The 56,019-nt window shown below is 69.7% G+C and carries 56 protein-coding genes and 4 pseudogenes; 28 read left to right on the top strand and 32 right to left on the bottom strand.

Annotated features, from left to right (window positions below; genetic code table 11):
- The first annotated feature begins 65 nt into the window (after nt 1-65).
- The 4 genes from ACFHWE_RS14675 (at nt 66) to ACFHWE_RS14660 (ending at nt 2,594) form a co-directional block, all read left to right on the top strand.
- The gene (locus tag ACFHWE_RS14675; RefSeq protein WP_416602086.1) at nt 66-281 is read left to right on the top strand and encodes a hypothetical protein; all 216 of its coding nucleotides are present in this window, start codon (nt 66-68) and stop codon (nt 279-281) included.
- 28 nt (nt 282-309) lie between these two features.
- Nucleotides 310-1,368: an OmpA family protein gene (locus tag ACFHWE_RS14670; protein ID WP_416602084.1), complete on the top strand. Its 1,059-nt coding sequence runs from the start codon at nt 310-312 to the stop codon at nt 1,366-1,368.
- Nucleotides 1,369-1,379: 11 nt separating this feature from the next.
- Nucleotides 1,380-1,883: a hypothetical protein gene (locus ACFHWE_RS14665; protein WP_416602082.1), complete on the top strand. Its 504-nt coding sequence runs from the start codon at nt 1,380-1,382 to the stop codon at nt 1,881-1,883.
- A gap of 123 nt (nt 1,884-2,006) precedes the next feature.
- The gene (locus ACFHWE_RS14660) at nt 2,007-2,594 is read left to right on the top strand and encodes a hypothetical protein (protein ID WP_416602080.1); all 588 of its coding nucleotides are present in this window, start codon (nt 2,007-2,009) and stop codon (nt 2,592-2,594) included.
- A 28-nt stretch (nt 2,595-2,622) separates the two neighbouring features.
- On the opposite strand, the gene ACFHWE_RS14655 is transcribed toward ACFHWE_RS14660, so the two are convergent.
- The 6 genes and pseudogenes from ACFHWE_RS14655 to ACFHWE_RS14630 form a co-directional block, all read right to left on the bottom strand.
- Nucleotides 2,623-3,039, bottom strand: a complete 417-nt coding sequence (locus tag ACFHWE_RS14655; protein ID WP_416602077.1) for a hypothetical protein — start codon at nt 3,037-3,039, stop codon at nt 2,623-2,625.
- A gap of 139 nt (nt 3,040-3,178) precedes the next feature.
- Nucleotides 3,179-3,550, bottom strand: a complete 372-nt coding sequence (locus ACFHWE_RS14650; protein ID WP_416602075.1) for an ATP-binding protein — start codon at nt 3,548-3,550, stop codon at nt 3,179-3,181.
- Nucleotides 3,551-3,641: 91 nt separating this feature from the next.
- Nucleotides 3,642-4,416 (bottom strand): annotated as a pseudogene (locus ACFHWE_RS14645) (transposase family protein); the annotation flags it as partial.
- Nucleotides 4,417-4,558: 142 nt separating this feature from the next.
- Entirely contained in the window at nt 4,559-5,074 is a 516-nt protein-coding gene (locus tag ACFHWE_RS14640; RefSeq protein ID WP_416602169.1) for a transposase, read from the bottom strand.
- Between the two features lie 73 nt (nt 5,075-5,147).
- Nucleotides 5,148-5,717: pseudogene (locus ACFHWE_RS14635) on the bottom strand (AMP-binding protein); the annotation flags it as partial.
- A gap of 143 nt (nt 5,718-5,860) precedes the next feature.
- Nucleotides 5,861-6,196 (bottom strand): annotated as a pseudogene (locus tag ACFHWE_RS14630) (AMP-binding protein); the annotation flags it as partial.
- A 92-nt stretch (nt 6,197-6,288) separates the two neighbouring features.
- Here ACFHWE_RS14630 and ACFHWE_RS14625 point away from each other — a divergent pair.
- The gene (locus tag ACFHWE_RS14625; protein ID WP_416602073.1) at nt 6,289-7,857 is read left to right on the top strand and encodes a cation:proton antiporter; all 1,569 of its coding nucleotides are present in this window, start codon (nt 6,289-6,291) and stop codon (nt 7,855-7,857) included.
- Between the two features lie 34 nt (nt 7,858-7,891).
- Here the strand turns inward: ACFHWE_RS14625 and ACFHWE_RS14620 are convergent, their stop codons facing one another.
- Nucleotides 7,892-8,596 (bottom strand): CBS domain-containing protein, encoded by a 705-nt coding sequence (locus ACFHWE_RS14620; protein ID WP_416602071.1) that lies wholly within the window; start codon nt 8,594-8,596, stop codon nt 7,892-7,894.
- Nucleotides 8,597-9,038: 442 nt separating this feature from the next.
- Between ACFHWE_RS14620 and ACFHWE_RS14615 the strand changes: the two genes are divergently transcribed.
- From ACFHWE_RS14615 to ACFHWE_RS14590, 6 genes are all read left to right on the top strand, one after another.
- Nucleotides 9,039-11,468: a glycosyltransferase family 4 protein gene (locus ACFHWE_RS14615; RefSeq protein ID WP_416602069.1), complete on the top strand. Its 2,430-nt coding sequence runs from the start codon at nt 9,039-9,041 to the stop codon at nt 11,466-11,468.
- A gap of 422 nt (nt 11,469-11,890) precedes the next feature.
- A complete protein-coding gene (locus ACFHWE_RS14610; RefSeq protein WP_416602068.1) occupies nt 11,891-12,985 on the top strand; it encodes a pilus assembly protein TadG-related protein in 1,095 nt (364 codons plus the stop codon).
- A 348-nt stretch (nt 12,986-13,333) separates the two neighbouring features.
- The gene (locus tag ACFHWE_RS14605) at nt 13,334-13,552 is read left to right on the top strand and encodes a hypothetical protein (RefSeq protein ID WP_416602066.1); all 219 of its coding nucleotides are present in this window, start codon (nt 13,334-13,336) and stop codon (nt 13,550-13,552) included.
- A 285-nt stretch (nt 13,553-13,837) separates the two neighbouring features.
- The gene (locus ACFHWE_RS14600) at nt 13,838-14,554 is read left to right on the top strand and encodes a hypothetical protein (RefSeq protein WP_416602064.1); all 717 of its coding nucleotides are present in this window, start codon (nt 13,838-13,840) and stop codon (nt 14,552-14,554) included.
- Between the two features lie 140 nt (nt 14,555-14,694).
- Nucleotides 14,695-15,615, top strand: a complete 921-nt coding sequence (locus tag ACFHWE_RS14595) for a helix-turn-helix transcriptional regulator (RefSeq protein ID WP_416602062.1) — start codon at nt 14,695-14,697, stop codon at nt 15,613-15,615.
- A 28-nt stretch (nt 15,616-15,643) separates the two neighbouring features.
- Nucleotides 15,644-16,201, top strand: a complete 558-nt coding sequence (locus tag ACFHWE_RS14590) for a dihydrofolate reductase family protein (protein ID WP_416602060.1) — start codon at nt 15,644-15,646, stop codon at nt 16,199-16,201.
- A gap of 95 nt (nt 16,202-16,296) precedes the next feature.
- Here ACFHWE_RS14590 and ACFHWE_RS14585 read toward each other — a convergent pair whose 3' ends face one another.
- Nucleotides 16,297-17,352, bottom strand: a complete 1,056-nt coding sequence (locus ACFHWE_RS14585; RefSeq protein WP_416602058.1) for a pectate lyase family protein — start codon at nt 17,350-17,352, stop codon at nt 16,297-16,299.
- A 781-nt stretch (nt 17,353-18,133) separates the two neighbouring features.
- On the opposite strand from ACFHWE_RS14585, the gene ACFHWE_RS14580 reads away from it, so the two are divergent.
- A complete protein-coding gene (locus ACFHWE_RS14580; protein WP_416602056.1) occupies nt 18,134-18,580 on the top strand; it encodes an ATP-binding protein in 447 nt (148 codons plus the stop codon).
- Between the two features lie 32 nt (nt 18,581-18,612).
- On the opposite strand, the gene ACFHWE_RS14575 is transcribed toward ACFHWE_RS14580, so the two are convergent.
- The 3 genes from ACFHWE_RS14575 to cmtR form a co-directional block, all read right to left on the bottom strand.
- Nucleotides 18,613-18,798 (bottom strand): hypothetical protein, encoded by a 186-nt coding sequence (locus tag ACFHWE_RS14575; protein WP_028647476.1) that lies wholly within the window; start codon nt 18,796-18,798, stop codon nt 18,613-18,615.
- Between the two features lie 154 nt (nt 18,799-18,952).
- Entirely contained in the window at nt 18,953-22,150 is a 3,198-nt protein-coding gene (locus ACFHWE_RS14570) for an efflux RND transporter permease subunit (RefSeq protein WP_416602054.1), read from the bottom strand.
- A 497-nt stretch (nt 22,151-22,647) separates the two neighbouring features.
- Entirely contained in the window at nt 22,648-22,983 is a 336-nt protein-coding gene (gene cmtR / locus ACFHWE_RS14565; RefSeq protein WP_416602051.1) for a Cd(II)/Pb(II)-sensing metalloregulatory transcriptional regulator CmtR, read from the bottom strand.
- Between the two features lie 88 nt (nt 22,984-23,071).
- Here cmtR and ACFHWE_RS14560 point away from each other — a divergent pair, with 88 nt between their 5' ends.
- The 5 genes from ACFHWE_RS14560 (at nt 23,072) to ACFHWE_RS14540 (ending at nt 28,055) form a co-directional block, all read left to right on the top strand.
- A complete protein-coding gene (locus ACFHWE_RS14560; RefSeq protein WP_416602050.1) occupies nt 23,072-23,989 on the top strand; it encodes a cation diffusion facilitator family transporter in 918 nt (305 codons plus the stop codon).
- 235 nt (nt 23,990-24,224) lie between these two features.
- Nucleotides 24,225-25,562: a TrkH family potassium uptake protein gene (locus ACFHWE_RS14555; protein ID WP_416602167.1), complete on the top strand. Its 1,338-nt coding sequence runs from the start codon at nt 24,225-24,227 to the stop codon at nt 25,560-25,562.
- Nucleotides 25,563-25,599: 37 nt separating this feature from the next.
- A complete protein-coding gene (locus tag ACFHWE_RS14550; protein WP_416602047.1) occupies nt 25,600-26,271 on the top strand; it encodes a potassium channel family protein in 672 nt (223 codons plus the stop codon).
- Between the two features lie 87 nt (nt 26,272-26,358).
- On the top strand, nt 26,359-27,492 hold the full coding sequence (locus ACFHWE_RS14545; protein WP_416602043.1) for a metal ABC transporter substrate-binding protein: 1,134 nt from the start codon (nt 26,359-26,361) through the stop codon (nt 27,490-27,492).
- A gap of 329 nt (nt 27,493-27,821) precedes the next feature.
- Nucleotides 27,822-28,055 carry a DUF397 domain-containing protein gene (locus ACFHWE_RS14540; protein WP_416602041.1) on the top strand — a complete coding sequence of 78 codons (234 nt, stop codon included), beginning with the start codon at nt 27,822-27,824 and terminating at the stop codon, nt 28,053-28,055.
- A 211-nt stretch (nt 28,056-28,266) separates the two neighbouring features.
- Here ACFHWE_RS14540 and ACFHWE_RS14535 read toward each other — a convergent pair whose 3' ends face one another.
- Nucleotides 28,267-29,109, bottom strand: a complete 843-nt coding sequence (locus ACFHWE_RS14535; protein ID WP_028647484.1) for a helix-turn-helix domain-containing protein — start codon at nt 29,107-29,109, stop codon at nt 28,267-28,269.
- A gap of 237 nt (nt 29,110-29,346) precedes the next feature.
- Nucleotides 29,347-29,844 carry an ATP-binding protein gene (locus tag ACFHWE_RS14530; protein WP_416602038.1) on the bottom strand — a complete coding sequence of 166 codons (498 nt, stop codon included), beginning with the start codon at nt 29,842-29,844 and terminating at the stop codon, nt 29,347-29,349.
- Nucleotides 29,845-30,205: 361 nt separating this feature from the next.
- Here ACFHWE_RS14530 and fabG point away from each other — a divergent pair, with 361 nt between their 5' ends.
- Entirely contained in the window at nt 30,206-30,964 is a 759-nt protein-coding gene (fabG, locus tag ACFHWE_RS14525; protein WP_416602036.1) for a 3-oxoacyl-ACP reductase FabG, read from the top strand.
- A 58-nt stretch (nt 30,965-31,022) separates the two neighbouring features.
- Here the strand turns inward: fabG and ACFHWE_RS14520 are convergent, their stop codons facing one another.
- From ACFHWE_RS14520 to ACFHWE_RS14505, 4 genes are all read right to left on the bottom strand, one after another.
- On the bottom strand, nt 31,023-31,964 hold the full coding sequence (locus ACFHWE_RS14520; protein WP_416602034.1) for a serine hydrolase: 942 nt from the start codon (nt 31,962-31,964) through the stop codon (nt 31,023-31,025).
- Nucleotides 31,965-32,170: 206 nt separating this feature from the next.
- Nucleotides 32,171-32,797, bottom strand: coding sequence for an energy-coupling factor transporter transmembrane component T family protein (locus ACFHWE_RS14515; protein WP_416602032.1), 627 nt, complete (start codon nt 32,795-32,797; stop codon nt 32,171-32,173).
- Nucleotides 32,794-33,495 (bottom strand): energy-coupling factor ABC transporter ATP-binding protein, encoded by a 702-nt coding sequence (locus tag ACFHWE_RS14510; RefSeq protein ID WP_416602031.1) that lies wholly within the window; start codon nt 33,493-33,495, stop codon nt 32,794-32,796. Before ACFHWE_RS14510 ends, ACFHWE_RS14515 begins: the two co-directional genes overlap by 4 nt.
- A complete protein-coding gene (locus tag ACFHWE_RS14505) occupies nt 33,495-34,148 on the bottom strand; it encodes a biotin transporter BioY (RefSeq protein WP_416602029.1) in 654 nt (217 codons plus the stop codon). Before ACFHWE_RS14505 ends, ACFHWE_RS14510 begins: the two co-directional genes overlap by 1 nt.
- A 278-nt stretch (nt 34,149-34,426) precedes the next feature.
- On the opposite strand from ACFHWE_RS14505, the gene ACFHWE_RS14500 reads away from it, so the two are divergent.
- Nucleotides 34,427-35,428, top strand: coding sequence for a hypothetical protein (locus tag ACFHWE_RS14500; RefSeq protein WP_416602028.1), 1,002 nt, complete (start codon nt 34,427-34,429; stop codon nt 35,426-35,428).
- 79 nt (nt 35,429-35,507) lie between these two features.
- A complete protein-coding gene (locus ACFHWE_RS14495; RefSeq protein ID WP_416602026.1) occupies nt 35,508-36,521 on the top strand; it encodes an asparaginase in 1,014 nt (337 codons plus the stop codon).
- Nucleotides 36,522-36,531: 10 nt separating this feature from the next.
- On the opposite strand, the gene ACFHWE_RS14490 is transcribed toward ACFHWE_RS14495, so the two are convergent.
- The 8 genes from ACFHWE_RS14490 to fxlM form a co-directional block, all read right to left on the bottom strand.
- Nucleotides 36,532-37,017, bottom strand: coding sequence for a hypothetical protein (locus ACFHWE_RS14490; RefSeq protein ID WP_416602024.1), 486 nt, complete (start codon nt 37,015-37,017; stop codon nt 36,532-36,534).
- A gap of 106 nt (nt 37,018-37,123) precedes the next feature.
- A complete protein-coding gene (locus ACFHWE_RS14485) occupies nt 37,124-37,420 on the bottom strand; it encodes a lanthionine synthetase LanC family protein (protein WP_416602022.1) in 297 nt (98 codons plus the stop codon).
- A gap of 25 nt (nt 37,421-37,445) precedes the next feature.
- Nucleotides 37,446-38,333 (bottom strand): lanthionine synthetase C family protein, encoded by an 888-nt coding sequence (locus ACFHWE_RS14480; RefSeq protein ID WP_416602021.1) that lies wholly within the window; start codon nt 38,331-38,333, stop codon nt 37,446-37,448.
- Nucleotides 38,330-39,094, bottom strand: a complete 765-nt coding sequence (locus ACFHWE_RS14475; protein ID WP_416602019.1) for a thiopeptide-type bacteriocin biosynthesis protein — start codon at nt 39,092-39,094, stop codon at nt 38,330-38,332. Before ACFHWE_RS14475 ends, ACFHWE_RS14480 begins: the two co-directional genes overlap by 4 nt.
- Entirely contained in the window at nt 38,994-39,602 is a 609-nt protein-coding gene (locus tag ACFHWE_RS14470) for a lantibiotic dehydratase (RefSeq protein WP_416602165.1), read from the bottom strand. Before ACFHWE_RS14470 ends, ACFHWE_RS14475 begins: the two co-directional genes overlap by 101 nt.
- Before the next feature lie 2 nt (nt 39,603-39,604).
- Nucleotides 39,605-40,789 (bottom strand): lantibiotic dehydratase, encoded by a 1,185-nt coding sequence (locus ACFHWE_RS14465; RefSeq protein ID WP_416602017.1) that lies wholly within the window; start codon nt 40,787-40,789, stop codon nt 39,605-39,607.
- A 92-nt stretch (nt 40,790-40,881) separates the two neighbouring features.
- Nucleotides 40,882-41,073: an FxLD family lanthipeptide gene (locus ACFHWE_RS14460; protein WP_416602016.1), complete on the bottom strand. Its 192-nt coding sequence runs from the start codon at nt 41,071-41,073 to the stop codon at nt 40,882-40,884.
- A gap of 5 nt (nt 41,074-41,078) precedes the next feature.
- Nucleotides 41,079-42,326: a methyltransferase, FxLD system gene (fxlM, locus tag ACFHWE_RS14455; protein ID WP_416602013.1), complete on the bottom strand. Its 1,248-nt coding sequence runs from the start codon at nt 42,324-42,326 to the stop codon at nt 41,079-41,081.
- Between the two features lie 554 nt (nt 42,327-42,880).
- Here fxlM and ACFHWE_RS14450 point away from each other — a divergent pair.
- The gene (locus tag ACFHWE_RS14450) at nt 42,881-44,224 is read left to right on the top strand and encodes a hypothetical protein (RefSeq protein WP_416602011.1); all 1,344 of its coding nucleotides are present in this window, start codon (nt 42,881-42,883) and stop codon (nt 44,222-44,224) included.
- Here the strand turns inward: ACFHWE_RS14450 and ACFHWE_RS14445 are convergent.
- The 4 genes and pseudogenes from ACFHWE_RS14445 to ACFHWE_RS14430 form a co-directional block, all read right to left on the bottom strand.
- The gene (locus ACFHWE_RS14445) at nt 44,211-44,741 is read right to left on the bottom strand and encodes an NUDIX hydrolase (protein ID WP_416602009.1); all 531 of its coding nucleotides are present in this window, start codon (nt 44,739-44,741) and stop codon (nt 44,211-44,213) included. The two genes, ACFHWE_RS14450 and ACFHWE_RS14445, sit on opposite strands and share 14 nt — an antisense overlap.
- 849 nt (nt 44,742-45,590) lie before the next feature.
- Nucleotides 45,591-45,776 (bottom strand): DUF397 domain-containing protein, encoded by a 186-nt coding sequence (locus ACFHWE_RS14440; RefSeq protein WP_416602163.1) that lies wholly within the window; start codon nt 45,774-45,776, stop codon nt 45,591-45,593.
- A gap of 6 nt (nt 45,777-45,782) precedes the next feature.
- Nucleotides 45,783-45,854: pseudogene (locus ACFHWE_RS14435) on the bottom strand (DUF397 domain-containing protein); the annotation flags it as partial.
- A 15-nt stretch (nt 45,855-45,869) separates the two neighbouring features.
- Nucleotides 45,870-46,736 (bottom strand): helix-turn-helix domain-containing protein, encoded by an 867-nt coding sequence (locus ACFHWE_RS14430; protein ID WP_416602006.1) that lies wholly within the window; start codon nt 46,734-46,736, stop codon nt 45,870-45,872.
- A gap of 263 nt (nt 46,737-46,999) precedes the next feature.
- On the opposite strand from ACFHWE_RS14430, the gene ACFHWE_RS14425 reads away from it, so the two are divergent.
- The 4 genes from ACFHWE_RS14425 (at nt 47,000) to ACFHWE_RS14410 (ending at nt 49,110) form a co-directional block, all read left to right on the top strand.
- The gene (locus ACFHWE_RS14425; RefSeq protein WP_416602004.1) at nt 47,000-47,497 is read left to right on the top strand and encodes an ATP-binding protein; all 498 of its coding nucleotides are present in this window, start codon (nt 47,000-47,002) and stop codon (nt 47,495-47,497) included.
- On the top strand, nt 47,497-47,835 hold the full coding sequence (locus tag ACFHWE_RS14420; protein WP_416602002.1) for a hypothetical protein: 339 nt from the start codon (nt 47,497-47,499) through the stop codon (nt 47,833-47,835). Before ACFHWE_RS14425 ends, ACFHWE_RS14420 begins: the two co-directional genes overlap by 1 nt.
- A gap of 362 nt (nt 47,836-48,197) precedes the next feature.
- Nucleotides 48,198-48,659: a Panacea domain-containing protein gene (locus ACFHWE_RS14415; RefSeq protein ID WP_416602000.1), complete on the top strand. Its 462-nt coding sequence runs from the start codon at nt 48,198-48,200 to the stop codon at nt 48,657-48,659.
- A complete protein-coding gene (locus tag ACFHWE_RS14410; RefSeq protein WP_416601998.1) occupies nt 48,646-49,110 on the top strand; it encodes a hypothetical protein in 465 nt (154 codons plus the stop codon). Before ACFHWE_RS14415 ends, ACFHWE_RS14410 begins: the two co-directional genes overlap by 14 nt.
- 28 nt (nt 49,111-49,138) lie before the next feature.
- Here ACFHWE_RS14410 and ACFHWE_RS14405 read toward each other — a convergent pair whose 3' ends face one another.
- The gene (locus ACFHWE_RS14405; RefSeq protein WP_416601995.1) at nt 49,139-49,327 is read right to left on the bottom strand and encodes a hypothetical protein; all 189 of its coding nucleotides are present in this window, start codon (nt 49,325-49,327) and stop codon (nt 49,139-49,141) included.
- A gap of 145 nt (nt 49,328-49,472) precedes the next feature.
- Between ACFHWE_RS14405 and ACFHWE_RS14400 the strand changes: the two genes are divergently transcribed.
- Nucleotides 49,473-49,829, top strand: a complete 357-nt coding sequence (locus tag ACFHWE_RS14400; RefSeq protein WP_416601993.1) for a hypothetical protein — start codon at nt 49,473-49,475, stop codon at nt 49,827-49,829.
- 225 nt (nt 49,830-50,054) lie between these two features.
- Here ACFHWE_RS14400 and ACFHWE_RS14395 read toward each other — a convergent pair whose 3' ends face one another.
- Nucleotides 50,055-51,134, bottom strand: coding sequence for a lactonase family protein (locus tag ACFHWE_RS14395; RefSeq protein ID WP_416601991.1), 1,080 nt, complete (start codon nt 51,132-51,134; stop codon nt 50,055-50,057).
- 233 nt (nt 51,135-51,367) lie between these two features.
- Between ACFHWE_RS14395 and ACFHWE_RS14390 the strand changes: the two genes are divergently transcribed.
- Nucleotides 51,368-51,553, top strand: coding sequence for a hypothetical protein (locus tag ACFHWE_RS14390; protein ID WP_416601989.1), 186 nt, complete (start codon nt 51,368-51,370; stop codon nt 51,551-51,553).
- On the top strand, nt 51,550-51,810 hold the full coding sequence (locus ACFHWE_RS14385) for a type II toxin-antitoxin system RelE family toxin (protein ID WP_416602161.1): 261 nt from the start codon (nt 51,550-51,552) through the stop codon (nt 51,808-51,810). Before ACFHWE_RS14390 ends, ACFHWE_RS14385 begins: the two co-directional genes overlap by 4 nt.
- 201 nt (nt 51,811-52,011) lie before the next feature.
- Here the strand turns inward: ACFHWE_RS14385 and hrpA are convergent, their stop codons facing one another.
- Nucleotides 52,012-55,962: an ATP-dependent RNA helicase HrpA gene (gene hrpA, locus ACFHWE_RS14380; RefSeq protein WP_416601986.1), complete on the bottom strand. Its 3,951-nt coding sequence runs from the start codon at nt 55,960-55,962 to the stop codon at nt 52,012-52,014.
- Between the last annotated feature and the right edge of the window lie 57 nt (nt 55,963-56,019).

Genomic DNA, 56,019 nt, shown 5'->3' with positions numbered 1-56,019 from the left:
CGCCCCCGCGACGCGGCCACGACCACGCGCACTCACCCGACCTCCCCCACAAGGAGCCTGCGGACATGAGCATCCTGACCAAGGCCCGTGCCTACCTCTCCCCGACCCCCGCCCACAAGAAGGACGACCAAGGCGCCAGCATCACCGAATACGGCGCGTTGCTGCTGTTGGTAGCCTTGATCGCCACCGCAGTTCTTACAGCAGGGATAAACACAGACATCAGTGGAGGTATATCCAATATCGTCGGCGAAATCTTCGATGGAGAAGCCGATAATAACTAGTCAACCCCTCCAATACACGATCCAAAGAATGCCAGTGAATCTCCCCTCCCATAGACCCAGGCCGAAGAAAAGAAAGCTTCTCTTGGGCTCATGCGCAATTTTATTTTCGCTTCTCACCTCCAGCTGCGTAGTAAGCCCTAGCGAAGAAACGCAAACCACAGGAAACCTCGAAGAAGATTCAAGCTCCGCTTCATCTTCACCCCCAGGATCGCTCCCAGCAGAGGAAGAGGTCATAGCGAGCAGTCTAACATCGTCCACAGAACTTGGGAGCAGTTTCCAAATTGACATCGTTGCTTTGGAGCGCCTCCAGAATGACGTAATTAGACTTCGATTTAATATCGAAAATAAATCTCCCCAAAGTTTTCTACTAAATGATGGGCTAGCAGAGACAGAGAAAGGAGATATGTACACGACTGGCGCATTAACACTCATCGACACAATTAACCAGAAACGCTACATAAGTTATGATGCAAATGATGGGTCATGCGTGTGTCACACCCTAGAAGGGTCCATTCGGGAAGGCGGAAATAAATCCGCATGGGTAGTGTTCCCTGCACCACCAAGCAATATTGATCAAATGACTGTCGTCACACCGCTCACTCCCCCGATGTTCGATGTCCCCATCAGCGAGTCAACAGAGATACTAGAAGATGTGAATCTAGCTGATCCCGTCATATTGGATCTCACCATGATTTCCGATGACCTTGAAGAGAACACAGGGCGGACGGAAGACGAAGATGAAATTAGCATCATCCTTTCCTCGGATGTACTGTTTGCAACGAACAGCTCGGACCTGAACCTCGAATCTCAGGACATTCTTGAACAGGTCGCGGTTGAAATCAGCGATGCAAATTCCACAGTTGTAAAGGTAGATGGCTACACTGATAATACCGGCACCGACTCTATCAACAATCCACTATCGCTCAAGCGAGCAGAAACGGTCGAGGCCACTCTCTCCGAGTTGATCACCCGAGACGGCGTCTCTTTTGAAGTAAACGGCCATGGATCCAAAGACCCTATTGCCGATAACTCAACCCCTGAAGGGCAAGAGAGAAACCGGCGAGTCACCATTACATTCGAGAAATAGAAGAAGCCAAAATGAGGAAATCAGCACCCAGGATGGGGGTCCTCGCCCTAGCAGCCATCCTCCTCTTCAACACGTCATCCACCACAGCAGCCTCTGAACTCGAATACCTCGGGGAGTCTCCCGGAAATACCAGACCATCATCTGATTCAATCGCTTATGTACACACAGCAGAGCGAAACGAAGCAGAAAACTTTCTGTCCATCACTTGGAGTATTAAAAATCAAGGCGACAGGAGCATCAGCATCAGTTGGGCCGCAAACCCTTACTACACATACTCCGGACCATATTACTCTGGAGTCACTATTTCAGATAGTGCATCGAACCGTTTCCACCCTGTCATGGATGGAACTGGCGCTTGCTTGTGCGCAGGCAACACTTCGAGTGACTTCAGAGGGCGCGTTCGAGAGAACGAGCAAATCTACTACTGGTCGCTCTACTCTGTTCCTGCGGATGTTGACACTGTGACTGTCGAGATCCCTGGCTTTGAGCCGATCGAGGACATTCCCATCTCCTGAGGCCCCCACGTGACGACTGGAGGCACGTTGCCCACCCCCCACAGCCCGCGGCTCGGGGACTCCCGCCGACCGACGCCCACCCGGCCGTCGCGGAAGCCCGGCGACCGCACCAGGCCGCCGCGCGTGCGAAATCACCGGTCCCCCCTCCCCCGCTTCCTCGATCGCCTACGCCCCGCGCAGCGGTCCGACAGTGACAGCGGCGCGGCCTTCACCGAGATCGCCGCTGTCACCATTCTCGTCGGCATGATCCTCCTGGCCGTCTACCAGTCCCAGGTGAGCCAGACCTTCAACGACGCCGTCCGGGAGATGGTCTGCCTGGTCGAAGGCCCCGAGTGCGGCGGCGAGACCTGGACGGAGGTCGAGCGCCCACCCGAGCCGGAGGCCTACGAGTGGAACGCCATGAACTCCAACACCGCCGACAACCAGGGCATCGGCATGGCCATCGCCCACAACTACGGCTGGTCGGACCAGGAGTGGAACTGTCTGGACGACCTGTGGACCAGCACCTCCAACTGGGACCACACGCTCGTCGACCCCGACACCGGAGCGGTCGGCATCGTGGGCTTCCTCTCCGCTGAACACGGGGACATGCCCTCCGGGTTCGCCGAGAGCGCGCGGGCACAGATCAACTGGGGTATCGACTACATCGACCAGACCTACGGCTCCCCCTGCGGCGCGTGGTCCCAGTGGCAGGCCACCCGCACGTACTGACCGCTCCGGCGCCGGGAAGCACCGACACTCAGGCTGCCACGAGCATGCGGCTCCCGCTCGCGAACCGTGGTGGCGCCGCTGGCTCGGCCGGCTTGGCGGCAGACCGCCTGGTGGTGTACTCACGCCACAGTTCCAGAAGGAGTCCGTCGATGTGCCGTGCCTCGACGAGTCCGCTCCGGGTCACCGCCCAGTAGGACTGGGTCGCCTCCCCGAAGTACACGATGCAGCCCGGATACCTCACCTGGATGGCGGCGGCCCGGGTGTGCTCACGGGCGAACTCGGCGCGTCGGCCGCCGCTCAGGCGCTGTCGGGCCGCGCGGCGGGTCCGGCACGAGGGGTGCGCGCAGGCCGAGCAGGCCGGTTCGGTGAGCGGCCCCGCACTTTGGGTGAGGCGAATCTGTCGAACGTCTGCGGGCTTGCGGGGTGCGGGGATAGGGTGAGTCATCAGAATCCTGGTCCTTTCTTGATCACGGCTATGAGGTAGGGGTTCAGGGGGTGGAGGGTGTCGGGCATCACCTTCCACCCCCGTCTTCCCACCTCACACTCACGATCGAAGGTCAGTCTCGGTCGTGGTGCGGGGCCGGTCAGCCGTTCCACTGACTCCCGGCGAGGTCGAAGGCCAGGTAGAACCAGACGCTGCTGTAGTGGGCGTTGCCGTTGTCGCCCCAGTCGGTGGAGAGCGCGTCCAGCAGGGCCAGCCCCCGACCGGATTCGGCGGCCAGGTCGAGAGCGTCCGGTTCCGGCGCGAGGGGCGCGTCCCGCTCGCACAGCCCACCCCGGTCCCGACAGGTCAGGTGCAGGCCGGTGCGGTGCCGGTGGGCCAGGAGGGTATAGGTGCCGCCGAGGCGACCGGAGAGCGAGTCGGGTAGCCCCGGCGCATTGCTGCGCCAGGGCCCCCTCAGAACCGGACGCGCCAGTTTCCCGGCATCCGGCTCAAGCAGATCTCTTGGGACCACGGAATCGGCCCGCTGAGTTCCTGCGGCCTTGAGTAACCAACCCACGACGACAGGAATCATGCACAAGGCTGGTGAGGTTCTTGTCCGCTAAGCTCGACCCCCTGTAATGCGTGAGGTACCCGACCGCTATCGCTTTACGAGAGATCACCAGCCACCACCGTTCCCATTCCCTTGGTGGGCGCAGGATGTCCCAGTTCTTGAGCTGGGCGATGGCCCGCTCACCAGGTGAGCGGAGCCTGGCGTGGTCGGAGTTGGCGTCCTTCTTCCACTGCGGCTTGCCCCTGCCCTTGAACGGGCAGGACACCACCTCCGAGAGCCCTACGTACCCCTTGTCGCCCAGACCGAGCAGCCCCGCGGCGGCGATGCGCTCGGCGATCCTCCACACCCGTGCGGCTCTGGTGTCGTGCACCGATCCGAGCAGCGACCACGAGGTCCACAGGGGCTCACCGTCCGGGGCCGCGACGACCTGGATGTTCATGCCGTGCCGCTTGTGCTTGCCCGAGTAGAACGGGTGGTCGGCTCCCACGCGGTCGCAGGCGATCAAGGCGGGCGTCGACGATCACGTAGGCCCGCCCTTTCCGGTGCGCGCGGCGTAGGCCCTGCTCCAGGGCGGGGGCCTGCTGGGCGAGCAGGGCCGTGGTCTCAGGCACGTACCGCCAGGCGGTCGTGGTTCCCACTCCGAAACCGGCCGCGACCCGGGCGAACGGCTCGCCCTTGTACAGGTGGACCAGCACGAGCGGGGCCTGCTGAGCCGGGGCCAGACGCCGCCACCGGGATCGGCTGTTCTTGCGGTGGGTGCGGATGGTGCGGGCGGCCAGGTTCAGAGTCCGGCGTGACAACGGCAGCGCGGCAGGATAGAACAGCATCAGAGCCCTTGGTGTGGCAGGTTTTCTTGGTCGTTAACCCACCTACCAGGGGCTTCTTGCTGTCAGGGGCGGTTCCGCGTAGTCGGTGCGAGCCTGTGACCTGCGTCTTCAGGATGAGAAAGGCTCACTACTGAGTTTTTCGTTAGTTGTGTGGGGTTGGAGAATGGACCGCCAACCCGGTATGAGCAAGGAAGGACCAGGGGAGACGATCGTCTTCGCAGACCCGATTGATGCCTCGTTCGGCTGCGTCGGCGACGTCGGCCAGGTGGTCACCGGCCATGTTGGCCAACTCCCGGGCCTTGATGGACGACCACAGCATCTCCACGGGGTTGAGCTCGGGGGCATAGGCAGGCAACCGCTCCAGCGTGAGCCAGTCCTGACCCTCCACCCAGGCGCGCATGGCCCTGCTCCAGTGCGCGCTCAGCCCATCCCAGACCAACACCACGTTTTCGCCTTCGTAGAAGGCTTTGAGCTGTTCGAGCACCCCGATGAGGGCCTCGGTGCCATATCTGCCCGGACGCAGGCCGAAGCACAACCGGGCCCCACGCCCAGCGTCGGCGGCGTGGTAGCCCAACGCGGCGGCCATCGACGCCCGCTTCCAGTTCAACCGGTGGACCATGATGGGGGCGTGGCCGCGGGGTGCGTCGGTGCGGCGCACCTGGGGCAGCAGCGAGACGCCCGATTCGTCGAGAAAGACGATCCATGCCCGGTTTCTCAAAGCCCCCTCTCGATACGCCGACCAGGCGGAACTCCACCCCCTCGACCGGTGTGCCGATCGACCCGGGCCGCCGCTTGCCGGGGGTGTTGATGGAGGCCAGCGGCGAGGTCTCCGACAGGCCGTAGCCCTCCAGGACCACGCAGCCGAAGGCCTCCTCGAAGGCGGACATGACCTCGACCGGCATGGCCGCGCCGCCGGAGACGCACGGGCGCAGCGGGGAGAGGCCGTAGTCGCCGCGCTCGGGGTGGTTGACCAGCGCCACGTACATGGTGGGCACGCCCTCGAACACGGTGGCCCGGTCGCGCACCAGCACCTCCAGCGCGTCGGCGGGGTCGAAGCGCGGCAGCAGGGTCAGGCAGGCACCGACCGCGATCGCGGCGTTGAGCCCGGCGGTCTGGCCGAACACGTGGAACAGCGGCAGACCGCCGAAGAGCACGTCCTCCTCGGTGAAGTCGAACATCCGCACCACGAGTTCGACGTTGCGGACGAGGTTGGCGTGGGTGAGTTCGGCGCCCTTGGGCTGCCCGGTGGTGCCGGAGGTGTACAGGATGACGGCGGTGTCGTCGTCGGCGCGCTCGGCCATGCCGCCCACCGGATCCGCCCCGGCCAGCAGCCCCATGAACCCGGTGGGCTCGACCACGGTGCACGCGGCTCCGGCACGCTCGGCCCCGGCTTCGGCCTCGTCCCGGAAGCCCTCCCAGACGAAGAGGGTCCCGCGCCGGAGTCGCGCAGGTGGTACTCCACCTCGCGCCCCTTGAGCAGCGGGTTCATCGGCACCACGATCGCGCCGAGCCGCAGGGCGGCGTAGTACAGCACCGCGAAGTGCGGCACGTTCGGCAGCATGAGCGCCACCCGGTCGCCGGGACGCACGCCCTGCCGGGTGAGCAGCCCGGCGCCCTGTTCGGTGAGGGAGGCCAACTGTGCGTAGGTCAGCACCGTGTCGTCGAGCTTGACCGCCGACCACCCCGGCCGGCCGGGGTGGTCGGCGGCGCGGGCGAGGTTCTGCGCGAGGTTCGCCGTGGGGCGAACCTCGGCGGGGCGGAGGGGGCCTCCGGGGGGCACGGAGGCGGCGCGGGTACGGTATTGCCCACTGGTGCCTGCCGGTCTCCGCCGACCAGGCGGGCCGGGCCGCCGCAACGGAGCGAGGGACAGGCATGGAACCCGCCTTCATCGTGGCCGCGTTCGCCGGAGGGCTCGGTGCCCTGGCGCTGCGGCTACCGCCCCTGGTCGGGTTCCTGGCCGCGGGGTTCGTCCTCAACGCCCTGGGCTACACGTCGACCCCGACGCTGGAGACCGCGGCCGACCTGGGTGTCACCCTGCTGCTGTTCACCATCGGCCTGAAGCTGGACGTGCGGTCCCTGCTGCGCCACCAGGTGTGGGGTGCCGCCACCGTCCACATGGTCCTCTCCACAGTGTTCGTCGCGCTGTTCGTCGGGGCGCTGAAGTTCACCGGGCTGGCGATGGCTGTGGAGGCCGGATGGCCGACGCTGCTCCTGCTGGGGTTCGCGCTGTCCTTCTCCAGCACGGTGTTCGCGGTGAAGGCCCTGGAGGCGCGCAGCGAGTCCGGGTCGTTCTACGGCCGTCTGGCGATCGGGGTGCTCATCGCCCAGGACGTGTTCGCGGTGGTGTTCCTGTCCGCCTCCTCGGGTCATCCGCCCAGCCCGTGGGCCGCGGGGCTGCTCCTGCTGATCCCGGCGGCTCCGCTGCTGCGGCTGCTGCTGGACCGGATCGGGTACGGGGAGATGCAGGTGCTCTTCGGGGTGGCCGCGGCGCTCGTGGCGGGCCACGCCCTGTTCGAGCTGGTGGGGGTGAAGGGCGATCTGGGGGCTCTGGTCGTGGGGCTGCTGCTGGGGCCCTCCGCCAACGCCGCGCCCCTGGCCAAGACGCTGCTTTCGGTGAAGGACCTGCTGCTGGTGGGGTTCTTCCTGAGCATCGGACTCACGGCCCTGCCCGATGCCGGGTCGCTGCTGGCGGGGCTGCTCCTGCTGCTCGTGCCGTTGAAGGGGGCCCTGTTCACGGCGTTGTTCCTGGGCCTGCGACTGCGCGGGCGCACCTCCCTGCTGGCGGGGATGACCCTGAGCAACTTCTCCGAATTCGGGCTCATCGTCGCCGCCCTGGCCGCGTCGCAGGGGTGGCTCTCCGAGGACTGGCTGGTGGCGCTGGCGCTGGCCGTGGCGCTGAGCTTCGCCCTGTCGGCGCCGCTGAACGCCGCCGGCGAGCGGGTGTACCGCAGGGTCGGGCCGTGGCTGGCCCGTCACGAGCGCACCGGCCAGCCGGAGGGTGACCGGCCCATCCATGTCGGCGGGGCCCGCGCGGTGGTGCTGGGCATGGGCCGTGTGGGGCGGGGCGCCTACGAGCGGTTGGTGCGGGAGTACGCCGTGCCGACCGTGGGGGTGGAGCACGATCCGGTGACCGTGCGGCGGCTGCGGCTCCTGGGGTACCGGGTGGTGGAGGGCGACGCCACCGATCCCGATTTCTGGGAGCGGCTGAACCTGGATCCGAAGGTGTGGCTGGTGGTGCTGGCCATGCCCCACCAGCGGGGCAACCTGGCGGCGCTGGACCAACTGCACGGCGACGGCCTGCGCGCCATGATCGCCGGGGTGGTCACCCGCGAGGAGGAGATCGGGGAGCTGCGGGAGCGGGGCGCCGACGTGGTGTTCCACCTGTACGGCGAGGCGGGGCGTGCCCTGGTCGACGACGCGGTGGACCGCCTGGACGACTGATCCGGGGCCCGTCCGCGCGGACGGGCCGGTCGCCTCAGGGTGTCCCCGCGCGCCAGCGGACGTGTTCGGGGACGACGTCGTCGACCCACCAGTCCAGGTCGGAGTCGACGGCCACGACGCCCTCCAGCTCGTGGACCCTGCGGATCACGGCCTGGGCGTCACTGCGGCGCTCGACGGTTCCCGACAGCCGCACCACCCCGTCCTCGACGATCGCGGCGGGCTCCCGGGCGCGCGGTGCGCGCAGGGTGTCGGTGATCTCCTCCCGGGCGTCCACGGCGATGTCCTCGTCGTCGCGCAGGAACACCGACAGCAGGTCGCAGCGGCTCACGACGCCGACCAGCGTCCCCTGGCCGTCGACGACCGGCAGCCGCTTGACCCCGTGCTTCTCCATCAGCCGGGCCGCGCCGGCCACGGTCTCCTCCGGGGACACCGTGACGGCGGGTGCGGTCATCAGCCCCGACGCCGCCCTGGCACCCGCCTTGTCCTGGGCGTGTCCGCCCGTGCCGAGGCGGGCCCGCAGCCGGGTGCGCAGGGGTTGCCCGTACTCGTCCTCGCCGGTGAACTCCTCCTTGTGGAGCAGGTCCTCCTCGGAGACCACGCCCACCACCCGGTTGCGGTCGTCGACCACGGGCAGGGCGCTCACCCGGTTGTGGACGAGCAGGCGGACGATCTCCCGGTAGCCCGTCTCCCCGGTGGCCGTGACGACCCCGGCCGTCATGACCTCGCGCACGGTGTTCATCACGGGCTCCTCTCTGACGGGGTACCAGTGGCCGGTGCGGACGTGTCCGGGACACCTGCCGCTCCGCGTCTTCTTCCAGGATGAGCGGGTTCGTGCCCCCTGTCCAGGCCGGGAGGGTGTCCGCACGGGCCTCCCATGTGGCGGCGGAGGCCCCGCACGGCACGGAACAGCGCACGGTCCGACCACCGGGAGTTTCGTGCTCTGCCTTCCGAGCGTCTTCGGCGACCGGATCGGAGAGGGATGCCGCCCGGCCACGGCACAGGGCGCTGCGATGCGGGGAGCGGCTCTCCCGGAGGGCCGCAAAGGTCCCACAGGGGGCGGCAAACCTTTTCCCACCAGGCTCATATGTCGCATTTATACGTAAATACCCTCCATAACCTGAAGCTTCGTCCGTGACATCCCGACGGGGCGGGAGAGCAGCGCGCGGAAAGCAGGGGGCAGCGTGAAGATCGCCTATCTCATCAACGACATGTACGGCATCGGGGGCACGGTCCGCACGGTCGCCAACCAGACGGCGGCGCTGTCCGCGCGCCACGAGGTGGAGATCGTCTCGGTCTTCCAGCACCGCGCCGACCCCCTCCTGCCCGTACCCCCCCAGGTGAAACTGCGTTCACTGGTCGACGTGCGCCGCGTCCCCGAGGGCACCAGCGCCGGGGTGGGCGGCAGGCCCCTGTACGAGGGCTCCCCGAAGGCCGGCCTGCCGCCCACGCTGTTCCCGGTGGAGGACACCCGCGGCGCCACGCACAGCCGTCTCACCGACGAACGGCTGGAGGAGTACCTCGCCACCACCGACGCCGACGTGGTCGTGGGCACCCGGCCCGGCCTGAACGTGGCCATCGCGCGCGCCGCCCCCGACCACGTCGTCGCGGTCGGCCAGGAGCACCTCACCTTCGAGCAGCACTCCCTGCCCCTGCGCAGGGTCATGGAGATGGAGTACCCCAATCTGGACGCCTTCGTGACGGTGACCGAGGCCGACGCGCGCACCTACACCGCCCGCATGCCCCTGCCGGGGGTCGAGGTGCTGTCCATCCCGAACTCGGTCCCCGCGCCGGCCTTCACCGCCGACGGCCACGGCTCGCGCACCATCGTCTCCGCTGGCCGGCTGGCCCCCAGCAAACGCCACGACCTGCTCATCCAGGCCTTCTCCATGGTGGCTGAGGAGTTTCCCGACTGGACCCTGCGCATCTACGGACGCGGCAGCATGCGCGGAACACTCGACCGGCTCGTGGGCTCGCTGGGGCTGGAGGACCGGGTGTGGCTCATGGGGCCGCACCCACACGTGGAGGAGGCGTGGGCCCAGGGCGAGTTCGCGGCCGTGACCTCCAGCGAGGAGCCGTTCGGCATGACGATCGTGGAGGCGATGCGCTCAGGGCTGCCGGTGGTGAGCACCAACTGCCCGCACGGCCCCGCCGCGATCATCCGGCACGGCGAGGACGGGCTGCTCGTGCCCAACAAGTCCGTCAGGGGGATCGCCGAAGGGCTGGCCCTGCTCATGGCAGACGAGCCCCTGCGGCAGCGGATGTCCGAGGCGGCGCTGGCCGACTCCGAGCGCTACGACCCCGCCACCGTGGTGCGCCAGCACGAACGGCTGTTCGCCGACCTGGCCGGGGCACGGGTGCCCGCCGTTCCGCCCGTGCCCGTCCCCCGTCCCGAACCGCCGCCCTCCTGCAAGGTGTGGGCCAGCGCGGAGGACGGGCTGGCGGTGCTGTGGTTCCCCCACCCCCCGGACCGGATCGTGCTCGCGCACGGCGGGGAGCGCGTCGGGCTGGTGCCCGACGGGCGCGGCGAGGTGCCCGTGGACGCCCGGAGGCTGGACCTGGCGGCGCGGACGTGGGAGGTGCTGCGCGTGGACGGCGGTCGCGAACGCGCCGTCGCCGACGTGGAGATCCACCAGGAGGGGTACCCGCTGTCGGCCGAGGCGGAGGTTCCGGCGGCGCTGGTGCTGCCCTCCCGTTCGACGCGGGGGCAGCTGGTGCTGCACGTGCGGCGTCTGGAGCGCCACGCCGAGGTGGAGCACGTGGAGGTCGCAGACGACCTGATCACCGTCCAGGGCCGGATCCTTCGGCATCCGGGCGCCGACCCGAGGGCGCGCCTGCTGGTACGGCACAAGGAGGTGCCGCGCCAGGTGCGCGGCTTCTCCGCCCCTGTCACGGCCGACGGGCACTTCACCGCGGTGGTCGACCCCGAGGACGTGGTCGGCGACCGGCCGGGCGACCCCGAGAAGTGGGAGCTGCGCCTGGGCCTGTCGAACGGATCGGAGCACCCGTTGGGCCGCCACTTGACCGGGGTGACGGGGTACAAGCGGATCATCGGGTACCCGTCGCTGCACGTGACGAGCGAGCGGGGCTACGGGGCCCGGCTGCGGCCCTACTACACGGTCAACGACCGGCTGGGACTGCTCTCGGAGCCCGCCGCGCCGATCCTGGGGGTGAACGAGGCCCGGGCGGTCCTGCGCGGACGCCGCCGTGAACGGGTGCGGATCGACGTTCGGCTGGACACCAAGCCGCCGGAGAACATGGAGTACTCGGTGGAGGTGGTGTGGGGATCCGGCACGGGTCGGCGCTTCCCGCTGCACGAGGTGCCCCCGGTGGGGCTCGGCGGACGGCTGGTCGGGGAGCTGCCACTGCTCGAATACGAGGACCAGGGGGGCCGCGGGACGGTACGGGCCACATGGCGGCTGCGGCTGCTGATGGGGCCGCCCGGAGGCCTGGGGCGGGTGGGCGCCGTGGCCGTCCCCCAGCACACCTCCCGCACGTGGCGCCGGGGCCCCTACGTGCGGTCGGTGACCGCGGGGCCGTGGGCGGACGGGGACCTGAAGGTGACCGTGGCCGACGTGCACATGGCCGACGCGGTACGGCGGCGCCTGGCCTGAGCCGGGGCGCTCGACGTCCTCATCGCGCGACCGCAGCGGTACGGCACCGGCGGGGCCCTCGCGGTCCTCATCGAGCGGCTCCGCGCCGGTCACCTGCTCGATCTCCTCGCGCGGTCCCTGTTCGGCGGCGGCAACGTATCCGATGACCGTGCCGGGCCGAGGCCCGGGGCCGACGGGCGAGCCGGTCCCCACCGCCGCCCCGTGACCGCTCTCCCCCACCCCGCACGGCGGTTGCTTCAAACGCCGGAGCACCTACGGAAAGCCGTGCGCGGACCCGCGCGCTCCGGAGCCGCACGGGCGGCCGGAGCGTTCGTCCACACCCACTACCGATCACGGTCCGGGGTGGATAAGCTACCGGCGGAGGAGGCCCCCGCCGCTCCTCCGTTCCCCCGGCCCCTCTCCCCCCCGACGGAAAACGCTGCATGGGACTGCGACGGACCCCCCGGCGCGCGGCCGACCCCGCGCGGCCGCGGCACCACCTCCTGGGCCGCGACGACCAAGGGCAGGCCAACATCCTGCTCATCTTCGGGCTGACCCTGGCCCTGCTGTCCCTCACCCTGCTCTTCGTACGGATCGGCGCAGCGGGCGACATGCGCTCGCGGACCCAGACCGCGGCGGACGCGGCGGCGCTGGCGGCGGCGAGTGCGCTTCAGGAGGCCGCCGCCGAGGAACTCCTGGCCGGCGACTACCCCATGCCCTGGTTCGACGAGGAGGTCGCCGAGGCGCGCGCCGCGGAGTACGCGCGCGCCAACGGGGCGGTGCTCACCGACATCCGCGCCAGCGACAACACCATGGGGCGCTCGGGCAACATCATCCGGGTGGAGGTGCGCGGGGCGGTCTGCCAGAGGGAGTTGGAGGCGGACGGTTCGCGGGCGTGGAACGACGTGGTCTGCGACGGCTCCGAGGAGGAGTCGGACACGACCGTGGGCAACGCCTCGGCGATCGCGATCGTGGAGCAGCCCTACGAGTGCTCGCGGACGGCCTTCGGGGTGGAGTGCGGCGGCCCCATCACCAGCCTGGACCAGGCCCGGGACCTGCTGGACGTCCACCTGATCGACCAGGAGGGCCAGTACAGGTTCGACCCCACCGTGGTCTACGCCGGAGGAGCCATCGTGAACTGCGCGTCGCTGGGCCAACTGCACCCCACCATGTGCGCGGTGCACCAGACGCTGCAGGAGGAGTTCGGCGGGTTCTACCTGACCGCCGGGGGCCAGCGCTACGAACCCGGCAGCGACCACCACGCGGGCATGGCGGTCGACTACATGATGGCCCCGCTCGGCGGCGCACCGACCCCCTCGATGGACGCCACGGCCGTCACGGTCATCGACTGGGTGATCCAGAACGCCTCTCAGCTCGGCGTCAAGGGGCTCATCTACGACCACCACATCTGGAACGCCTCCCGGGACCCCGTCGGGCCGTGGGAGGCGGTCAAGCGCTTCCACCAGGACACCGGGAACGCCACCCAGGACCACGTGGACCACATCCACCTGGCGGCGGGCCCCGGGCCCATGCTCTGACCCCGTTGTCCACAGGCCGCGGCCGGGCCTTGTCCGCCCCACGACCATCACACAACCTGGATACATGCCCGAAAGCGCTGACCGCACCCCCGAACGCGCCCTCCTGCCGCGTACACTGCGCCCCGTCCTCGCCCTGCTCTCTGCCGACGCCGTCGCCTGCGCCATCACCGCAGCGTACGTGTGGGGCGTGAACGCCCACCCGCGCGGGGAGCGGGTGGCCCGGTCGCTCCTGCACGCGGCCGTACCCCAGGGGGTCCGGGGGGCAGGCAGCCAGGCGGTGGCCCCCACCGGGAGTGCGTCACCGCCCCCGCCCGGACCGCCGCGGACCTGGCCGCCGGAGCACCTTCGGTGTTCGCGGCCACAGCACACCTGGACACGTTCCTCGCCCGGGGGCTGGTCACCCGGTCCGAACTCCGTGAGGCGGCGGAGCGCCCACGGCCCCGGCCGCGGTTCGACCGGCTGCTGGGAGAGCCCACCGGCCGGGGGTGGAACTGCTCAGCCGGGCACAGACGGCGGGTGGCGCGCGCCATCCGCTCCTACGCGAAGAACCCCCCGGTGCCGCTCTGACCCCGGCAGCGGGCGGGTCACCACCCCCGCCCCGGGTGGGAGGGCGGTACGTCCTACCTCCGTGCCACGATCGAACAGAGCGGCGAGCGGCCCCGCCGGACCCCGGGGAACCGTCCGACGCCTGAGCGGACCGACCGCCCTCCGAGCCCTCGGACCGCACCCGCGAACCGTAGAAACGAGGCCGTACCCGTGTCGATGTCGATACCGGACACCTCAGCCGAGGATGTCCCGGAACCGGAGCCGTCCCCGGGTGGACGGCTTCCGAACCCGTGGCTGTCTCTGACGGTGGCCCTGGCCTGCCTGGCGGTGGCCACGACCGGGTGGCTCGTCGCCACCCTGGCGGTCGAGGACACCCGCTCGGACGGTGACGCCTCCCCCGAGGACGCCGCCTCCTTCGTCACCGCCGCCGTGGAGCGGTTGGAGGACGCCTCGGCGTTCCAGGTCGCCTTCACGGTGCACGGGCCCTCGGCCGCGGAGGAGGGGCTCCCCGGTGAGGGGCCGGGGACGCTCCTGGGTGAGGGGGAGGCGGTCTACGACTCCGGCCGCGATCCGGTGTTCTCCTACGCCTACCGCGGAACCGACGGCCCGGAGGTGCAGCGGTATCAGATGCGTTCGGAGCAACTGCTGATGACGGTGGCCGGCTCCGGCCTGTCCGTCCTGGACGCCCCCACCAGAGCCGACCGCTACCTCGGCACCGCCGAGTTCGGGTCCGCCCAGCTTCGCGCGGTCCTGTCCACCTCCACCGACCTCGCGTTCGCCGGCGAACGCGAGGTGGGGCCCGCCCGGGGCGAGGGGGAGGCGGTGCGCGGCGCTTACCTGTTCACGGGGACCTTCACGGCGCTGCGGGGCGACCACGGGTCGGTGGCGGGCGGTGGTGAACTGGTGTTCGCGGAGGGGGCCGAGTTCGCGCTGTGGATCGGTGAGGAGGGATACCCGCTCAGGCTCTCGCTGCGGGCGAAGGACGGCGCCGGGGAGACCGTGGAGTACAGCGACGTTCGGTGAACGGCCGTCCGCCGGGACGGTCCGGACCCGGGCCGTGACCGCCCGGGGCGGTGCGGACCCGCGCAGGGTGGACGGCGGCTCCGGGAAACCGCGCAAGAACGGTCAAGCGCGGGTGGCGCCGGGCGCAGCAGACTGAGGACATGACCGGACGGGACCGCCTGCGCGAACTGCTCGACGCCGTGCTCGACGAGGACCACCGCACCCTGGCCGACATGGCGGGAGGCGCCCACACCTCACCGTTCCACTTCACCCGCACGCTCTCACGCGACACCGGTGAGGCCCCGGTGGCGATGCGCCGACGGGTGATGCTCGAACGGGCGGCCTGGCACCTCAAAGAGGGCGGCAGCGTCACCGACGCAGCGTGGGGCGCCGGGTACCGCTCCGTGGAGGGCTTCAGCCGCGCGTTCACCCGGGCGTTCGGCCGGCCTCCCAGCACGGTGGATCCGGGCTGCGGCCACTGGCTGCCCGCGCCCAACGGCATCCACTTCCACCCACCCGTGTCGCTGTGGTTCCACAGCGGGGAGCACTCCATGAACCCACTGACCGAGCAGATGGTCGAGCACGCGCTCGACGACACCCGTCACCTGATCGAGGCGGCGGGGGACCTCACCGACGGGGAGTTCCGCGCCTGTCGGCGTCCCGGACTCACCGTCCTGTCCTGGGAGGGCCGCGAGGAGTCGGTCCAGGCGGTCCTGGAGCGGCTGGTGAGCTCCGTGGAGGTGTGGCTGGCCTCGATCGAAGGCCGCGACCTGCCCGAACACGATCCGGAAGCCGGAACTGCGGCGCTCCTGGAGCGGCACGGGTCGGTGGCGCCACGATGGCTGGCGATGGTGCGCGACACCGAACGCCGCGGCGCGTGGAACGACCGCCTGATCGACGCCCTGTGCGACCCGCCCGAGAGTTTCGTCCTGAGCGGGGTCGTGGCCCATGTACTCACCTACTCGGCCCACCGCCGCCAACTGGTCCGGCAACTGTTGCGGGAGGCGGGACGGCCGGTCGACGACGGAGACCCCCTCCTGTGGCTGCGTGCGAGGCGCGGCGAGGAGGGTTCCGGGACGTGAACGCTGCGAGACACACGAAAGGCGGCACATGCTGATCTACTACACGGCGACCACGCTCGACGGGTTCATCGCCGACCCGGACGACTCCCTGGACTGGCTGCTGCGCCAGGAGGGCGAGCCGGACGAGGCCTTCGGCTTCGAGGCGTTCATGGCGCGCGTCGGCGCCGCGGTGATGGGCTCGACCACCTACGAGTGGATCCTCGCCCACGGGGCGGGCACCGACGAGCCGTGGCCGTACACCGTGCCGACGTGGGTGATGAGCAGCCGGGATCTGCCCCAGGTGGAAGGGGCCGACCTACGGTTCGCGTCGGGGGACGTGCGCCCGGTCCACGCGGCGATGCGTGAGGCGGCCGGGGACCGGGACCTGTGGCTGGTCGGCGGCGGCGGGCTCGCCGGGCGGTTCGCCGACGCCGGACTGCTGGACGAGGTGGTCGTCTCGGTGGCACCGGTGACGCTCGGTTCGGGGCGGCCGCTGCTGCCGCGCAGGCTCGATCTCGAACTGGTGGAGACGGCTCGGGGCGGCGCGTTCGTCAGTTCCCGATTCCGGGTGGCAGGTCCGCTGCAGGAGGACCGTCGGCAAGGCTAGAAGCCCGCCTTCCGGCCGTGGTGCCGTATCCCTGGACCCGGGGGGTGAAGGCACGCCGGGGGCCGGGGGTTCCCGGGCACCCCGGGCCGCTCGGCTCAGCCCCGGGTCCGGGCCCCGGCCTGTTCCTGGACGAGGTCGGGGACGCGGCCGGGGTCGTCCAGTTCGTAGGCGTAGGGCGGGTCGGGGACCTCGCCGCGCAGTTCGGGCTGGGCGGAGTCCACCAGCAGGTTGTCGCGGGTGAGCACGTTGCCGGGGGCCTCCTCCCCGGCGCCTCCGGAGACGGCCGAGAACAGGGTGCCCTGGAAGTAGTTGCCCTCGGCCAGGAGCCGGGCGTCGAGTGCCGAACTCATCCCGTACTCCCCGTTGCCGCGGAAGTAGTTGTTGAACACGTGCACGTGCGCGGCGCCCCGGGCACGCGGGTTCCGGGCCGAGGTGCCGTCGAAGTAGTTGTGGTGCAGGGTGACGCGCAGCGCACCGGGCTCCTCGTCGGCCCCGCCGATGTCCACCGCGGCCGCGGAGTCCCGGAAGCGGTTCCAGGACAGGGTGACGTGGTCGGCCCCGCCGGTGACGCTCACCAGCGCGTCGCCGCCTCCGCCGCTGAAGGTGGACCCGTCGATCCACACGTGGTGCGCCCCGCCGCGGATGGCCACGGCGCTGCCCCCTGTGTCTATGGCCAGGTCGGCGATGACGACGTCGGAAGCGCCGTCGACGACCAGTCGGCCGCCGGTGAGCGCGCCCCCCTCCGGGGAGCCCACGAGGGTCTTGTCCGAACCGACGGCCACGTCGCCGCCCAGGTCGATGGTGCCGCGAATCTCGACGGTGAGGGGACCTTCCCTGGTGAGCAGGGCGGTGAGCGTACCCGCGTCGGCGGCGGTGACGGTGTCCCCTCCGGAGCCGCCGTCGACGCCCGGGTACTTCCCACCGTCGGCCTCCAGGGGGTGGGCGGCCCAGCCCACGGCCTCCCAGGACCGCTCCCGCCCTCCGTCCCCGTCGTCCTCTTCGGCGGGTTCGTCCATCGGCGGGTCCGGTTCGGCGGCCGCGGTGACCGGCGGCTCCGTCTCCTCCTGGGCCGTTCCGTCGCTGGAGCAGGAGGCGAGGGCGGCGCACAGCAGCACCGTCACACAGGAGGCGGCGAGCGGGTGAAGTCTCATCGACGGCTTTCCAACGAACGCGGACCAGGGGTGGATGGATCGTCAGAAGAGTGTCATAACGGCCAGCGGAGCCCCAAACCGCAACCCCCGCCCACGAGGCCGCGCCCCATACCCCGCCACTAGCCCGAACCCGGGAAGTCCCACCCTGCCGCCGTGCGACATTCGCCTTGACGTAACCCAATCGTTACATAGACTCGGGAGTCACATGCGTCACTCGTGATCGCGGAAGCCTGGCACCGGATGCCGCCACAATCTCGCGGATTGCCCTCTTTTCGCAGTTCAGAGGGGGCTATCCTGGCCAAAGCCAGGTCACCCGGCTTCCAGGGGAGGTACCAAGCGTATGCTGAGCGCGACTGCGCCCTCCAGTGTCGTAGGGCACACCGTCCACCGGACATGACCACCCGTCACGGCCGCCCCCGGCCCCTCCCCGTTTCCCAGTCCGACAGGGTCCCCCGCGGCTCCGCCGGACCCGACGTTCCGCGCCCCGTGGCACCAGACCACTTCCCTCCCTGCCCCAGAGGGCGTGACCCGTGTGTCTCCTACCGCGCCGTGACCCGCCCCCGCGGGCATGGACGCCACGAGGGCATGGCACCACCGCCCGCCCGCCGCGAACACACGTCCAGGGAAGTCCACCATGTGTGACACCGCAGCCCCTCGCAGTCTCCTCAGTGCCCGGCACGCGCACGCGCCACCGCCGGGGGCCATCCCCGCACGGCCCGGCCGACGCCCAGCCCCGCTCCTCTCCCCCGAGTCCCGTCCGCCCCAACGACCGGCGAGTCCCATGGAAGAGCGCACCCAGCAGATCACCCAGACCGAGAGACCGGCCAGACGCCGCTTCCCGGGGCTGCCGAGCCAGATCGCGCACGCGCGCAGGTTCGTCGCCCGGCAACTGGCCGCCTCCCCGGAGCTCACCACCGCGACGCTGCTGACCAGTGAGCTGGCCACGAACGCCATCACGCACAGCGCGTCCGGGCAGGAGGCCGGAAAGTTCGAGGTGTACGTGCTCCAGGCCCCCGGATGGGCCCGGGTGGAGGTCCGCGACCTGGGCAACATGGCCGAGTCGCCGCAGCCCCAGCACCGCGCCCCCTACGACACCGAGGAGCACGGACGGGGTCTGGACCTGGTCGAGGCGCTCTCCAGCGCATGGGGGACCGAGCCCCGGCGCGACGCGATAGGGCGCAAGGTGTGGTTCGAGCTGGTGTGGGACTGCGGCGGCGACCCGCTCTGACGGTACGCCGCCGCACCGGTCCCGCGTCGCCGTCACTCCCCCGGCGGGGCCGGGTCCCGTGCGTCGTCGGCGGTGTCCGCCGTGTCGGCGCCACCACCGTCCCCGGTCAGCCGGAAGCGCTCGTAGAGTTCGCGTGCGTAGTCCTTGGCCTCCTGCGACGGCTCCCCGCCCAGTTCGTCTCGGACGAGGTCGTCGAGGCTCTTGTTCGGTTCTTCCATGAAACGAACCCTGCCTTCCGTGCCCGGAGAGCACAAATCGACGCCCCGTCGAACCGGTGAGACATCCCGTGCCACGGCCTCGTGAAACACCGGACGGCCAGCGGTGGGGGCGCCCCGCAACGCGCGCGGAGCGCCCCTTTCCAGTGTTCGCCCGTCAGCGTCCGACCGGCTCGCCCGAGTGCTCCTGCGACGCGGTCGAGGAGTCCCCGACGGCGTCCCCGCCCGTCCGCTGGGCGGCCCGGCGCTCCCGGCGCGCCGCACGCTTGGCCGCGCGGCGCTCCTTGCCGTGCTCCACCATCTGGTAGAGCACCGGCACCAGGATCAGCGTCAGCAGGGTGGACGAGATCAGACCGCCGATTACCACGATGGCGACCGGGCCGGAGATAAAGGCGCCTCCGCCGGCCAGCCCCGTCGCCAGCGGCACGAGGGCGGCGACGGTGCCCGCCGCCGTCATGAGGATCGGCCGCAGGCGGTGGCGTGCGCCCTCGACGATCGCCTCGCCGAGCGGCATGCCGTTGACCCGGTTCTGGTTGATCAGGTCCATCAGGACGATGGCGTTGGTGATCACGATGCCGATCAGCATGAGCATGCCGATGATGGCAGCCGCGCCGAGCGGGGTTCCGGTCAGCGCGAGCAGGGCCAGCGAACCGGTCGCCGCGAAGGGCACCGACACCAGCAGCAGGAGCGGCTGGACCAGGCTCTTGAACGTCGCCACCATGATCAGGTAGCAGATGACGACGGCGGCCAGCAGCGCCAGCCCGAGCTGGGCGAAGCCCTCGGTCTGGTCCTGACTGACCCCGCCTAGCGAGGCCTCGGCCCCGGCGGGCAGGTCCAGGTCCTCCAGTGCCAGGGCGATCGCGGTGCTCACCGCTCCGAGGTCGGAGGCGGTGGGGCTGGCGGACACGGTCACACTGGAGACGCCGTCGATCCGGTTGAGCTCGGGCGGCTGCACGACCTCCTCCACGTCGGCGACGGTGCCCAGCTCCACCTCCTGGCCGGTCGGGGTGGTCAGCGGCAGTTCACGCAGTTCGGCGAGTGTCTCGGGCGCGTCTCCGGGGAGGATGACCACGTCGCGGCGCACGTCGTCGATCGTGGCGTTGCCGACGCCCCGGCCGTTGAAGGCCGAGGCGACCATCTGGCCGACCATGGCCTCGCTCAGACCCCGCTCGGCGGCCTCCTCTGCGTCGACGCGGACCTCCAGGGACGCCTGGGAGGGGGCGACGCCGTTGACGACGTCGTCGGCGCCCTCGATGTCCAGCAGCGCCTCCTCGACCAGGTTCGCGGCCTCGACGAGCGCGTCGTGGTCATCGGCGGTCACCTGGACCTCGATGCCCGTTCCCAGACCGCCCGAGGCGTCGAGCCGGGGCTCGTTCTCGGTGTCCAGGTCGGCGAGGGCGTCCCGCAGCACGTCGCGGTTGCGCAGTTGGTCGGTGTCGGGGTCGGCGGTGACGGTGTAGCTGATCTGGTCGTTGCCCGGCATCAGCGGGTTGCCGCCGACGCTCACCTGGTAGCTGTCCACCCAGTCCAGGTCGGCGAGTACGGCTTCGACCTTGACGGCCTCGGCGTCGGCCACGTCGAGCGAGGTGCCGGGCTCCAGTTCCTGGACGACGGTGTAGGTGTTCTGCTCCGCCTGGCCGAGCCAGTCGGTCTCCATGGTGAAGTACAGGGCACCCGTGCCGACGGCGATGGCGGCGCTGGCCGCCAGGACGGTCGCGGTGGCGTTCTTGCGCTTGACGGTGATCCACCGGATGACCGGCACATAGACCCGCTGGAGCGGCGAGCGCAGCTCCCGCTCGCTCTCGGCGCGCTCGATCTCCTCTTGGGGGGTGTCGCCGACGTCCTTGGGCCGCATGAACCAGTAGCACAGGACCGGGGTGAGCGTCAGCGCGACGATGAGCGAGGCGCCCAGGGCGATCGAGCTGGTCACGGCGAAGGGCACGAAGATCTCGCCGACCATCCCGCCGACGAGGGCCACCGGCAGGAACACGGCGATGGTGGCCAGCGAGGAGGAGGCCACCGCGGTGGCGACCTCGCGGACGCCGTCCTTGACCGCCGCCATGCGCTCCTTGCCGTAGCCCATGTGGCGGCGGATGTTCTCCAGGACCACGATCGAGTCGTCGACCACTCGGCCGATGGAGATGGTGATGGCCGCCAGGGTCAGCATGTTGAGGGTGAACCCGAAGATCTGCATCCCTAGGAAGCAGGCCAGGACGGACACCGGGATGGACACGGCGATGACCAGGGTGGACCGCAGCGACATCAGGAAGACCAGGATGACCAGGACCGCGGCGACCAGACCGTAGACGCCGGACTGGAACATGTCCTCGATCGACTCGTTGATGAAGGGTGCCTGGTCGAAGACGGTGGTCAGCTCGGTGTCCTCGCCGAGCAGGTCGGCCTGGTCGTCCAGGACCGACATGACCCCGTCTGAGATGTCGACGGTGTTGCCGTCGGGGGTGGGCAGCACCATGAGCATGATGCTCGGCTCACCGTTGACCCGGGAGATGTCGGCGGCCTCCTGGGCGACCAGTTCCACCTCGGCCACCTCGGAGAGCTGGACCGGGGAGGGCGGGGGGCCGCCGGCGGCCGTCGCGGCGGAGACCGCGGCCTGGGAGGGCTGGATCCACACGTCCTCGACCTGTTCGAGGCTGGTGTACTGCTGCCCGGTGGTGACGCTGAGTTCGCGGCCGTCCTCCACGAGGGAGCCGCCGCGCATGAGCAGGCCGCTGGACTGGAGGGCCTGGGCGACGTCTTCGGAGGACAGGCCGGCCGAGGCCAGTTCGTCCTCGTCGAGGGAGATCTCGACCTGCTCCTCCTCGATGCCGATGAGCACGGCCGAGCGCACGCCCTCGACCGCCTCGATCTCGGGGATGAGCACGCTCTCGACGGTGTCGGCCGTCTCCTGGTCGTTGCCGTCGGTGCTCACCGCCAGGACCAGGGACGGCAGCAGGTTGGTGCCCACGGAGGAGACGGTGGTCTCCACTCCGTCAGGCAGGAAGGAGGACATCTCCTCGACGGCGACCTGGGTCTCGCGGACCAGTGCGGTCTGGTCCTGGCCGTAGTCGAACTGCGCCATGATCTGGGCGGTGCCGGTGCTGCTGGTGGAGGTGACGGAGGTGACGCCCTCGACGCCTTGGACGACCTGCTCCAGGGGCTGGGCGACCTGTCCCTCCACGACGCGCGGGGAGGCGCCCTCGTAGGTCGCCTGGACGGTGACCACGGGGAGGCTGAACTGCGGGAAGAGTTCGCGCTTGGCTCCGACCGCGGCGAGGGCCCCGAAGAGCAGCACCGCGAGGATGATGAGGAGGACGAGCGCACGGTTGCCGAGGGAGACGTTCGACAGGCGGTTCACGCGTGCCCCCCATCCGACGTCGGGGCGGAGGGCACGCGAAGGTGCGTGTCCGCGCCAGGGGTCCATAGGGCCGATCTGGACATAAGGGGTTCTCGCTCCTTGTTCACTGCCGGGTGGAGGTCTGCGGCATCCGGGACGCGCGATGCGCGGCGCACCGGCCACCGGGGTCGTGCGGTGGCGGGAGCGTCACGGGGATGCGGTGCCAGCCGTCCGCCGACGCGCCGGTCCTCACTTGCGGGTATCGGAACCGTGCGGGCGCTGTTGTCAGCGTACGTCGCGTTATATCGGAAGCCGTGCCCCGGTGGCCCGCTTCAGGGAACTTTCAGGGAGAGGTCAACCTTCTGTCAGGGTCGTCCCCGACCAAAGTCGCACGCCCCGGGTGACGATGGAACGCCCCGCGCTGACGTGGTGTTTCCCACGATCAGCGGAGCCGGGGCGCGGGCACGCCTCCAGGGAGCGGCCGCGTGTGAGACTCCCCACGGAGGCGGCGACGGGGCTCAGGCGAGGGTACCGCGCCGTTCCCCGGAGGACGCGTGCGGCTGGGCCGTACCCCACACCACGCGCAGGAGGTCCTCCAGCGCGTGGGCGAGGGAGGCGTCGACGAGTTCGTAGCTGACCTGCCGTCCGTGCGCGTGTGTACGGACCAGTCCGCAGTCCCGCAGGCAGGCCAGGTGGTTGGAGACGTTCTGCCGGGTGAGTCCGAGCTGGTCGGCGAGGGCGGCGGGGTAGTTCGGACCATCCAGGAGGGCGAGCAGGAGGCGGGAGCGGGTGGGGTCGGACAGGGCGCGCCCGAGGCGCTGGACGGCGGTGAGGCGCTGCTCGGAGGTCAACATGAAAATCATTGTACATAGTTTGCTGTATAAACAGCCCTGACTGTATAAACAGTGGAGGCTGAACCACCGCGATCGAAGGAGGCGGGCGATGGGCACCGGACACGGCCACACGCACGGCGCGGCCACCGCGGGGACCGCGCACCGAAAGCACCTGGCCATCGCCCTGGGGCTGATGCTCACCGTCGCCGCCGTCCAAGTGGTGGGCGCCGTGTTCAGCGGAAGCCTCGCTCTGCTCGCCGACGCCGGACACACCGCCACCGACTCCTTCGGCGTGGGACTCGCCCTGGCCGCCGTGTGGATCGCCGCCCGGCCCGCCACCGACCAACGCACGTTCGGGTTCCAGCGGGCGGAGATCCTGGCCGCCGCCGTCAACGCGCTCGCGCTCTTCGTCCTGTGCGGGTTCATCGTGCTCGAAGCGGTCGAGCGGCTGCGCTCCCCCGCCGAGGTGTCCGGCGCCGGCGTGGTGGCCGTCGCCGCCGTCGGCCTGGTCGCCAACGTCATCGCACTGCTGGTCCTGCGTGCGGGCGCCGAGGAGAGCATCAACGTCAAGGGCGCCTACACGGAGGTACTGGGCGACGCTCTCGCCTCCGTCGGCGTCATCGTGGGCGGCGCCGTGCTGTGGCTGACCGACTGGTCGCGCATCGACACCCTCGTCTCCCTGGCCATCGCCGCGATCATCGTCCCCCGCGCCTGGTCCCTGCTGCGCGAGGCCGTGCACATCCTGCTGGAGGCCGCCCCGCGCGGGATGGACCTGGGCGAGGTCCGCGAGCACCTCCTGCGCCACCGGGCCGTGATCGACGTCCACGACCTGCACGCCTGGACCATCACCTCCGGCCTGCCCGTACTCTCCGCGCACGTCGTGGTGGATCCCGAGCACCTGCACGACACCGGGCGGATGCTGGACGAACTCCACGAGTGCCTGGCCGGGCACTTCGACGTGGAGCACTGCACCCTGCAACTGGAACCCCCCGGCCACGCCGACCACGAGGGCGCCGACCACGCCTGAGGGCCGGTCCGGCGTGCGGTGGAGCGGGCAATGACGTACGCGGTCCGCGGCGGATGGCAGAATCGTTCGGGTCCGAAGACAGCCTCACCCGGAACTCGGTGGAACGTCGATCATGCAGTCGCTCACCGCGAGGGCGCGGGCCCGCGCCGCGCGGACGGCCGACAGGGTGCGGCGCTCCGCGGCCCGCCGCCTGGGCCGCGTCCCCTTCCTCCGGCGCTGGGCGCCGCGCAGATCCATGCACAGGCGCAACGCGTGGGAGAAGCCCGCGCGCGCCTTCCTCCTCATGTTCCTCGTCACCGACCTGCTCGGCGCCGCGCTGCTGATGACGCCCGCGGCCTCGACGGGGGACGAGGGGCTGACCGCCGTCCAGGCGCTGTTCACCGCGACGACCTCGCTCGCCGTCTGCGGGCTGAGCGTCATCTCGATCGGCGGCGACCTGACGGTGTTCGGCCAACTGGTGGTCGCCGCGCTGATCCAGGTCGGCGGCATCGGCATCATGACCCTGGCCTCCCTGCTCGGCTCGGCCCTGGTGCACCGGTTCAGCCTGCGCATGCAGCTCAACGTCCAGGCGGAGAACCGCGCCCCGGCCGTCGGCGAGGTCAGCGGGATCGTGAGCCGGGTGGCGATCACCTGTCTGGTGATCGAGGGCGCGGTGTTCGCCGTCATCACCCCGGTCATGTGGTTGGGCCACGGCATGGGCCTCGGTGAGGCGCTGTACTCGGGGTTCTTCCACTCGGTGTCGGCGTTCAACAACGCGGGCCTGTCGCTGTACGACGACAGCCTGACTCGCTTCTCCGGGGACCCGGTCATCCTCGGCACCGTCGCGGCGGCGGTCGTGCTCGGCGGCATCGGCTTCCCCGTCCTCATCGAGATGCGCCGGGCCTGGCGCACCCCCCGCCTGTGGAGCCTGCACGCCCACCTCACCATCGTCCCGAGCGCCGCGCTCTTCGCGGTGACCATCGTGCTGGTCGTCGCGATGGAGTGGCACAACCCCGACACCCTGGGCGGGCTGCACTGGTGGGCCAAGCTCACCGACGGGGCCTTCCACGGGGTGATGCCGCGCAGCGGAGGGTTCAACGTGACCGACACCGGTGCGATGAACGACTCCACCCTGCTGCTCACGATCATGATGATGTTCGTGGGCAACGGCAGCGCCGGGACGGCCGGGGGCATCAAGGTGGCCACCCTGGCGGTGCTCTTCCTGGTCCTGTGGTCGGAGGTGCGGGCCCACGACCGGGTGCACGTCGCCGGCCGCCGCCTGCCGCCCGACGTCGTCCGCCAGGCCGTCAGCCTGACCTTCCTGTCGATGACCGCGGTCGCGGTCACGACCGTCTTCCTGCTGCACACCACCCCCTTCACGTTCATGCAGACCCTGTTCGAGGTGGTCTCGGCGGTCGGCGTGGTGGGGCTCTCCACGGGTATCACTCCGGAACTGGCCCCCTGGGCACAGGTGCTGATGGTCGTGCTGATGATCGCCGGACGCATCGGCCCCGTCACGTTCGTCACGGCGATCGCCTTCCGTGAGCGCCGACGCCGCTACGACCTCGCCGAGGCCCGGCCCATGATCGGCTGAGGTCCACCGCACTCCCGTCCACGAAGGAAGATCCCCGTTGCCGCACGCCAAGAAGGAATCCGACAAGCGCATCCTCATCATCGGGCTGGGCCGGTTCGGCAGCTCGATGGCCCTGGAGCTGATCAGCCACGGCTGGGAGGTGCTGGGGATGGACTCCAGCCCCCGGCTGGTCCAGACGTTCGCCGACGCCCTGACGCACACCGTGATCGCGGACGCCACCGACGACGAGGCGCTCAGACAGATCGGCGCCGCGCAGTTCACGCACGCCGTGGTCGCCATCGGTTCGCACCTGGAGGAGAGCATCCTCGCCACGTCGCAACTGGTCGACCTGGGGGTGCCCGACATCTGGGCCAAGGCGATCAGCCGCCGCCACGGGCGCATCCTCGAACAGGTGGGGGCCCACCACGTGGTCCTGCCCGAGCACGACATGGGTGAGCGCGTCGCCCACCTGGTGTCGGGGCGCATGCTCGACTACGTGGAGCTGGAGGAGGGGTTCTCCCTGGGCAAGACCAAGGCCCCCAGGGAGCTCATCGGCATCCCGCTGGCCGAGACCAAGGTACGCCAGAAGTACGGGATCACGGTCGTCTCGGTCAAGCACCGCGGCAAGGCGTTCACGTACGCCAGCCAGGAGACCGTCCTGAGCAAGGGCGACGTGATCGTGGTTGCGGGACGCACCGAGGACGTGGAGCGCTTCGCCGAATCGCACTGAGCGCGGCGGCGCCGGGACGCGCCAGGTGACGACCCTCTCTTTACCGACAAATTGACAATCATTTTCATTTTCACGCATGATGGACCCATGCGAACAGGGACCACTGTGCGGGCCGCAGCCGTCGGCGCCGCGACACTCATGATGATCACGGCCTGCGGGGACGGCGGCGGAGCGGACGGCGCCGGGCCGGACGCCGAGCTGAGCCTGGTTACCGGGGTCTACCCGCTGGAGTGGCTGGCGGGACAGGTGGGCGGTGACCGGGTCACGGTCACCCAGCTCACCGAGCCCGGCGCCGAGCCCCACGACCTCGAACTGACCGGCCGCCAGTTGGGCGAGGTCACCGACGCCGACCTGGCCTTCTACGTCTCGGGCCTCCAGCCGGCCGTAGACGAGGCCGTCGAGCAGCAGGCCCCGGACACGGCGCTGGACGTGGCCGACGTCGTCGAACTCCACCCGGTGGCCGAGGGTGGCGGGCACGACCACTCGGAGGAGGAGCACTCCGACGAAGAGCACGCCGAGGAGGGCCACGACCACTCGGAAGAGGGCCACGACCACGCCGAGGACGGACACTCCGAGGAAGAGGGCCACACCGAGGAGGAGCACGGGCACTCCGACGAAGAGCACACCGAGGAGAGTCACTCCGACGAAGCCCGCGAGGAAGGCCACGCCGAGGAGGAGGGCGACGGCCACGACCACGGCGAGTTCGACCCGCACTTCTGGCTGGACGTGGACCTGATGGCGGAGACCGCCCACGCCCTCGCCGACCGGATGGCCGAGATCGACCCGGAGGGCGCCGCGACCTACACCGACAACGCCGAGGCCGTGGCGGCCGAGCTGGCGGCGATCGGCCAGGAGTACGACGAGGGGCTGGCCTCCTGCACGCACCGCGAGGTCGTGGTCGGACACACCGCGTTCTCCTACCTCACCGAGGCCTACGGCCTGGAGCAGATCGGCGTCAGCGGGATCGACCCCGACACCGACCCCTCCCCCTCGCAGATCGCGGCGATCGCCGACACCGTCGAGGAGCTGGGCATCGGGACGGTGTTCACCGAGCCCCTGATGCCGCCCGAGACCGCCGAGACCATCGCCGCCGAGAGCGGGGCCGAGGTCGCCGTACTCGACCCGCTGGAGGGTGTGACCGAGGACTCCCCCGGCGACGACTACCCCTCGATCATGCGGGGCAACCTGGAGGCGCTGACCACCGCCCTGGAGTGCTCCTGATCCATACGTTCCACGAGGCCCCCTGCCACCGCGCCCCCTGCGGTGGCAGGGGGCCTTTCCCTCTACCGGCGCTCCGGGAACCGGGGTCCCCAAAAGTGGAATTTCCGCAGCCAAAAGCCTTCTTGTCGGATGATTTCCCACCGCTCGGAAAACGAGTCGGCTCCACCAGGGTCACGTGGTGCTTACAAGACTCCGAAGCTCAAGACAAGTGTCCTTGGTCACGCTATTCTTATGCATGTGACAGTGCCGATGCACTGCCAAATGCACATGCATTTGGAAGTGCATCGGTGCGTCGCTCCCCCATACGACACAAAGGAGCGCAGTTCATCATGACCGCACGCAACGGGATCACCGCGACCGAGCTCACCGGCGCGGCCTGGCAGAAGGCCAAGCGCAGCAACTCACAGGGCGCCTGCGTGGAGATGGCCCGGCTCACCGACGGCTCGATCGCCGTCCGCAACTCCCGGTTCCCGTCCGGGCCGGCCCTGGTCTACACGCAGGAAGAGATCGATTGCCTCATCCTCGGCGCCAAGGACGGCGACTTCGACAACCTGTTGAGCTGAACCCGCCGACGGCGATAGCAGCACGGACCCCGGAGGCAACGGTGGCCGCCAGCGCCCTCCTCGGCGCGACCGTCGCCCTCTCCGCCCCGGGCGCACCACCGGGGGCCCCGTCGACGGGGCCCCCGGCAGCAACCGAAGCCGGAACCCTGGTGCCGCGGGCCGGGGTGCGGGGCCCGCATCGGGGGAGGGGTGCGGAGCGCTCCCGGCCGTCTCAGGCCTTCTCGAAGTCCTCCAGGACCTGGTGGAGCATCTCCAGCGTCTCGTCCGGTGTGTAGGCCACCACGCTCAGCCGCGTCATCGCCTTGGTGTAGGCCTCCACCACGTTGCGGCGGTCCACGATCTCACCGTCGGTGAGCTGTTCCAGGTAGAGCAGGTCGGCCAGCTCGAACTCGGAGTAGCGCAGCAGTGTGAACGACCCGGCCTCGGCCGCGTGGGCACCGACCTCGAAGGGGACGATCTGGAGGGTGATGTTCGTGTAGTCCCGGCAGAACTCGATCAGGCGGCGGATCTGGCCGCACATGATCTCCTTGCCGCGCGGCTTGCCGCCGATCGGCCTGCGGACCGCGGACTCGTCGAGGATGACCCACATCCGCATGTCCTGGTCGGTCTCCAACCGCTGCTGTCTTCGCAGCCTGGCCTCGATCCGCTGCTCGGTGACCATGTCGGTCTCCACACCGCCGGAGATGATCTCGCGCGCGTACTCCTCGGTCTGGAGCAGACCGGGCACGAACTGGGACTCGTAGATGCGGATGTGGTCGGCGGCCTCCTCGAATCCGACGTAGCGGACAAACCACTTGTGGAGGGAGTCGCCGTACTCTTTCCACCAGCCCGACTTGTTGGATTCGCGGGCCACGTCGACGAATTCCTTGACCACCTGCCGGTCGGTGATCCCGTACATCTTGAGCAGGTCCTCGATATCGCGGATCTTGAAACCAACCCGGCCGAGTTCCATCCGGCTGATCTTCGACGCGGACGCGCGAATCCTGTTCCCCGCGTCCTCACGCGAGATACCGCGCTGTTCGCGATGCTTGCGCAACTCGTGCCCGAGGAGCATGCGACGCACGGTGGGGCCACTCCCCTTGCGCAGTCGAGCGATATCCACCTTCGCCGCCTCTCTGTCACATTCCCCGGACAAGGGTATCCGGACCGGCGGCCCCGAGTCGGGCTGGTCCGGTCCGATACCGCAGGTACACGATATAGCCCCCGGGTTCGTCCCCACCGCCCCTCCCCGGTTGCCGGACGGGCGCGACGCGGACGCCCACCGGAGGCTGTACACCGACCGGTGGGTGCGTCACACGAATTGCGCCCAAACGAACTTTCCGCTCGGGGGCGTCGGAATCACTCCCCACTCTCGCGTGAAAGCACTCACCAGTGCAAGCCCACGACCGCCTTCGAGTACCAGATCCGGCTTCCTTCTGCTCGGCCACCGATGCCCGCCGTCGCGAACCGCACAGATGAATTCCCCGCCGCTGCGCATCAGGGAGAGCTGAATACCGCCTTCCCCCGGCCTGGTCACGGGGATCGGGCCGCCGTGCCGGACCGCATTGGTCACCAATTCAGAAACAACGACCGAGACGTCACCGGACAAGTGGTCCATCGCCCATTCCCGGAGAAGCGCGCTGGAAATCTCCCGCGCGGCCCCCACGGCGTACGGGCGGGGTTCGAGACCCCACGTCACGGCGTCATGACTGTCACCGCAGACAGGCGTGTTCCAGCGGCTGGAACCGCACTCCAGAACCCTGAACCACCAGCCCCGGTCCGGCTCCGTCACCGCCTCCGCGCACTCCATGCCATCCACTCCTCACCGGTGCCCTGCTGTCGCGGAACGTCGGGCAACCAGGATCCGGCCCCGTGGCCCTCTTTCGCCGGAACCCCTGTGACACGCTGGGAAGACCGCGTGCCGGCCCGCTCGGCCCGTGCTTCTGCACGGGCCGAATGCACGTGCACCTTGGCTCTATCGGCAATCGTAAGGCAAGCTCCAGCACCGCGCAGGGAAACTCCGACACCAATCGCCGACGAGATCAACGGCGCATGGCATGCGCGCCGTGCATAGTCGGATGGTCGAGACACGCCCCCGCGCCCGTACCGACCGGTTGGCATGCCGATAGGATTCGTCCGCGCCCACCACGCGAACTCTTGGAGGTAACACCATGTCCCCTACGCCCCGTGTGGCCATCGTGACCGGAGCCGCTCGCGGAATCGGCGCCGGCACCGCCGAGCGCCTGGCGCGTGAGGGCCGGGCCGTGGCCGTGCTGGACCTGAAGGAGGCCGACGCCCAGGAGGTCGTGGACCGCATCACGGCCGCGGGCGGCAAGGCCATCGCCGTCGGCTGCGACGTCTCCGACGAGGAGCAGGTGCAGACCGCTGTGGACTCCGTCGCCGAGCGCCTCGGCTCCCCGGAGATCCTGGTGAACAACGCCGGCGTCCTGCGCGACAACCTGCTGTTCAAGATGACGGCCTCCGACTGGGACATCGTGATGAACGTGCACCTGCGGGGCTCGTTCCTCATGAGCAAGGCCGTCCAGGCCTACATGGTCAAGACCAAGTGGGGCCGGATCGTCAACCTGTCCAGCTCCTCGGCGCTGGGCAACCGCGGCCAGGCCAACTACTCCGCGGCCAAGGCCGGCATCCAGGGCCTCACCAAGACCCTGGCCATCGAGCTGGGCCAGTTCGGCGTCACCGCCAACGCGGTCGCCCCCGGCTTCATCGAGACCGACATGACCCGGGCCACCGCCGAGCGCATCGGCATCGACTACGAGGCCATGAAGGAGCACCGGGCCAAGCAGACCCCCGTGCGGCGCACCGGTGTCCCGGAGGACATCGCCAACGCCGTCGCGTTCTTCACCGGCGAGGAGGCCGGGTTCGTCTCCGGCCAGGTCATCTACGTGGCCGGCGGCCCGCTGGACTAGCGGCCGTGCGGGAGGGCGCCCCGGGCGCCCTCCCGGAACGCCCCGTCCACACAAGTCGTCAGTAGGCGGGGTAGGGGACCTCGACGGGGGCACCGCTCGGGGCCTCGATCTCCTCGATGACCATGGACACCAGCTTCTCGGTCAGTTCGACGCCCGAGAAGTAGTCCGGGTGGTCGTCGGTGAGGACCGCGATGAGGTACTCACGGTCCTCACCGGCGACATAGCCCACGCTGTTGACGTTCCACAGCCCGTCGTTGGCGTCGCGCGGCACCCAGCCGTTCTTCAGGCCGACGGTGTCGTCCCGCTCAGCCGCGACGCTGATCCCCCACGCCTGTTCGGGGGCGACGGCCTCCATCAGCTCGCACACGTAGGCGCGGCTCTCCTCCGAGAGCGGCCCCTCGTCGGTGTACAGGAAGCGCAGCAGGCGGAGCTGGTCGGCGGCGGTCGTCTCGGTCGCCCCCCACCTGCCGGTGGGCAGGGGCACGGTCTCCAGGTAGCCGATGCGCTCGGCGCCCTCCTCGAACCCGGCGGCGTAGCCCAGCCTGGCGTAGAGGGAGTCGGCCTTGCCGTTGTCGCTGTAGCGGATCATCTCCTCGGCCTGCGCCCGCTCGGCGGAGGTGAGGGCACGCCCCTCCTCCTCGGCCCGCAGGAGCAGCATGGTGAGGATGGTCAGCTTGACGGTGCTGGCGGTGGTGAACCCCTCGTGGGCCGCGTAGCTGAAGGCCGTCCCGGTGCGCAGGTCCTGGACGGCGATGCCCACGCGCGCCCGGTGCTCCTCGGCCAGACCGGCCACCCGGCCGGTGAGGTCCTCGCGCTCGCGCACCGTGAGGGTGGCCGACCCCGAGGGCCCGGGGTCGGGGGCGAAGAGCAGCGCCGGGGGGACCTCGGCCCCGGCCGACAGGCGCACCCGGGCCGGCACGCTCTCGGGATCGGGCAGGCGCACGGCCTGGGCACCGGCCATTGCCCCCGGCAGCAGGGCGAGGACCGTGGCCGCGGCCACCGCGACCGCGGCGACAGCGCGCCGACGTCGTGAGTCAGCCGGAGAGCGCCCAAGCACGCGACCACCGGTCCATTCACGGGGAAGTTTGGACTGTTTTGCCCAATTATCGGCCCGAAGACCGGCGGCTCAAACATCCGAAACTGAATCGGTATGCCGAAAATATCAATTGCTTCAGCATGCACATCTCCGGTTACACAACGGAATCTTCAGCGCTCTCCGGCATCCCGGGAGTCCTCGTCGATCCCGCGTGCCACCAGGGCCTCCCCGGTCGCCTCGGCCATCCGCAGGAGCTGCACGATCACCGGGACCACGAGCATCCAGGGCCTCCCCGACAGCCCCCGCGCCTGGTAGCCCTCGCGCGCCATGCGCCACGCGTGGCCCACCATCGGGATCGAGCGGATGGTGAGCGCCAGGACCAGCGCCACCCGGCTGGAGTCGACCCCCACGCGGTGCAGGGGCCGACTCATGCGTTCGAAGAGGTCGAGCATCTCGCGTACCTGCGTGGTGAGCGTGACCGCGTTGGCCAGCAGGACGAGCGCAGCCAACTGCGCGGACAGCCGCAGGGCCGTGCGCCAGTCGCCGAACAGGAGCTGGAAGACCACGATGGCCAGCAGGAACGGCCAGAGCACCCGCAGGGACCCGAACGCGCGGCGCGGTGCCAGGCCGACCAGCGGGTAGAGGAGGAGCGCCGCCGCCAGGGCCGCCAGCGACACCCAGTGGTGGGCGGCGACGACGATCGCCGTGCCGGTGAGCAGCAGTGCCAGGAGTTTGGGGCCGGCGGGGACCCGGTGCAGCGGTCCGGCGCCGGGAACGTACAGGCCGATCGTGCTCACTGGTCGGCCCCGTCCCGCTCCCCTTCGGCCATGCGTGCGGTGTAGAAGGCGACGGCGTCGGCGGGCGCGCCGTCGAAGACCACCCGGCCCTCGTCGATCACCAACACCCGGTCGAACCCGCCGAGCAGGTCGAGGTGGTGCGTGAACAGGACCACCTGCTGTTCCAGCCCGTCCAGGACGCGGTGCACCATGCGGGTGTTGCGCAGGTCGAGCAGGGTGGTGGGCTCATCGCACACCAGCACCCCGGGTTCGGTGACCAGGACCGAGGCCAGCGCGAGGAGCTGTTTCTGACCGCCGGAGAGCAGGTGCCCGGGGTGGTCGCGGTGCCCGTCCAACCCGAACCGGACGAGGATGTCGTCGACCCTGCGCGCGGTTTCCTCGCGGCCCAGCCGCAGCGAGCGCAGCCCGATCTCCACGTCCTCGACCACCGTGGGCATGATGATCTGGTGGGAGGCGTCGGAGAAGACGAACCCGACCTCGCGGCGGATGCGTTTGGCGTGCCGCCGGGTGTCCCACTCCCCGAGCGACACACGGCCCCGGTCGGGGACGACCAGGCCGTTGAGGGTCCGGGCGAGCGTGGACTTGCCCGAGCCGTTGGCCCCGATCACGCCGATCCGGTGCTCGGCGAGGTCGAGGGTGACGTCGCGCAGCACGGTGCGGCCGTCGTAGGCGTGGGACACCCCCTCAAGACGCAGCATCAGGCGGCGCCCCCGGCGGTTCCGGTGCTCTCTTCGGGCTCCTCGGCCACTGGGCGTCCGGCGGGCGGGATGGGATAGGCGCGGAAGACGGCGCCGGCGATGAGGGCGGTGACGACGGCCTTGGCGAGGTCGCCGGGCAGGTAGCCGAGCATCGCCAGGGCGCTGGCGAGCACCCCGTCGCCGAGGACGGCGGCCATCCACGGCACGCCGATCGCGTAGACGACGAGGATGCCGCCGACGATGTTGATGAGCACGCCCTGCCAAAGGGAGTAGCGGCGGCCATTGCGGAGCATGAGGTCGGTGAGCATGCCGATGACCAGGGCGGCGAGGGTCCAACTGACGATGAACCCGGCGGAGGCCCCGGCGAGGACGGACAGCCCACCGCGTCCGCCCGCGAAGAGGGGGAGGCCGGCCAGGCCGAGGGCGGTGAAGGCGGCGACGGCGAGGGTGCCGCGCTTCCAGCCCAGGAGGCTGGGGGCGAGCATGACGCCGAGGGTCTGGAGGGTGATCGGGGCGACCGCCGGAAGGAACGGGACGGGGATGGCCACGGCGACGCTCAGCGCGGCGATCAGCGCGGCGAACACCGCGATGAGGGAGAGGTCTCGGGCGGTGAGGCCCCTGTATCGGACGGTCGTGGTCGAGCCTTGCGGCATGCGGATCCCCTCGGGAGGTAGACGGGAGTGAACCAGCACCTATTGTCCGTTATCCGCAGTTCAAAGCAGTAGGGCGAGCCCCACAGTTCCCGGCGGTCACGGGTTGTAGGGATCGCTACGAGACGGAGATCACCTCCGGATCCGGTGTCGCACCGCCGCGACGCGACGGGGGCGGACGGACCGGGGATCACGGAATCTCGGGAAGAGCCGTGCGCCACACACGCCTGTCGGCCATACTTCTCATCGATGCCGGGACCGGGCCGCGCGGAAGGCACACCATGACCGACAGACAGGCCGAACTGCACCGCAAGGTCTGGCGAGACCTCCAGAAGCGCTCCCCGCAGCGCCCCTACCAGGCGATGTCTCCTCCGGTGCCACCGCCGAGGGCGGGTGGTACCGGGACGGTGAACGTCCCGGTCGTGATCGGGGTCTGTGCCGGTGTGGTGGTGCTCCTCTTCCTCGCCGCCCACTGCGACCCCTCCGACGGTGGCGGCGAGAGCACACCGCAGGCGTCGGACACCGCTCGCACCGACGACCAGGACACCTGGACCGCGCCGCAGCAGGAGTCCGGCACCGTCCAGGACGACGAAGACCCCCAGGGCGCCCCGGCCCCGGAGCTCGGGGACGTCAGCGGAGTGTGGGAGGGCCCCGCGCAGGGAGACCAGGACTGGTACAGCGTCCGCCTCGACATCGCCCCGGCTGCCGGGGACGGCTGGTCGATCGGCATCGACTACCCGGAGCTGGGCTGCGGCGGCACCGTCGACCTGACCGGGACCGAGTCCGGCGGAGACGTCCTGGTCGGTGTCGAACGGCTGGAGTACGGTCTGGCGCGGTGCACCGACGGCGGCGACGTCCGCGTCCACCGCGACGAGGCCGGGGGCCTGTACTGGGAGTGGATCAGTACCCGGAACCACATCTGGGCGGACCTGGAGCGGACCGGGGAGCCGGGGGCCACCATCCCGGTCATCCCCGCCTCGGCCGCAGGCGAGTGGTCTGGAGAGATCAGCCAGACCAATCTGGACGATCCGTTCCCGGTCACCGCCGTCCTGGAGGAGGGAAGCCGGTCAGCGACCCTGGAACTGCCCGACAGCGGCTGTCTGGGCGATCTCACCCTGTTGTCGGATCAGGGCGGCACTCTGGAGTTCTCTCTGGCCTTCAACGACGGCAGCCGCTGTGTCGACGGCACGGTGCTCCTGGTGCCGGACGGTGCAGGCGCCCTCGGCTACACGTGGTCCAGCGGATCGGGCCCGCGTTCGGAGGGGACGCTGTACGCCGACTGACAAGGGTCTTGCACCGCCCCGCGTCGCACCACCGCGCTAGGCTGCCCGCGCAGCGGATACGCAAGAGACGAGGAGAGCCGTGCCGAACGAGGGACCCCGGCGCCGGGTGGCCGTGTACGGGCTGGGCGGCACCATCGCCGCCACCGGCGAGACGGGCGGTGTCGTCCCCGCTTTGTCGGCCGACCAGTTGGTCGCGGCGGTCCCCGGCCTGGCGGAGACCGGTATCGGTGTGGAGGCCGTGGACTTCCGCTGCCTGCCCAGCGCCTCCCTGGGCTTCGCAGATCTCACCGACCTGGCCGCCGAGATCGGTCGGCGCACGGCGGCGGGCGAACTGGACGGCGCGGTCATCACCCAGGGCACCGACACCATCGAGGAGACCGCCTACCTCCTCGACCTGTTCCACACCGCCCCGCAGCCGATCGTCGTCACCGGCGCGATGCGTGGCCCCACCCTGGCCGGGGCCGACGGCCCCGCCAACCTGCTCACCGCCGTGCGGACCGCCGCCCACCCGTCCACGCGCGGCCAGGGGGTGCTGGTGGTGCTCGCCGACCGGATCCACGCCGCCCCACGGGTCCGCAAGACGCACACCACCGGGCTCTGGGCCTTCGACTCCCCCGACACCGGCCCGCTCGGCCACCTCGTCGAAGGCGTCCCGCGCCTGCTCACCCGCCGCGCCGGCGAGCGCGTCACGGTGGCCCCGGACGCGGTGCGCGGGCGGCCCCGCGTCGCCCTGGCCACCGTCGGCTTCGGCGACGACGGCGTCCTGCTCGAAGGGCTGGCCGACCGGGTCGACGGCCTGGTGGTCGCGGCGCTGGGCGTGGGCCACGTCCCCGAGGCGCTGGTGCCGGTCCTCGACGCACTCGCAGACCGGGTGCCGGTGGTACTCGCCTCGCGCATCGGCGCGGGTCCCGGTCTGGCCGCCACCTACGGGTTCCCCGGCTCCGAACGCGACCTGCTGGCACGCGGGCTGATCCGCGCCGGGTTCCTCGACCCGTGCAAGGCGCGCCTGCTGCTGTGGGCACTGCTGGCCACCGGCGCGGACCGTGCCGCGATCACGGCGGCGTTCGCCGCGGCGGGCGGCTACGCCGACTGACCGGCGTCTGCTACCGCTCCCGCGCGGCCCCCTCGGGCCAGACCACGTCCACCGGAACCCCGCGGGTGCGCGCCGCCTCGACGGCGTCCCCGGTGCCGCCCCTGCCGCCGGAGGGCTTGCTGTCCCAGACCGCGAAGAGCCGGTCGATCCCGCCGAGCACGGCCTCGTTGGCGTCGGCGTAGGCGGCCTTCCCTGCGGTGCGATGCGGCATGTACCGCACCAGCGCCGAGCGCATGAGGAGAAGGTCGAACCGTTCCAGGTTGTCGGCCCTGACCTTGGCCTCCCGGTAGTCCACCGACGGCAGGACCACTTCGAGCCGCCCGCCCGCGTCGAGCACGGCCTCGGCGAAGAGCTGGTCCGCCCCGCGCGCCAGACAGGAGAGGCCGACCAGGTCACCGCCGGTATAGGGGGTCAGGGCGTCGGCCAGGGCCTCACGGACCAGGGGGACGGTGTCAGCCGTCAGGTTCGAGTGCCCGGTGATCCCGATCCGCGCCACGCGGTCTCCTCACATCGTCGGGGGTGGTGGAACGGCAGCGTAGCGAAGCGTGCGGCGCGAATCGCCGACCGGCTTGGCACAACGGCGCTCTGCATGGTCAGGCGTCTCAGATCGCCAGGCAGGCATCCCCCAGTGCTCCTCCTGCCTCGAAGGGTCGGGGGGCGAGCGCCAAGGCGGTTCCGATCGTGCCTTCCAGCAAACCGTGCGAAGCCTGACCCTTGTGGGTGGACTCCAGGAGTTCCTCCCTGAGGAGGGGAATCTGATCGGCCAGCCTCACCGGGCCGTGACCGTCCTGGTCTGCGGCCATACGGCGAAGGAGCAGAAGCAGCCCCGCGCGCCCGTGGCATAACCCGTGTGCTCCCAGCCGGGACCGCTGGGCAGCATCACCGGCGCAGAGGGCCATCGCCGTCTCAGAATCCCGCTGCCGGTCAGCGTCGCCGGTCGCGATCGCGGCGAGCTGTTGGGCGCGCCAGCCCGGGTGTCCCGTAACACCAGGACGGCGCGCCCGGTACGTCCTGCCCGCGGATGCTGCGGCCCGCGGCGTCGCGGCGCACCCACAACGGCCACCGCGAACCCGCCTCGCCCTCCTGTCGCCAGGTGTCCAGGTAGCGGCAGATCCGTTCGATCGCCTCTCCGTGCCCCTCCACCCGAACGCCTGCACGATGCGCCAGGGACAGCACTGCGAGAACCCCGGCCGCGCCGTGCGCCATCCCCAGGTTGGCGTGCCCGCCCTCCCACTCCGGGGCCGTGTGGGGCCACGGGTCGTGGTGCACCCACCAGCCGGGGCGTTCCCCGCCGCCTCTGCCCCGGACGGGCTCGGTCAGTCGGACCAGAGAGTCGAGGACCCGCTCGGCCGCCGATCCTCCGGGGCCGGCGCGCAGCAGCACCGCACCGATCCCCGCCAGCCCGCCGATCAGGTCGTATTCGCCGAACGAGGGCAGCGCGCCGGAGGCCCTGCGCACATGGGCGGCCTCGACCCGTTGGTGCGCCATGGTGTTCAGGTGGCGCGTCAACGTCTTCCGCGCCCCGGGGTAGTGGTCTTCGAGCAGGGACAGCACCAGGACCAGGGCGGGGAGGCCGTAGAGCAGCCCGGCGGGCCTGCCGGTGTCCGCACCGTCTGCGGTGGCCGTGCGAAGCCAGGCGTGGGCTCGCTCGGCGCTGGCCGGGTCGTGGCGGGCGCGGACTGCGTGCAGGAGGGCGATCCCGGCGGCTCCCCGGTCCAGGCACTGCGGGGGTCCGATCGGCACCTGGGGCGGGTAGGCGAAGTGGTCGGCTACCCGGGCGACGAACTCGGCGGCAGCGTCGCGGGGGATCATCGGGCCGCCTCGCGGGTGTGGATCAGGGCCAGGGCGAGAGCCCGGGTCAGTTCCAGGAGCCGCGTCTCGTCGGTGCGGTCGGGGCCGACCACCCGGTTGTGGTGCATGTGGAGCAGGGAGCCGAGAACGTCTCGGAGGCGGTCGGGCCGCGGAAGGGCCTGACGGTAGGCGGATAGGGCAGCCGCACGGTTCTTCCATGCCTGAAGCAGGTCACCGTCCGAAGCATCGTCGACCGCGCCGATGAGCTGGTGGCCGAGGGTGCGGGCAGTGCGGTCGATCGGTGTGCGCGAGCGAGGCAGGTGCTCCACGGCCCAGCGAAGGCCGCTCTCGGGAAGAGTGTCAAGAACCAGGCGCAGCAGGGAAGCGGCGGCGGCAGCGTGTACACGTGCAACGTCGTCTCCCGCATAGCGGAGTTCGGCGACGGCCGCCGTGGTGTCGGCCGCGAACACGGCATGGGCCGCCTCTATCGCGGGGCCGTGGCCGTAACGGCCGGTCTCGGGCTGGTAGGTCTCCAGCGTCAGCGATCGCACCAGACGGGCCTGTTGGAGTGCGCGGGTCCAGTCGGCCAGAGCCACCAGGTGTGCGGGGGCGTCGGAGAAGAGCCGTAGCCGCAGGTGGGGTCCGTGGTGGTCGCCGTAGCGCACCACCCACCAGGCGGGTTCACCACCGAGGCGGTCCCACAGGTCCGCCATGTGGTCGGTGAGGATGCGGGTGTACAGGTCGGTGTCGGCGTACAGGTGCGCTGACGTCCACCCGGGCACACCGGGAAGATGGGCGGCGTTGGGAGAAGAACAGGTGCGGTGCCAGGCGGGCGCGGAGCAGTTCGTGGCACAACCGGACCAGCGGGTGAGTATGCCAGCGCGGTTCCAGGGCGGAGAGGAACTGCGGTTCGATGACCTGCCCGGTGGATCGGCGTTGCAGCCGCAGATGGTCGGCGTCGATCCGTACCTGGACGTCGTCGGGGCCGAAGACCACTCGGCCGTTCCGGTTCGGGGGCGGGTGTTCGTCGATCACCAGCAGGTGGTCCAGGACCGGCGGTGTGCGGGCGATGTTGTGTGCGGACTCCACTACGGGTGGACCGGTGACCTGGACGGGAACGGCGTGCTCGGTGAGGGTCGGCAGGTGCGCGTAGTCCTCGTGTTCCAGGTCCTCCAGGTGGAGGAACCGGCCGGTGAGAACCCCGACCGCGCGGGAGACGCCGACCACCCACAGGTTCGACTCCCCCGCGTCCACGGCTTCGGGGGAGGCCGCCCAGAGTTGGGCTCGCAGTTCTACGTGCGGGGGCGCGGCCCTGTGTTCTGTCGGGGTGGGGGCAGTTCGGCGAGGTCGATCTCGTCCTCACCGTCGAGGGCGGCGGTGTGCGCGGCGCGGGTCAGCGCGGCCTCCCTCTCACCCTCCACTCGGGGTTCGGGCAGGGGAAGCACCGACCCCCGGTAGCCGTGGGGCCAACCGACCCCGGTGGGTCCGACCAGGTCGAGCAGGTCGACGACCGCGCCGGGGCCGTACCGCTCCAGACAGCGATGGTGGTAGTCGACCCACGAGGGGGATCCGAACCGGTCGGGTGCCCAGGCCTGGAGGACGTTCACTGTGCGCACGGCTGTATCGACCACGGCCGGGGCCAGGGCGATATCGGCGTCCAGGAGGGTGTCCACCGCTGGCCTGTCCAGCTCGGGGAGGTCTTGAAGGTGCGGTGCGCCCTCCAGCAGGTACTCCAGCGGGTCCGGTTCGGTCATGGGGGTGTGCGCGGAGCTGATCAGGAACCCGTGCTGGAGGAGGCAGGTGAGCATCCCTCTCACCACTGTTCGGGACGCGGGGGCGAACCTTGCGCACAAGAGGTCTTCGATCTCACCCAGGGGCCGGGGAGAGCGTGTCAGAGCGAGGGCGTGCGCGATGGCCGGGGTGTGCCGTACCGATACGGGGTGCACGTCGTCCGGTGCGGCTGCGGTCGAATAGTCCAATACCAAGCGTTCGCCGCTGACCCGGATCGTGGAGGCGGCCACGACCTTCAGTTCCTGGTGAGCCTGTTCATCGAGGTGGGCGGCGTAGGAGGCGAGCCAGCGGGCGTCCGGACGGGCTACCGGCTGGTGGGCATATCCCCACTGGACAGCGGTGAACGCTCCGATACGGACGGGGGCCACCCCGGCGAACAGGCCGAAGGGGGTCGGCCGGTGCTGGGACCGCAACCGGTACCGCATGAGGGCGGCGGCGCACCGTCGTAGGCGGCGCGGTGACAGGTCGCCGGAACCATCGCATATCCGGTCGGCTTCCTCGGCCAGGCGCGGGCCGGCCAGCCGGACGGCTTCGGCGAAACGGGAGGCCACGTTCCAGATCCGGCGTATCCAGGTCCGGAGCTCTCCCGGGGAAGCCGTTGCGGGGTCCGGCCACGTCTCCTCGTGCGGGTCGGGCTGGAACAAAGCGGCCCGCACCGTCACGGCGGGTTCGGCGGGAACGAACATGGTCTCTCCACCACGCGATGGGAAGGGGAGGCCGCCCCGCGTCGAACACGGGCATCACCGGGGCGGCCGTTGGGCTCAACTACTGGTGATCATCAGACGGTGCGGCGCGTGCAACTGTTGGTGCACGCCGACTGGCACGTCTTGCCACAACCGTCGTTGGTCATGCTCCACAGGTCCGAGTCCACGCTCGTGCCCTGGTGCACCCGCACGTCGAGATCGAACATCTCCTCAATGGGGGTGAACCCGTGCTGGGTCTCGACGACGTCGAGGACCGGTACGCGCATAGCGGTTACTCCTTCGGTGCTCGGGGCGGCCAGGTGATGACCATCCGGGTGTGCTTCTTGTCCACCACACGACCGGCGGGAAGCAGGTCATCCGGTGTGGTCCGGGGGAACAGGGCGATGTCGGGGCCGGGGCCGTGCCGGTCCCAGGAGCGCATCAGCGCGCACAGATCCTCGGCCGTCTCCGCCCCGGAGGGGCCGTGGCCCACGGCTCCGAACTCCGCGCGCTCGGGGGCTTCCGCGCTGTCGCGCAGCGTCCGGTAGGCGAAGCCGGACCCGTCCGTACTGACCAGCGCGGGGGTACCGAACAGCACCACCGGGCGCAGCAGGCCGGAGGCGACCGCGCCCCGGTCGGCGGTCAGCACCGCCCACCGGTCGGCTTCCGAGGCCATCCACAGGTCTTGGGCGTCGGTCGGTTCCTCGTCGGCGACCGTGAACCCGGACCAGCGCTCGACCCCCTCTTGGGTGAGGGCCTTGGCCAGCGTGTCGGCGTCCGCGTCGGGTCCGTCCTCCAGGCGCAGTCCGACCCGCTGGCCAGGAGTGTCGTTGAGGTAGGGCATGGGTTCCCAGTGCTCGCCCGCGCCCTGCACGCGCACGAACCCGCACATGTCCACGTGTCGGGAGCGCAGGACACCGTCCTTACCCGATTCCAGGGTCAGGCAGCGGGTCAGGCCGCGGATCCGCATCGGCACGACCATCCGTCCGCCCTGGGCGAGCTGCTCACGCCAGGCGGGCGGTACGTCCCAGGCCCCGGCGGTGACCAGGACGCGGTCGTAGGGGGCGCGGTCGGCGAACCCGTACTCGCCGTCGGCGACGGCGGTGCGCACACGCCCGTACCCGGCTGCGTCCAGGCAGCGGCGGGCACGGTCGGCCACGTCCGGATCGATGTCGATGGAGGTGACCTGCCCGCCCTGGCCGACGAGTTCGGCGATGAGCGCGGCGTTGTAGCCCCCGGAACCGATCTCCAGCACCCGCATCCCGGGAGCGATGCCGGCCCGGTCCAGCATGGTCGCGATGATGCTCGGCGCCGACACCGAGCTGAGCGCCGTGCCGGTGTCCTCGTCGCGCTTGGTCACCACGGCCCGGTGCGCGTTGTAGACCTCCTCCAGGTCCAGGCCCGGCAGGAAGTGTTCACGGGGCACACGGCGCAGGGCGCGCTCCACCGAGGCCGACAGCCCCGCGCCCGCGTGCGTGTGTTCGTCGAGGATCTGCCGCACCATCGCGTCACGGGCGGTGGCGGATTCAGGTCGGTGCAAGGGTTACCTCTTTCTCATCGTCGATCGGTCACCTGTCGCGGCAAGTACAAGTGGAGCGGCCTGGAAGCCGATGGCAAGAGCTGTTCCCGATCTGTTCGGGTTCGGTCATGGATGTGCTTCCAACGCTTCGGTGAGGCAGTCACGCAATTCGCCCAGCGAGACAGCAGCCATACCTACGAGTCCGTCTCGGCCATCGGTACGCACAGCCCGCCAGGTACCGTCTTGCGTCTCTCGAACGTCCCATCCAGGAAAATCATGCCGAAACTGGTCGGTTTGACGGTCCCGTTCGTCTACAGCGTGTGTCGTTCTCCCTGAGTCCACTGCCTGGGCTGCTTCGCCCATTAACTCGGCCATGTCCTGATACGTCATCGCGGCCTCCTCACCAACCACGATCTCTGCCCCGGTAGGGGTTGTGAAGGTATGACGGGCGGGACCAAGAGTGCGCGGAAGGAGGGGGGAGCGCGCACCAGGAGTGTGTTTCCACGACTACAACGTCTCCCCGTACCGTTCGTGACACACTGCGACTTCCGCCCCTCTTTTCTTATGGAGAAGCAGTGCCGCGAACCCCCAAGCAACCGAACACCCAGCTCGCGGAACTCCTGAATGAAACCCACATGCCCGCGAAAGGACTTGCGCGGCGCGTGGTCGCCCACGGCCACGAACGCGGTTTGGTACTGGCCTACGACCACAACAGCGTCCGTCGTTGGTTGGAAGGCGAACGCCCCCAACAACCAGTACCGGCCTTGATCGCGGAGGTGCTCGCCGAGGCGCTCGGGAGGCCCGTGAACCCTGCCGACTGTGGTCTCCCCGGGCACGAAGACTTCTCGCCGGAATTCCCGCTTGACTGGACCAGCGGCATCCACACCGCCGCGCAGCTCTACCGGGACGACGCCGAACGGCGTCGCACCCTCACAGGCGGGTACTCATCGGCGGCGTATCCGAGCGCGGCCACACGGTGGCTCACCCACCCGCCGGGGCTGGAGCCGATCCACCGCGGGCGAGCACGTGTAGGCCGACCGGAGATCGACGCGATCCGCCAGATGACCCGTGCGTTCTACGACCTGGACAACCGGGTCGGTGGCGGGCGGATTCGGTCGACCGTGGTGCAGTACCTCAACTCCAATGTCGCTCCGCTACTCCGAGGGACCTACACGTCGGAGATCGGCCGTGAACTGTTCTCCGCTGCCGCTGAGCTGACGAAGGCCGTGGGGTGGATGGCCTACGACTGCGAGGAGCACGGGCTCGCTCAGCGGTACCTCGTGCAGGCGCTACGCATGGCGCAGACCGCCGGGGAACACGGGTTGTGTGCGGAGATCCTCGCGGCGATGGGCCACCAAGCCACCTACATCGGCCGGTCAGGGGAAGCGGTGGATCTGGCACGTGCGGCACAGTCCGCAGCGGCCCGTTCCGGGCACCCGGCGCTGGTCGCGGAGTGCCACCTGATCGAGGCGCACGGGCACGCCGGGCGGTCGGACACGCGGGCTACGTCGGGGGCACTACGCGCGGGAGAGAAGGCGTTCGAGAAGGACGACCCGGCGCCGCCGGAATGGTTGGCCTACTTCGACAGTGCGTATCTCGCGGCGAAGGTGGCTCACTGCTTCCTCGCCCTGGGGGTGGATGCGCAGACGGCCCGGTACGCGGAACGGTCGTTGGAGATGAACGAGGGCTACGTGCGTGGCAGGGTGTTCAATCTGCTCATGTTGGCGACCGCGCACGCTCCCAACGAACCGGAGGAAGCCGTGCGCGTTGGCGGTGTCGCTTTGGGCCTGGTCGAAGGGTTGCAGTCGCGTCGTGCCTTCTCCTATCTTCGGCGTCTCCAGCATCGCCTGAGCCGACACGAACACCACCCCGATGTGGCCGAGTTCAACGCCCGAGCAGCGGTGCTCACAGCAGGCTGAGCACCCGGTATACGGCGACGACGGTCGACGCTCCGATGATCTCACCCCGGTCGATCATGGCGACGGCTTCGTCGATGGGCCACCACGCGATCTCCTGGGCCTCGTTGACATCCGGGGCGGTGTCAGTGAGCGCCGCGCCACGGGCGAGGTAGACGATCTGCGGCTGGTCCACCGATCCGATGGCGGGCTGGAAGGTGACCAGGTGTTCCATGGATTCGGGCCGCCATCCGGTTTCCTCTTCGACCTCGCGGGCTGCGGCGAGCCCGATGTCTTCGGCGTGGTCGACGTAACCGCCGGGGAGTTCCCACACCCACTGATCGATGATGAACCGGTGCCGCCGCATCAGCAGGACTTCGCGTTGTTCGTTGACGACGATGGTCATCACGGCCGGGGGCATCTTGACGACGTACTGGGTGAAGGAGACGCCGTCAGGGAGAGTGACGTCGACCGTGCTGAGACGGATGTGCCGGTTCTCGTCCACGAGCTTCTCGCCGTGGATGGTCCACTGGGTAGTCACAGTCGCACCATAACCGGCGGGGATCATCGGCCCTTGGCCGCCTCCACGCACTCACCGGCGCCCCGGTCACGGGCTGGCCTCGCCAGCATCCGGCCCGACCGAACGCCGGGTCACCCTCCAGGCGGACATCGCACGGACCTACACCCAGCGCGGCAAGCTCGACCAGGCCCACACCGCGCGCCAGGCAGGAGAGGCCGACCAGGTCACCGTCGGCGTAGGGGATCAGGGCATCGGCCAGGACCTCACGGACCAAGGGGACGGTGCCGGCCCTCAGGTTCGAGTGCCCAGTGACCCCGATCCGCGCCACACGGTCTCCTCACAGAGTCATACCAGTGCCCTACGGGCTTCATAGGCCTCCGAAACGTGCTCTGGCCGTACGCGTTCGCCGTGTTGCTGCTGTTTCCATGCCCTACGGGCTTCATAGGGGTCCGAAACGTGGCAAGTGCAGAGGCGCTCAGATGCGCCCACCGCCGTTTCCATGCCCTACGGGCTTCATAGGGGGCCGAAACGAGCTCGAAGCCATTGAGCAGCGCTGAGAAGCCGTTTCCATGCCCTACGGGCTTCATAGGGGGCCGAAACCCTTGCCGTTTTTCGTGGCCTCTGACCTGCGACGACACACCCCTTCTGCACGCGACCACCTTCCAGCACCACCAAGAGTGCGTGACCCAAGCCACATTTCACTCTCGCGAGTCGCTGACCAGCCCGAACGCCCTGCACGCAAACCAGGGTTTTCGCTCCCGAACGAGATTCGGTGTACAAGCCCCCTCCGCTTCGCTCACCAGATGCGACACATCACCTCTACCGCACCGGACGCGCCGCCACCACCCCCACGCCGGAAACCTGTCGGCTTCAGCCGGTCTCGGTGTCCCCACGCAAGGCGAACAGGAGAGCGGCCCAGTCCGAGGAGGGGAAGGAGAGGTGGCCCAGGGGCCGGTTCTGCGTGTCCCGGACATGGACGCGCGAAGGGGTGTCCGACACCTCGACGCGCGTAGGGCCGTTGCCGCTGTAGCTGGACTTGCGCCAGTTGGACGGCACCGTACCGGCGACCTCGACACAAGCTCCGGTGTTCGAACTGTAGCTGGACTTACGCCACAAGGATGCGTTTTGTTCCACTGCGTGGCCTCTCTACTACTTGTACTTGGCGAGCGCACGCTCAACCACTACTGACGACTTCTCACGGCTCAGCGCACGATCCTGCAAGCCATCGAACACCTTGGAGAAGTGGGTGACGTCGGCAGGCTCTTCCAGATAGAGGGCACCCAGGCCGTACTCGACATAGACGACGTCGCTGTAGGTGATCGTCCTATGTCCTGACTCGGGGAACGAGATGACCATGAATGAGCCGTATCCAGCCGGGTGCTCCCCTGCACCGAAGGGCAGGATGCGGCACGACACATTGGGGAGTTCGCAGCGTTCTCGAAGCTGGCGGAGCTGGGCTTCCATCACCTTCGGTCCGCCCACTTCACGGTAGAGAGCGGCTTCGTTCATGATGACGTCCAGTTGAAGGGGCCGATCACCTGTGAGCCTCTCCTGGCGTGCCATACGCAGTGATACGTGCTCCCATGCCTCATCCTCCGATGAGACATCGACAGCCGCGATGGCCAGGGAAAACGCATACTCCTCAGTTTGGAGCAAGCCGTGAATCAGCTCCGTCTGGTAGTCACGGATAAGCTCTGCTTCCGTCTCCAGACCCACATAGGAGTCAAACCAGGCAGGAGTTGACTTGTAGGTCTGCCACCATCCTCGCCGCCGCGCCGCATGTGCCAGCTCGAAGACGGCATCGCACTCCTCTTCAGAGCCCCCGTAAAACTTCATGAGGGCCTGCGCGGTGCCCGGCTGGATACGTGTCGTTGCACTCTCGACCTTACTCAGCGTCGCAGCGTGCATACCTGCATGCTTGGCGGCCTTGGCCGCCGTCATCCCCGCGCTTTCCCTGCTCTGTCTCAGCACTCTCGCCAGGGTGCGGCGCGCGACCGTGGGGCTGGCCTCTGCCACCCGACACCTCCCGATGCAGACATGGACGTCCACAGTTTCACTGATCCAATGCACGGAGCCAACTTTTCGCAAGTTGCCGATGGCAGTATTTCTAAAGACTCTCTTGCCATATTTTGTATTGCCGTGCACACTAGCAGTGATGTCGGCGAACAGCCCTGCAAGGGACTGAGCTGCACCGCCCACATACACAAGCGGCCCTGATCAGGTGCTGGCACACCTGGTCAGGGCCTTGGCCCACGACCTGACATGACAGGTGAGGACCCGTGTCCAACCGTATCTTCCCCGACAGCCCCGGCCCCCGGCGGCGCCTGCCGCTGCGGCGCTGCTCCTTCCGGTTCATCGGACGCCCCGAGAGCGTGAAGGAGGCCCGCGACTGGATGTCCCGCAAGCTGGCCTTCGCCGACGCTCCGGAGGAGACCGCCGAGAACACCCTGCTCCTGCTCTCGGAGCTGGCCGCCAACAACGTCCAGCACGCCCCGACGGTCGGCGCGGGGCGCGGTGACTTCTCCATCCGGGCGTTCTTCTTCCACGGGTGGCTGCGCGTGGAGGTGCTCGACGCCTACAAGCGGCCGCCCACCTTCCGGATCGCCGCACCCGACACCTACGCCGAGGGCGGGCGCGGCCTGCTCCTGGTGAACGCCATCGCCTCCCGTTGGGGGCGGTTCCAGTCCCCGCGCGGACCCGGCATGTTCTTCGAGCTGCGCTGGAACGTCCCCGAACCACTGGCTCCGGTGGTTCCCCTGCCCAGGAAGAGCAGGTGATGGCGGTGGAGCCCCGGGGAACGTCCACCATCCAGGGGCTGCACCGCCTCCGTGCCGCCTACCGGCGCCGGGGGTGGACGGTGTGGCACGGCAACGCCACCGGCCAGTACTGGGCGGCGCACACCGGACTCATGGTGCTGCTGAGCGGCGACAGCGCACCGAAGCTGGCCGCGCAGATCGAGAGGGTGCAGCCGGGAGGGTCCATGCCGACGGACCCGGCCTCGCCCCCGACCCCCGCCCAGGCGCGGCGACGGCGCGCGGGGCTGAGGCTGCCGCCCAGGCCCAGGCCGCGCGGCCACTGGAGCCGCCCCGGCACGGTGGCCGGCCCCAGGCCGTAGACCGAGGACCGTAGCGACCGTGGCCCGGGGACCGGCGCCCCCGGGCCGCTCGGTATCGGTACCGGACCATCCTCACCCGGCGCTCCGGAGAGCCCGGAACACCCGGCAGAACCGGAGCGCCAGGCCGGCCGGAATCGTGTTCTCCCAGGTGAGAACAGGTTCTGAAAACACGCGAACCGACACCGCGCCGGGCGGGCCCGGGAACTTCGCGGTTTCACCGGACCGGCGTCGCCCGCGAAGGTTAGGGTGATCGCACCTCGGGTGCATAGACCGTGCGAACCCTCACACGTATGATCGAAAAGAGACGATAACGTGCGAAAACACCGCACCGAAACCCCCCGACACGACCAGGAGGGAACGGCATGGCCGACGTGACCGACGTCGCCCGGTACATTCTCGACCGCTTGGGACCCATGAGCGCCATGAAGCTCCAGAAGCTGTGCTACTACTCCTACGGCTACCACCTGGCCTGGGAGGAGCGCCCGCTGTTCCCCGAACGGTTCGAGGCCTGGGCCAACGGCCCGGTCGCACCCGATCTGTACACGCGCCACCGCGGTCTGTTCTCCGTGGAACCGGAGGACATCGGGGGTGATCCCGAAGCACTGGACCCCGGCGAGCGGGAGTCCGTCGACCTCGTTCTGGGATCGCTCCGGGACTTCAGCGCGCACCACCTGTCGGCGATGACCCATCGCGAGGCGCCCTGGCTGCGCGCACGCGAACGAGCCGGGGCCGAAGGGCTCGAACGGAGCAACGAGCCCCTCACCGAGGCGGATATCCACGAGTACTTCACAACGTTGACAGCGGCCGACAGTGCCCAAGGGTAAGGGCGGCAGGAAGAAGGCTCCAGCCCCCGCCAAGCCTCCGGACAAGAGCCCGCCCGACCCCGGTCGTCTTCCCCGCGCCGACAGCTCTCACGAGCGCATGTGCTGGCGCTTCGAACACGTCGACCACGAGGGGCCGTGGGGGTTCGCGCGTGTCTCCGGCCAAGGCCTCTGCGACCTGCTGAGAAAGCTGCGGGACTTCGAGCGGATGAGTGTCCGTGAACTCTTCCACCAGAGCGGCGGCCTCGCCAAGAGCTACGACGTGGAGGGGCTACCGAACAGACATGCCCGGGAGCGCCTGGAACACCTCCGGCTGGCCGATCAGACGAGAATCTCCCGGCTGCGGATGAACGGGCCCGGCAGACTGTACGGCTTCCTCGACGCCAACGTCTTCCACGTCGTGTTCTGGGATCCCGAACACCGCATCTGGCCGAGCCGGAAGAAGCACACCTGAGCCGCGCCTCGGTCTCGGCCCTGGCCGTCTACGGTGGCTCACCGGAGGCCCGCATGTCCTCGACCACGTCGGCGGTGAGCCTCTGGATGCCCTCGAACGCCCCGGCGCGGTCGTCGGCGAGCCAGGACAGGGAAGGGAACTCCGCGACCGTACCGAGGTACGCCCCGTCCTCGGACGACCAGCGCACCCGGTAGGCGTAGTGACCGGCTCCACTCATGCCTCCCCCTCCCGAAAGGGCCACCGTGACCCCACCGTCTCCATGGTGAGACCGCCCGCCCGGCCCTGTCAGCGGTTTTCCAGGGGCCGGAGACATCAGCATAGGAACACGATCGCCGTACCGTGCGCTCAAGAAAGGATTCCATGTGAACAAGAAGGAAGTCTTTCTTGAGTTCCTGAAGGAACTCACGGGATCAGGGTTCACCGTGGAGTACGGAGTCGGGCAACCCGGCATACTGCTCCATCGGTTCTACGAAGACCACTTCGATCCACCTCTGATGCTCCATCTGGACCCGGAGTCCTTGCACGAACACGTGCGACGCATGCAAGAAGGGAACGGCCCCCCGGACTCGGTCTCCGAAGCGCTCACCCTCCTCTCCGTACACGTGCAAGAGTCCGTGGACACGCGCTCAGTGGACCGGCGACACCTCTTCGCACGTCCCGGCGGGGTCACGGCCAGGCATGACCCGGATCAGGAGGGACCACCGTGGGAACAACGCTGAACATCGACATCACTCTGGAACAGGACGAAGACGGCCTGTGGTGCGCTCACGCCGACCTCGGCGAACTGGGTGATGCCTTGGGGGACGGTCCGACTCGCGAGGAGGCCATGGACAGCGTCCGGAAAGGGATCCACGAGGTTCGCCCCACGACGAGATCAAGCGCCGAGGTTCGCCACACGGCGAACCTCGTTCAGCCGGAACCGGAGAGACGAGGAGCGCGGAACCTCAGCGCTCCCCGGCCCTGCGGATGCGGTTGATCGGTACCGGCAGCACGCACACCGGGTCGGGGACGCCCACCCGGTGCCCGGTGTCGGCGGGGACCCCGGTGGCCGGGTCGATGCGCAGCGAGGCCAGCTCACCGCCGTTCTGCGCGGCCACCACCAGGTGGTCGGGCTCGTCCCCGTGTCCCCGGACCACGGCGAAGTTGCGCGGCCACGCCCCCGACGGGGTGTTGGCCACGTGCTCCAGGCGCGCGCCGCCGTCGTGCACGGCGAAGGTCGAGATGGTGTCGGCGCCCCGGTTGGACACGTACACGTGGTCCCGGTGCACGAGGATCTCGCCGGGGAAGCTCTTGCCCGCGGCCTCCTCCCCGGTGGCGTGCACCGAACCCAGGTACTCCGCGGTGCCGGTGTCGCCGTCCCAGCGCAGGACGTGCACCCGCGAATCCAGTTCGCCCGCGACGTACACGTACTCCCCCGCCACCGCCGTGTGCCGGGGGCCGGTGCCGGGCGGCAGGACAACGGTTCCGGTCTGCTCGCCGTCGCGGACGACGCGCAGCTCGTCGGTGCCCAGGTCGGCCACGAGCAGGCAGCGCTCGTCCAGGGCCGCGGTGCTGTGGGCGTGCGGCCCCTCCTGGCGGTCGGTGACCGGCCCGCTCCCGGAGTGCGTGACCGGCTCCGCCGCCGGGGAGCCGATCGTGCCGTCCGGCGCCAGTTCGTACAGGCCCACCACCCCGTCGGCGTAGTTGCTCACCGCGAGCGTGAACCCGGACACCAGGACGTGGCACGGCGATCCGCCCCTGCTGGGGGCGGAGCCCAGTTCGGTCAGCGAGGCGTCCCCGTGGACCTGGAAGGCGGCCACGCTGCCCTCGGCTCGCTCGCCCACGGCGTACACCGTGGGCGGGTGCTCGTGGAAGGCCAGGAAGGACGGCCCCGGGGTGCGCGCCGCGACCCCGGCGTCGGCCAGTTCCCCCGTGGCGGGGTCGAACCGCACCCGGTGGATGCCCGCGCCCCCGCCCGGGGGCTCGGAGTCGGGGGTGTAGGTGCCCACCAGCAGGAGCCGCCGTCTGTCCGCCGAGTCGCTCACTGGGTCCTCGTTTCCGTCGCGCGTGTACCGACAGTGGTCTACACCACCGGGCGCATGTTACCGGCCCGAATCCCGCACACGACGCACAGGGGCCTGCCACGGAATCCCCATCCCATGGCTGAGCGAGGTTAGTCTGATAGGAGCCCCGAGCGCATGGACCGTGCGACCACAGGGCAGCGACACCGTGGACAAGCAGCCGTGTTCCGGCGGGTTTGATCACAGGGAGGCGAATGATGACGGCTGAACCAGTCGGCCCTAGCCGAATGGCGGCGGAGCTGGCCGATGCACTGACCGATCGCGGCCTGGTCTTGGTGTCCGCCGCGTATCTGGAGGAGCTGGAGGACGCCGCTGACAGCGCGGCGATCGATGCCCGCGCCGATGAGGAGACCATCCCCTTCCGGGCCGAGGACTACGTCTGATCCACTACACCGTCGACATCAAGTCCTCGGCCCGGAAGGAGATACGCAGACTCGACGGACCGGTGCGTCAGCGCATCATCAAAGCCATCGAGGGCCTGGCCGGCGATCCACGCCCGGACGGCTGCAAGAAGCTCAAGGCCAAGGACGGCTACCGCATTCGTGTCGGTGACTACCGGGTGGTCTATACCGTCGACGACAGCAGGATCACTGTGGTCGTCGTCAAGGTCGGCGCCCGAGGAGACGTCTATGGCCGATGACGGACCGAACCGCTCAGCGGCCCCCGCACCACAGGGGAAGCACACACCGCCACGCTTCCCGCCGCGTTCTTCGATGCCCTGATGGCACAGGAGGACGAGCCCGCCCAGCCGATCGGGGAACTCGCCCCGGCGGTACTCAGGCACCGCCGCACGGTGCGAACCGGGTGACGGGGCCACCAAGGCCGCCCCGGCGGCCCCGCGCTACTCGGGCTTGGCCGCCTTCACGGCCTCGATCGCCTTCATGATGCGCTTGTCGGAGACCGGGTAGGCGGTCCGCAGCTCCTGGGCGAACAGGCTGATCCGGTACTCCTCCAGCATCCACCGCAGCTCCGCCGCGTCCGGGTCGGCGGCCCGGCCGGCGGGCAGCGCGCCCACGACCTTGCGCACCGCCTGGCGCATCTGCTCGACCTTGGCCATGTTCACCTGGTCGCGGCGCGGGTTGTCCGCCAGCTTGTTCAACCGGTACTCCACGCCACGCAGGTACCGGTGCACGTCGTCCAGGCGCGCCAGGCCGGTACGGGTGGCGAAGCCCTCCCCCACCAGGTCGCCGAGCTGGCCCTGCACGTCGTTGAGCGAGGGCAGCACCGCCAGGGACGTGGTGCCCTTGACCTTCTTGGCCACCTTGCGCCACAGCACCAGCACCCGCGCCGTCTTGTCGAGCACCTCGGCGAGGGTGTCCCCCAGGTCGGCACGGACCCGGTCGGCGAGCCCCGCGAAGTCCTCGGCGTTCCACACCGGCCCGCCCTCGCGGACCAGCAGGTGGTCGACGGCGGCGGCCTCGGCGTCGGCGAGCATCTTCTTGACCGACCCGTGCGGGTTGTCGGCCAGGGCGAGCTTGTCGGGGTTGTTGAGCCCCTTGCTGACCACGTGCGCCACCGAGGGCACGGTGAGCAGCAGGAGCCGACGGGTTCCCGCGTGCATGGCGGCGCGCTGCTCGGGGCGGGTGTCGAAGATGCGGATGGCGACGCTGTCGCCCTCGTCCACCAGGGCGGGGTAGCCCTTGACGGCGGGGCCGAGCGCCTTGCGCTCCAGGGTCCGCTCCAGCGGCCCGAAGTCCCACGAGGTCAGGCCCTTCCTCTCCACCCCCTTGGCCTCGGTGGCGATGGCCTCGCGCAGGCGGGGTTTGAGCTTGGCGCGCAGCTGCTCCAGATCCTTGGACTCGGCCACGGACCGGTTCCTGCCGTCCACGGCGCGGAAGGTGATCCGCAGATGGTCGGGGACCCGGTCGAGCTGGAACGCGCTGGCGGGCACCCGCTCCCCCGCCATGCGGGTGAGTTCGGCGGCCAGCGCCTCGGCCAGCGGCCCGGAGTAGGGTTCCAGCCCGGCGCGCGCCTGGGCGGCGTGGTCGGGCACGGGCACGAAGTTGCGCCGCAGCGGCTTAGGCAGGGAGCGGATCAGGGCGGTGATGAGCTCGTCGCGCAGCCCCGGGATCTGCCAGTCGAACCCGGTGTTCTCCACCTGGTTGAGCAGCTTGACGGGGACGTGGGCGGTGACGCCGTCGGAGTCGCTGCCCGGCTCGAACTGGTAGGTGAGCGGGAAGGCGAACTCACCCTGGCGCCACACGTCGGGGTAGTCGTCCTCGCTGACGGCGTCCACGCCGTCGTTGATCAGCTCGTCGCGGGTGAAGTCGAGCAGGGTGGGGTTGTCGCGGCGCTCCTTCTTCCACCAGGAGTCGAAGTGGGCGGCCGAGACCACCGTGTCCGGGATACGGCGGTCGTAGAAGCCGAACAGGGTCTCGTCGTCGACGACGATGTCGCGGCGGCGGGCGCGGTGTTCGAGGTCGCCCACCTCGTCCAGCAGCTTGCGGTTGTCGTGGAAGAAGTGGTGGCGGGTGTCCCAGTCGCCCTCCACCAGGGCGCGGCGGATGAACAGTTCACGGGAGAGTTCGGGGTCGATGCGCCCGTACTGCACCTTGCGTCCGGCCACGAGCGGCACGCCGTAGAGGGTGACGCGCTCGAAGGCCATGACGGCGCCGCGCTTGCGCTCCCAGTGCGGTTCGCTGTAGTTGCGCTTGACGATGTCCCCGGCGAGCTGTTCGGCCCATTCGGGTTCGATACGGGCGACCATGCGGCCCCAGAGCTTGGAGGTCTCCACCAGCTCGGCGGCCATCACGTAGCGGGGCTGCTTCTTGAACAGCGCCGAGCCGGGGAAGATCGCGAACCGGGCGCCGCGACCGCCCAGGTACTCGTGCTTCTCCGGGTCCTTGAGCCCCACGTGGGAGAGCAGTCCCGACAGCAGGGACATGTGCACGCCCCGGGGGTCGGCGGCCTCCTCGCGGGGGCGGGGCACCTCCACGTCCATCTGGCGCAGCACCTGCTTGAGCTGGCCGTGGATGTCCTGCCACTCGCGTACGCGCAGGTAGTTGAGGAACTCGTCCCGGCACAGCCTGCGGAACTGGTTGCCCGACAGTTCGCGCTGGCGGTCCCTGAGGTGGTTCCACAGGTTGAGGAAGGCCAGGAAGTCCGACTCCTTGTCGTTGAACCTGGCGTGCGCGGCGCGGGCCTGCTCCTGCTTGTCGGCGGGGCGCTCGCGCGGGTCCTGGATGGACAGCGCGGCGGTGATCACCAGGACCTCCCCGAGGCAGTCGCGCTGCTCGGCCTCCAGCACCATGCGGCCCAGGCGCGGGTCGATGGGCAGTTGGGCGAGGCGGCGGCCGAGCTGGGTGAGGCGGCGCGTGCCGCCGGAGGGGTCGGGGTGCAGGGCGCCGAGTTCGGTGAGGAGGGTGACGCCGTCCTTGATCTGGCGGTGGTCGGGGCCGTCCACGAAGGGGAAGGCGGCGATGTCGCCCAGGCCCAGGGAGGCCATCTGGAGGATGACCGAGGCGAGGTTGGTGCGCAGGATCTCCGGGTCGGTGAACTCGGGGCGGGACAGGAAGTCCTCCTCCGAGTACAGCCGGATGCAGATGCCCTCGGAGACGCGGCCGCAGCGGCCCTTGCGCTGGTTGGCCGAGGCCTGGGAGACGGCTTCGATGGGCAGGCGCTGCACCTTGGTGCGGTGGCTGTAGCGGGAGATGCGCGCCGTGCCGGGGTCGATGACGTACTTGATGCCGGGCACCGTCAGGGAGGTCTCGGCGACGTTGGTGGCCAGCACGATGCGGCGGCCCCGGTGGGGGGCCCACACGCGTCTCTGCTCGGCGGTGGACAGCCGGGCGTAGAGCGGCAGGACCTCGGTGCCCGGGAGCTTCTGCTTCTCCAGGGCCTCGGCGGTGTCGCGGATCTCGCGTTCGCCGCTGAGGAAGACCAGGACGTCGCCGGGCGCCTCCCCGGCGAGTTCGTCGACGGCGTCGAGGATGGCCTGGGTCTGGTCGCGGTCGGTGCGGCCACCGGGGTTCTTCTCCTCGGGGTCGAGGATCTCCTCCGACAGCGGCCGGTAGCGGACCTCGACGGGGTAGGTGCGGCCGGACACCTCGACGATGGGGGCGTCGTCGAAGTGGCGGGAGAAGCGCTCGGGGTCGATGGTGGCCGAGGTGATGATCACCTTGAGGTCGGGGCGCTTGGGCAGGAGCTGTTTGAGGTAGCCCAGCAGGAAGTCGATGTTGAGGCTGCGCTCGTGCGCCTCGTCGATGATGAGGGTGTCGTAGGCGCGCAGCATGCGGTCGCGCTGGATCTCGGCGAGCAGGATGCCGTCGGTCATCAGCTTGACGAGGGTGCTGTCCCCGGAGGTGTCGGTGAAGCGCACCTTGTAGCCGATGGTCTCGCCCAGCGGGGTGCCGACCTCGTCGGCGATGCGCTCGGCGACGGTGCGCGCGGCCAGGCGGCGGGGCTGGGTGTGGCCGATGGTGCCCATGACGCCGCGGCCCAGTTCGAGGCAGATCTTGGGCAACTGGGTGGTCTTGCCGGAGCCGGTCTCACCGGCGACGATGACGACCTGGTTGTCGCGGACGGCCTCGGCGATGTCCTCGCGGCGGGCGCTGACGGGCAGCGCCTCGGGGTAGGTGAGCTCGGGGACCGCCTCGCGGCGCAGGTCCACGCGCAGGGCGGCCTCGTCGAGGTCCCTGCCGATCTGCTCGGTGACCGAGGCGCGGCGGCGCTCGTCGCGGATCTTGGCCAGGCCGTCGATACGGCGGCGGATCCGGTGCCGGTCCGCGGGCATGAGGTCGCGGAGCCGGGAACGGAGTGTGTCGGCGCCGGGCGCGGGCGTGGTGGTGCTCATCAGTTTGTTGGGCGTGGAGACCCGGTCCTTCAAGCCGGGAAGGAAACGCCCTCTCCT

It is taken from the genome of Nocardiopsis sp. LOL_012 (assembly GCF_048060475.1).
GTDB lineage: Bacteria > Actinomycetota > Actinomycetes > Streptosporangiales > Streptosporangiaceae > Nocardiopsis.
Note: the sequence above shows the minus strand (reverse complement) of the source record. Positions and strands in the feature narration are given on the sequence as shown.

What these genes read in the sequence shown, in the direction of transcription:
- ACFHWE_RS14665 (WP_416602082.1), top strand. Translation starts at nt 1,380, where the DNA reads ATGAGGAAATCAGCACCCAGGATGGGGGTCCTCGCCCTAGCAGCCATC.
- ACFHWE_RS14595 (WP_416602062.1), top strand. Translation starts at nt 14,695, where the DNA reads ATGACCGGACGGGACCGCCTGCGCGAACTGCTCGACGCCGTGCTCGAC.
- ACFHWE_RS14460 (WP_416602016.1), bottom strand. Translation starts at nt 41,073, where the DNA reads ATGCGCGTACCGGTCCTCGACGTCGTCGAGACCCAGCACGGGTTCACC.
- ACFHWE_RS14405 (WP_416601995.1), bottom strand. Translation starts at nt 49,327, where the DNA reads ATGAGTGGAGCCGGTCACTACGCCTACCGGGTGCGCTGGTCGTCCGAG.
- ACFHWE_RS14510 (WP_416602031.1), bottom strand. Translation starts at nt 33,495, where the DNA reads ATGCTGCGTCTTGAGGGGGTGTCCCACGCCTACGACGGCCGCACCGTG.
- cmtR (WP_416602051.1), bottom strand. Translation starts at nt 22,983, where the DNA reads ATGTTGACCTCCGAGCAGCGCCTCACCGCCGTCCAGCGCCTCGGGCGC.
- ACFHWE_RS14480 (WP_416602021.1), bottom strand. Translation starts at nt 38,333, where the DNA reads ATGATCCCCCGCGACGCTGCCGCCGAGTTCGTCGCCCGGGTAGCCGAC.
- ACFHWE_RS14575 (WP_028647476.1), bottom strand. Translation starts at nt 18,798, where the DNA reads ATGGAAGAACCGAACAAGAGCCTCGACGACCTCGTCCGAGACGAACTG.
- ACFHWE_RS14530 (WP_416602038.1), bottom strand. Translation starts at nt 29,844, where the DNA reads ATGGAGTGCGCGGAGGCGGTGACGGAGCCGGACCGGGGCTGGTGGTTC.
- fabG (WP_416602036.1), top strand. Translation starts at nt 30,206, where the DNA reads ATGTCCCCTACGCCCCGTGTGGCCATCGTGACCGGAGCCGCTCGCGGA.
- ACFHWE_RS14415 (WP_416602000.1), top strand. Translation starts at nt 48,198, where the DNA reads ATGGCCGACGTGACCGACGTCGCCCGGTACATTCTCGACCGCTTGGGA.
- ACFHWE_RS14555 (WP_416602167.1), top strand. Translation starts at nt 24,225, where the DNA reads ATGCACAGGCGCAACGCGTGGGAGAAGCCCGCGCGCGCCTTCCTCCTC.
- ACFHWE_RS14580 (WP_416602056.1), top strand. Translation starts at nt 18,134, where the DNA reads ATGGAAGAGCGCACCCAGCAGATCACCCAGACCGAGAGACCGGCCAGA.
- ACFHWE_RS14590 (WP_416602060.1), top strand. Translation starts at nt 15,644, where the DNA reads ATGCTGATCTACTACACGGCGACCACGCTCGACGGGTTCATCGCCGAC.
- ACFHWE_RS14610 (WP_416602068.1), top strand. Translation starts at nt 11,891, where the DNA reads ATGGGACTGCGACGGACCCCCCGGCGCGCGGCCGACCCCGCGCGGCCG.
- hrpA (WP_416601986.1), bottom strand. Translation starts at nt 55,962, where the DNA reads ATGAGCACCACCACGCCCGCGCCCGGCGCCGACACACTCCGTTCCCGG.
- ACFHWE_RS14655 (WP_416602077.1), bottom strand. Translation starts at nt 3,039, where the DNA reads ATGACTCACCCTATCCCCGCACCCCGCAAGCCCGCAGACGTTCGACAG.
- ACFHWE_RS14485 (WP_416602022.1), bottom strand. Translation starts at nt 37,420, where the DNA reads ATGGCCCTCTGCGCCGGTGATGCTGCCCAGCGGTCCCGGCTGGGAGCA.
- ACFHWE_RS14500 (WP_416602028.1), top strand. Translation starts at nt 34,427, where the DNA reads ATGACCGACAGACAGGCCGAACTGCACCGCAAGGTCTGGCGAGACCTC.
- ACFHWE_RS14620 (WP_416602071.1), bottom strand. Translation starts at nt 8,596, where the DNA reads ATGAACACCGTGCGCGAGGTCATGACGGCCGGGGTCGTCACGGCCACC.
- ACFHWE_RS14390 (WP_416601989.1), top strand. Translation starts at nt 51,368, where the DNA reads ATGACGGCTGAACCAGTCGGCCCTAGCCGAATGGCGGCGGAGCTGGCC.
- ACFHWE_RS14560 (WP_416602050.1), top strand. Translation starts at nt 23,072, where the DNA reads ATGGGCACCGGACACGGCCACACGCACGGCGCGGCCACCGCGGGGACC.
- ACFHWE_RS14585 (WP_416602058.1), bottom strand. Translation starts at nt 17,352, where the DNA reads ATGAGACTTCACCCGCTCGCCGCCTCCTGTGTGACGGTGCTGCTGTGC.
- ACFHWE_RS14675 (WP_416602086.1), top strand. Translation starts at nt 66, where the DNA reads ATGAGCATCCTGACCAAGGCCCGTGCCTACCTCTCCCCGACCCCCGCC.
- ACFHWE_RS14535 (WP_028647484.1), bottom strand. Translation starts at nt 29,109, where the DNA reads ATGCTCCTCGGGCACGAGTTGCGCAAGCATCGCGAACAGCGCGGTATC.
- ACFHWE_RS14420 (WP_416602002.1), top strand. Translation starts at nt 47,497, where the DNA reads ATGGCGGTGGAGCCCCGGGGAACGTCCACCATCCAGGGGCTGCACCGC.
- ACFHWE_RS14540 (WP_416602041.1), top strand. Translation starts at nt 27,822, where the DNA reads ATGACCGCACGCAACGGGATCACCGCGACCGAGCTCACCGGCGCGGCC.
- ACFHWE_RS14625 (WP_416602073.1), top strand. Translation starts at nt 6,289, where the DNA reads ATGGAACCCGCCTTCATCGTGGCCGCGTTCGCCGGAGGGCTCGGTGCC.
- ACFHWE_RS14465 (WP_416602017.1), bottom strand. Translation starts at nt 40,789, where the DNA reads ATGTTCGTTCCCGCCGAACCCGCCGTGACGGTGCGGGCCGCTTTGTTC.
- ACFHWE_RS14670 (WP_416602084.1), top strand. Translation starts at nt 310, where the DNA reads ATGCCAGTGAATCTCCCCTCCCATAGACCCAGGCCGAAGAAAAGAAAG.
- ACFHWE_RS14545 (WP_416602043.1), top strand. Translation starts at nt 26,359, where the DNA reads ATGCGAACAGGGACCACTGTGCGGGCCGCAGCCGTCGGCGCCGCGACA.
- ACFHWE_RS14505 (WP_416602029.1), bottom strand. Translation starts at nt 34,148, where the DNA reads ATGCCGCAAGGCTCGACCACGACCGTCCGATACAGGGGCCTCACCGCC.